General features: G+C 53.8%; 36 protein-coding genes and 1 other RNA gene (1 of these 37 running past the window's edge). 19 read left to right on the plus strand and 18 right to left on the minus strand.

Annotated features, from left to right (window positions below):
* The coding region (locus GSQ81_RS07900) for a fibronectin type III domain-containing protein (protein ID WP_174237958.1) at positions 1-319 on the plus strand (319 nt) is incomplete at its 5' end.
* A gap of 209 nt (positions 320-528) precedes the next feature.
* Here GSQ81_RS07900 and GSQ81_RS07905 read toward each other — a convergent pair.
* The 7 genes from GSQ81_RS07905 to GSQ81_RS07935 all read right to left on the minus strand — a co-directional run bounded on the left by GSQ81_RS07905 (position 529) and on the right by GSQ81_RS07935 (position 12423).
* Positions 529-2688 (minus strand): phosphocholine-specific phospholipase C, encoded by a 2160-nt coding sequence (locus GSQ81_RS07905; RefSeq protein WP_158910246.1) that lies wholly within the window; start codon positions 2686-2688, stop codon positions 529-531.
* Between the two features lie 133 nt (positions 2689-2821).
* The gene (locus GSQ81_RS07910) at positions 2822-6319 is read right to left on the minus strand and encodes a TonB-dependent receptor (protein WP_158910247.1); all 3498 of its coding nucleotides are present in this window, start codon (positions 6317-6319) and stop codon (positions 2822-2824) included.
* Positions 6320-6564: 245 nt separating this feature from the next.
* Positions 6565-7572 (minus strand): helix-turn-helix domain-containing protein, encoded by a 1008-nt coding sequence (locus GSQ81_RS07915; RefSeq protein ID WP_158910248.1) that lies wholly within the window; start codon positions 7570-7572, stop codon positions 6565-6567.
* A 105-nt stretch (positions 7573-7677) separates the two neighbouring features.
* Positions 7678-8499: an ethanolamine ammonia-lyase subunit EutC gene (gene eutC, locus GSQ81_RS07920; protein WP_158910249.1), complete on the minus strand. Its 822-nt coding sequence runs from the start codon at positions 8497-8499 to the stop codon at positions 7678-7680.
* Positions 8496-9893 (minus strand): ethanolamine ammonia-lyase subunit EutB, encoded by a 1398-nt coding sequence (locus GSQ81_RS07925; protein WP_158910250.1) that lies wholly within the window; start codon positions 9891-9893, stop codon positions 8496-8498. Before GSQ81_RS07925 ends, eutC begins: the two co-directional genes overlap by 4 nt.
* A gap of 38 nt (positions 9894-9931) precedes the next feature.
* The gene (gene eat, locus GSQ81_RS07930) at positions 9932-11275 is read right to left on the minus strand and encodes an ethanolamine permease (protein ID WP_158910251.1); all 1344 of its coding nucleotides are present in this window, start codon (positions 11273-11275) and stop codon (positions 9932-9934) included.
* Between the two features lie 233 nt (positions 11276-11508).
* A complete protein-coding gene (locus GSQ81_RS07935) occupies positions 11509-12423 on the minus strand; it encodes a rhamnogalacturonan acetylesterase (protein WP_254060074.1) in 915 nt (304 codons plus the stop codon).
* 248 nt (positions 12424-12671) lie between these two features.
* Here GSQ81_RS07935 and GSQ81_RS07940 point away from each other — a divergent pair, with 248 nt between their 5' ends.
* The 4 genes from GSQ81_RS07940 (at position 12672) to GSQ81_RS07955 (ending at position 16388) form a co-directional block, all read left to right on the plus strand.
* The gene (locus GSQ81_RS07940) at positions 12672-13739 is read left to right on the plus strand and encodes a deoxyhypusine synthase (protein ID WP_158910252.1); all 1068 of its coding nucleotides are present in this window, start codon (positions 12672-12674) and stop codon (positions 13737-13739) included.
* A gap of 150 nt (positions 13740-13889) precedes the next feature.
* The gene (locus GSQ81_RS07945) at positions 13890-15578 is read left to right on the plus strand and encodes a response regulator (protein WP_254060075.1); all 1689 of its coding nucleotides are present in this window, start codon (positions 13890-13892) and stop codon (positions 15576-15578) included.
* A gap of 67 nt (positions 15579-15645) precedes the next feature.
* Positions 15646-16032 (plus strand): response regulator, encoded by a 387-nt coding sequence (locus GSQ81_RS07950; protein ID WP_158910254.1) that lies wholly within the window; start codon positions 15646-15648, stop codon positions 16030-16032.
* Between the two features lie 32 nt (positions 16033-16064).
* A complete protein-coding gene (locus tag GSQ81_RS07955; protein WP_158910255.1) occupies positions 16065-16388 on the plus strand; it encodes an Hpt domain-containing protein in 324 nt (107 codons plus the stop codon).
* Positions 16389-16500: 112 nt separating this feature from the next.
* Here GSQ81_RS07955 and GSQ81_RS07960 read toward each other — a convergent pair whose 3' ends face one another.
* Entirely contained in the window at positions 16501-18489 is a 1989-nt protein-coding gene (locus GSQ81_RS07960; RefSeq protein WP_158910256.1) for a peptidylprolyl isomerase, read from the minus strand.
* 475 nt (positions 18490-18964) lie between these two features.
* Between GSQ81_RS07960 and GSQ81_RS07965 the strand changes: the two genes are divergently transcribed.
* The 3 genes from GSQ81_RS07965 (at position 18965) to GSQ81_RS07975 (ending at position 25010) form a co-directional block, all read left to right on the plus strand.
* Positions 18965-22378, plus strand: coding sequence for a DUF5107 domain-containing protein (locus GSQ81_RS07965; RefSeq protein ID WP_158910257.1), 3414 nt, complete (start codon positions 18965-18967; stop codon positions 22376-22378).
* A gap of 4 nt (positions 22379-22382) precedes the next feature.
* On the plus strand, positions 22383-23813 hold the full coding sequence (locus GSQ81_RS07970; protein WP_158910258.1) for a sugar porter family MFS transporter: 1431 nt from the start codon (positions 22383-22385) through the stop codon (positions 23811-23813).
* Between the two features lie 102 nt (positions 23814-23915).
* Positions 23916-25010 carry a LacI family DNA-binding transcriptional regulator gene (locus GSQ81_RS07975; protein WP_158910259.1) on the plus strand — a complete coding sequence of 365 codons (1095 nt, stop codon included), beginning with the start codon at positions 23916-23918 and terminating at the stop codon, positions 25008-25010.
* Positions 25011-25032: 22 nt separating this feature from the next.
* Here GSQ81_RS07975 and GSQ81_RS07980 read toward each other — a convergent pair whose 3' ends face one another.
* The gene (locus GSQ81_RS07980) at positions 25033-27039 is read right to left on the minus strand and encodes a glycoside hydrolase family 97 protein (protein WP_158910260.1); all 2007 of its coding nucleotides are present in this window, start codon (positions 27037-27039) and stop codon (positions 25033-25035) included.
* Between the two features lie 96 nt (positions 27040-27135).
* Complete coding sequence (locus tag GSQ81_RS07985; RefSeq protein ID WP_158910261.1) at positions 27136-30726, minus strand: TonB-dependent receptor; 3591 nt, start codon at positions 30724-30726, stop codon at positions 27136-27138.
* A gap of 686 nt (positions 30727-31412) precedes the next feature.
* On the opposite strand from GSQ81_RS07985, the gene GSQ81_RS07990 reads away from it, so the two are divergent.
* The 3 genes from GSQ81_RS07990 (at position 31413) to GSQ81_RS08000 (ending at position 37161) form a co-directional block, all read left to right on the plus strand.
* Positions 31413-32768, plus strand: coding sequence for a TolC family protein (locus GSQ81_RS07990; RefSeq protein WP_158910262.1), 1356 nt, complete (start codon positions 31413-31415; stop codon positions 32766-32768).
* A 155-nt stretch (positions 32769-32923) separates the two neighbouring features.
* Entirely contained in the window at positions 32924-34066 is a 1143-nt protein-coding gene (locus tag GSQ81_RS07995) for an efflux RND transporter periplasmic adaptor subunit (RefSeq protein ID WP_158910263.1), read from the plus strand.
* Positions 34066-37161, plus strand: coding sequence for an efflux RND transporter permease subunit (locus GSQ81_RS08000; protein WP_158910264.1), 3096 nt, complete (start codon positions 34066-34068; stop codon positions 37159-37161). The genes GSQ81_RS07995 and GSQ81_RS08000 overlap by 1 nt, the downstream gene beginning before the upstream one ends.
* A gap of 53 nt (positions 37162-37214) precedes the next feature.
* Here GSQ81_RS08000 and GSQ81_RS08005 read toward each other — a convergent pair whose 3' ends face one another.
* Genes GSQ81_RS08005 through GSQ81_RS08015 form a run of 3 tightly spaced genes read right to left on the minus strand, consistent with a single transcriptional unit; the run spans position 37215 to position 40405 of the window.
* Positions 37215-38228: a YncE family protein gene (locus tag GSQ81_RS08005; protein ID WP_158910265.1), complete on the minus strand. Its 1014-nt coding sequence runs from the start codon at positions 38226-38228 to the stop codon at positions 37215-37217.
* 51 nt (positions 38229-38279) lie between these two features.
* Positions 38280-39725, minus strand: coding sequence for a cell wall metabolism sensor histidine kinase WalK (locus GSQ81_RS08010; RefSeq protein ID WP_158910266.1), 1446 nt, complete (start codon positions 39723-39725; stop codon positions 38280-38282).
* Positions 39722-40405, minus strand: a complete 684-nt coding sequence (locus GSQ81_RS08015) for a response regulator transcription factor (RefSeq protein ID WP_158910267.1) — start codon at positions 40403-40405, stop codon at positions 39722-39724. The genes GSQ81_RS08010 and GSQ81_RS08015 overlap by 4 nt, the downstream gene beginning before the upstream one ends.
* Before the next feature lie 728 nt (positions 40406-41133).
* On the opposite strand from GSQ81_RS08015, the gene ssrA reads away from it, so the two are divergent.
* Positions 41134-41486: a transfer-messenger RNA gene (ssrA, locus tag GSQ81_RS08025) on the plus strand.
* Positions 41487-42102: 616 nt separating this feature from the next.
* Here ssrA and GSQ81_RS08030 read toward each other — a convergent pair.
* From GSQ81_RS08030 to GSQ81_RS08040, 3 genes are all read right to left on the minus strand, one after another.
* A complete protein-coding gene (locus GSQ81_RS08030) occupies positions 42103-42924 on the minus strand; it encodes a GntR family transcriptional regulator (protein ID WP_158910268.1) in 822 nt (273 codons plus the stop codon).
* A 144-nt stretch (positions 42925-43068) separates the two neighbouring features.
* Positions 43069-44274, minus strand: coding sequence for a tetratricopeptide repeat protein (locus GSQ81_RS08035; protein WP_158910269.1), 1206 nt, complete (start codon positions 44272-44274; stop codon positions 43069-43071).
* 109 nt (positions 44275-44383) lie between these two features.
* Entirely contained in the window at positions 44384-47803 is a 3420-nt protein-coding gene (locus GSQ81_RS08040; protein WP_158910270.1) for a TonB-dependent receptor, read from the minus strand.
* A gap of 361 nt (positions 47804-48164) precedes the next feature.
* Here GSQ81_RS08040 and GSQ81_RS08045 point away from each other — a divergent pair, with 361 nt between their 5' ends.
* From GSQ81_RS08045 to GSQ81_RS08075, 7 genes are all read left to right on the plus strand, one after another.
* Entirely contained in the window at positions 48165-49091 is a 927-nt protein-coding gene (locus GSQ81_RS08045; protein WP_216846401.1) for an MBL fold metallo-hydrolase, read from the plus strand.
* Between the two features lie 25 nt (positions 49092-49116).
* Positions 49117-49887, plus strand: a complete 771-nt coding sequence (locus GSQ81_RS08050) for an SDR family NAD(P)-dependent oxidoreductase (RefSeq protein ID WP_158910272.1) — start codon at positions 49117-49119, stop codon at positions 49885-49887.
* A 9-nt stretch (positions 49888-49896) separates the two neighbouring features.
* Positions 49897-50922, plus strand: a complete 1026-nt coding sequence (locus tag GSQ81_RS08055; protein ID WP_158910273.1) for a zinc-binding dehydrogenase — start codon at positions 49897-49899, stop codon at positions 50920-50922.
* Positions 50919-51683, plus strand: coding sequence for an SDR family NAD(P)-dependent oxidoreductase (locus GSQ81_RS08060; RefSeq protein ID WP_158910274.1), 765 nt, complete (start codon positions 50919-50921; stop codon positions 51681-51683). The genes GSQ81_RS08055 and GSQ81_RS08060 overlap by 4 nt, the downstream gene beginning before the upstream one ends.
* A gap of 180 nt (positions 51684-51863) precedes the next feature.
* Positions 51864-53174 (plus strand): sugar porter family MFS transporter, encoded by a 1311-nt coding sequence (locus tag GSQ81_RS08065; protein ID WP_318523819.1) that lies wholly within the window; start codon positions 51864-51866, stop codon positions 53172-53174.
* Between the two features lie 58 nt (positions 53175-53232).
* Complete coding sequence (locus GSQ81_RS08070; RefSeq protein WP_158910276.1) at positions 53233-54888, plus strand: alpha-N-arabinofuranosidase; 1656 nt, start codon at positions 53233-53235, stop codon at positions 54886-54888.
* Between the two features lie 395 nt (positions 54889-55283).
* The gene (locus GSQ81_RS08075; protein ID WP_158910277.1) at positions 55284-56318 is read left to right on the plus strand and encodes an arabinofuranosidase catalytic domain-containing protein; all 1035 of its coding nucleotides are present in this window, start codon (positions 55284-55286) and stop codon (positions 56316-56318) included.
* Positions 56319-56391: 73 nt separating this feature from the next.
* On the opposite strand, the gene GSQ81_RS08080 is transcribed toward GSQ81_RS08075, so the two are convergent.
* Both GSQ81_RS08080 and GSQ81_RS08085 read right to left on the minus strand, forming a co-directional pair.
* Positions 56392-57417: a LacI family DNA-binding transcriptional regulator gene (locus GSQ81_RS08080; RefSeq protein ID WP_254060076.1), complete on the minus strand. Its 1026-nt coding sequence runs from the start codon at positions 57415-57417 to the stop codon at positions 56392-56394.
* Positions 57418-57429: 12 nt separating this feature from the next.
* On the minus strand, positions 57430-57671 hold the end of the coding sequence (locus GSQ81_RS08085) for an SUMF1/EgtB/PvdO family nonheme iron enzyme (protein ID WP_158910278.1). 1927 nt of this gene lie beyond the right edge of the window; 242 of the gene's 2169 nt are visible here — the last part of the coding sequence; its start codon lies beyond the right edge, outside the window; the stop codon is at positions 57430-57432.

Raw genomic sequence — 57671 nt, forward strand, 5'->3', positions numbered from 1 at the left:
CACCCTCGATAACAACTCCACCAATAACCCCGCTCCAGCCATCACCCTCACCGGAACGGGAACCACCGCAACACATGAGGTCGATCTGAGTTGGAATCCTCCTGTTACTTCAATTGATCCGGTCGCTGGTTACAACATCTATCGTGCGACCGGTGGCAGCTCTTCGTTCCAACTGCTGAATTCAACGGTCGATAGTGTCACAACCTATGTCGACAGTACGGTCCAAAGCGGTTCGACATACACCTATATTGTAAAAAGCGTTGATGGTTCCGGCGTCGTGAGCGTCGCTTCTAACCAGGTCAACGTGACCATTCCTTAGCAGCCTCCAATTCCGTACGCATATCCGCGCCCGGCTGCGTATCAGTCTGAGCTAAGATTTATGGCATTTCTGCGCAATCCATCCTTTTACGCATTCTTCGCCAGATGGCACACAACATTGAACAGAGACGAGCACGAAGAAGTTCAAACGTATTTTGGGCGTAACTCCCGGCCAGTATGTTCCACACTCAGATTCGATTTAGCGAAAATCTATCCTGAAAGATCACTAACTGAATAAACTCCAGGATCGCTTGTGCTGGGCCTCCCCGTCTCAACATGCCCGGCGAAGCGACGAAAGAACGCGGAGTCTTCTTTATCTTCTATTGAAATGTCAAACCATCCTGAACTGGATGCAAGCAGCCACGAATCCTCTGTCCTTGCACCGGCCGCTAGCTCATAGTGTCTTGTTTCGGAATTCCCATAGCTGTTCCGGACTATTAGCGCACATGACGCTGCTCCTTCATTGACGAGCGTGAGATAGACATCGCCGGACTGTCTATCGTAGTGCACCGTTGCTTCAGGCTTCGACGTTGCCGCTTTTCGGACAGAAGGAAAGCGGCCCTTGAAATGAAAAAGGGAGCCATTCGGCCCATAGATGGATAGATCATAGCCAGCTTCGTTCTTGAGCGGCTCCCAGTAGTCGGAGAGTGTTTTCGATGCTGAGAGAGCATAACGCCGCGGGGATTGATGCGGCGCACGCCCGTTATAAACATAGAAAGCTACGCCTGCACGGTCTACATTTTCAAAATCGATCCACACCTTTTCTTCCTCAATGCGGCATCGTGTCGAAAACTCATAAGGCAATGGTCGAGCAGGCCGGACGCCGGGCTCTTGCAAAGGCATCTTTTGAATCATCGGAACTCTATACGGCTGGTGACGAGAAACGATGGGCTCAGGTACAACGAACAAAGAAACTTTAGCGTCCGACACGCTAGAAAAGTCGAAGGCGGACGTGAGATCCCCACAAACTGCTCGGCGCCATTTACTGATATTCGGTTCCTGTACACCAAAACGAGCTTCAAGAAACTGCAATACTGAAGTATGGTCGAAGGTCTGCGAACAAACCCATCCGCCTTTCGTCCAGGGAGACACAATCAACATTGGCACCCTCGGCCCTAGTCCAACCGGTTGTAAGCCCCTAGCATCGGCGCCCGGAATCAGCGGGTGCTCCTCTTTGCCGTACCTGTCCATATCAACGAACTCGTCCTTCAGGCTATCGGCCAGATCGTCTGACACTCGCCCTTGTGCATTCATTGCCTGTGTATTTGGGGGCATTGGCGGCACAACATGATCGAAGAGGCCATCATTCTCGTCATAGTTAATCAAAAAAGCCGTCTTGCCCCATATCTCTGGCTTTGAAGTAAGTGCTTCCAGAACGAGATTGATATAGTAAGCGCCATCGGTAGGTGAAGCTTCAGGATGCTCACAATACTTATAAGGTGCCACGATCCATGAAACCTGCGGCAATCGGTTATTTTGGACATCATCGTGAAAATCTACAAGCGTATGCGTTGAAGCACCTTTTTGCACTAATGCACTTGTAGCCGATGCCCCTTCTGCTACTTGGTACTGAGCAAAAAATTCAAGAGAGTTATCCGTGTAATTATCTGTTGGAGTTCCGGGAACACCAGAACCTCCTTGATAAACCTTCCAACTCACATTGTTTGCTTCAAGGCGCTCAGAGTATGTTGTCCAGGTATAGCCATTTACTTTCCCCCGTTCTTCAAGTGCTGGCCCGTTTGGCTTAGTTCCATGTGTATTACGCGGATCGCATGTTCCCGTCCATAGATAGATTCGATTGACCAGTGTGTCAGCAAACGCAGAGCAGAAATAAGAATCGCAAAGCGTAAAGGCATCGGCAAGAGCATAATGAAAGCTAACGTCTTCGCGCTTCAGATAGCCCATGGTCAGCACGTCTTGCTTCTGATTTACCCACTGGTCGTACTTACCGTGATTCCAGGCAAGATGGCCACTGCTCCAGCCATGATCTGTGCCTGCTTGATATTCGGTTGTATTCTTCGGGTTTAGATACCATGGCAAAATATGTTTTGCATGTGCAGACAAACCGCGATTATGATAGCGCTTCGTCTTAATCTTAGCTGGCGGCTGATACCAGATCGGGTTCCCATTCGGCAATTTAACAGGCCGAGGATCATTGAAGCCGCGAACTCCACGTAGCGATCCAAAATAATGATCGAACGAGCGGTTCTCCTGCATCAGGATCACAACATGTCCAACGTCTTGTATAGAGCCCTTCGTCCGATTGGCTGGAAGAGCAAGCGCTTTGCGGATGCTCTGTGGCAACAGCGCCGTACCGGTTGCTGCTGCTGCCATGCGAAGAAACTCTCGTCTGTTCTTGCTTTGACCCACCAAACAAATCTCCTGAATTCAATTTATTATCTCGCACAACATTCACTCTCAATCGGCGGCATCTGTGCAACAAGGATGGCCCGGTAGGCCACCCTTATTGTGCTGATCGCCGAGCGGCTATGAAAGCTGCAACTTAGAATTGCAATCTTAGAGACACCTGCCCTGTGCGGTTGCCGCTGAAATCTCCAAGTCTGGCGCTAGTAATAACGCCGAACTGAGGACTGGAGATATCTACATTCGGATCTGCCAGATTAGTGTGGTTGACGACATTGGTGAAGGTTCCCTCGGCGCGGAGCGATACTCCCTCTGTGATCGCAAAGCTCTTGCTCAGCCCCGTCGATAGATTGAAGGTCCCGGGGCCGACAACCGAGCCCATCTGCTCGTTACCGAACCGTCCGATTGGAAGGGGATCTGCGATTCCGTTCCGAATCTGACCGTCGCCAGTGTGGCACGGATTGCCGGGGATCCAACTTGGGTCGCCAGGACAGACGAACGATGTCTTTTTGATCCAGTTATTTCGATTTTGGCCAGCAGGAACATAGCTTCCACTAACACGGTCCGTCTTCTGAGTATGGTGACCAAGATCGCCATAAAGACCTCCATTGAGCCCCGAACCGGTGCCGGATGGATCACCTTGTCCACTGTCGAAGTACGGAGAAAGGAATGGACCGGTCTGCAGAAGAAGAATATTCGAGATCTGCCAACCGCCCACTGCTGCGTCAAGTACGCGGTTCATCTTGCCGCCATACCGGAGTCCGCGGCCTATCGGAATGGCATACACCATCGTGGTGTTCCAGCGATGACGTCGAGTTCCATAGATCTGACCAAAATCAACATTTGGATCATACCCATACGATGCTCGGCCACCGCCAGTCTCACCGGTAAAGCTGCCGCTGCCAGGGCCCTGGTTATTGGAAAGATTTTTAGCTAACGTGTACGTCGAGTCGAAGGTCAGGCCATTGGAAAGGTGGTGTGAAAGCTCCATCTGCATCGACTGATAGTTTGAGGCAGCTCCTGTAGAACGTGTATTGATGCGGCCCCAGTTGGGAAAGGGACGCGCGGAGAGTGGCTGATAGTATGCCGACATCGTGCTGGAGTACGGAAGATCATTTAGATTGGGTGCCCATACCAGGTGATGTGAAGTCATGCCGATGTACGAGACACGCAAGCCGTAATTATGTCCAAGATCGCGATCGACAGAGAGTGATACCTGCTCTGAGTATGGATCTTTCCAGTTGATATCGTTGGCTGTTCCAAAGTAAGCCTGGCCATAGGCGGCAGCATTACTGTTTTCGCCAGCGCCCGCATATATCTGCGGCCAGACATAGGATGGGCCTGTTGGAGTAAGTAAATTTTGATAGGTCTCGGTCCCTGACTGCAGTGTTCCTGTCAAGGAGTAGAAGTTACCTCCAAGTAAGGTGATGTTATACATGCCAAAACCACCGCGGATAACTGTTCTGTCGTTGCTGAAGGGACGGTAGGCAAACCCCAGCCGCGGGAAGAACCGCTTTTTAGATGAGAGGCGAAGGCCGTCCGGCAGGCCTGCTTGAGAATTGGAGAGCGTCGGTGTACACGCTGCGCCATTTTGCGCGGGGAGTCCGCTCGACTGACCAAGCCCACAGGAATTGAAAGAGTCGATAAATGGGATATCGACGATGCTTCCCTTCCCGTCTGGATAGATGACGCGGCCTGACTTGGCAACCGATGGATCAAAGTTTCCGATATTGCCCGAAGGGTCATGGTATGCAGGGTGAAATTCCCAACGAATACCGTAGCTCAGAGTGAGTCGATCGGTCACCTTCCACTGATCTTGCGCATAGGCCTGATAGTGCATGGTCTGGCCATCGTTATCGGACTGCACGACATCGTAGAACGTATTGTTGGGTGCACCAATAAGGAAGTCTGCAAACTCCTGGCCCGTAAAGGTGGCGCTGGAGTAATCGAAGGTCCCATAATTGTCGGCTCCGTTGAACCCGAGCGGAGTGATGGCTTCGATTTTCCGGACATCAACGCCAAATTTCATGCTATGGCGTCCCTTCGTCCAACTTAGCCCATCGGTGTAGACGAAGGTGCGGGATTTAGTGAGCGAATTTAACCGATCTGCGTCGAGTTCAGTGAGAAAACTAAAATCGAGTTCAGGTAGTCCGTTGTAGAAAAGATTTTGCAAACCGACAAGGCCACTGCCTTGAGCAAAGCTCTTTCCGTCGAAAGAATTCGTGTTGCCTGTAGTTTGAAGCGTCGCACCGATGCGAAGCTCATTTTCCAGATTTGCAGTAAAGCTGTAGTTGAATGCTCCAAGAAAGACACGGTTTTGGCTGATATGTGAACTGGACGGAACCATTAGATTATTAGGGCTCGCCTGGTTGAGATTTTTCCAGGTAAACCGCCCAAAAATAAGAGCCTTCTTGCCAAGATACTGGTCGCCACGAACATCAAATTGGTTCGAGAAAAGTGAATTCTCTTGATTGGTTGCGTAGTTGACGGTGCCAGGAATATAGACGTTAGGATTTCCGAGATTAGGATCCGGAAAGAATTGAAGAAATTTTTGCGACACGGAATTCAGTGGAACTGTGTAATTTGGATAAGTTCCACCCGTGAAGGGGTCCTTAAGAGGTGTAACCCCTTGTACGCCAGAAAAATCACCACTCTTCATAGCGGTGGTTGGCACTTCAAACTGAGCAGGCGTGGTTCGTGGTCCGCGATATCCTTCATAGGTAGTGAAGAAAAACGTCTTATCGTGACCGTTATAAAGATGTGGAATATAGACAGGACCACCGGCAGTGATACCAAAATCATTGGTGGAAACGTGCGGCTTGGTGAGCGAACCATAAGGGGTGGCGTTGAATGCCGACTCCTGGTGATACCAGAAAAGCGCGCCGTGCAGGTGATTGGTGCCGCCTTTGGTGATGCTGGTGACTTCGCCGGGTTGCCCAAACTCTGCATTATTGAGAACGCCGTCTACGCGGATCTCAGAGATCGAATCACCTGAGGGAAGGGCGTCCGCCATAGGGGAATTACCGGTGCTGCTCTGAATCGTAATGCCGTCGACAGAAACCTCAGTCTGAAATGGGAGACCTCCCTGAACTGAATAGTTTCCTGACGAGTCCGCCTGCACTCCTGGCAATGTCTGAATGATGGTAAGAGGGCTTGTTCCGCTGGTACTGGCGCGGTAGTTTGCTGGAAGGTCCCGAACTGCCACTGCTGAAAGCGACGCATCGATCGACGCTGTCTCTGTTTGAATCGTACCTGCGCTGGCAGCGTCTACGGTTACTTGTTGATCGATCTTCCCGACGGTAAGTGCTGCATCGGCGCGGAGTTGTTGACGGGCCGTCAAGGTGAGGTCTCGCAGTACCTCGCTTTGAAAGCCCTCTGCATTGATTTCCACCATATAGTGGTCCGCTGGAATATTCAGTAGCTGGTAATCCCCAGCGCTGTTGCTGGTGACAGTCCGGGAGACGCCTGTGTCGGTGTCGGTAATCTTTACCGACGCGTTCGGCACTGCGGCTCCGGTCTGATCCTTTACCGTTCCCAGAATGGAGCCTTGAATCGACTGGGCTATCACCGGACAAGCAGACAAGATCGTCACCGCAAGAACTAGGATAAGAGAGCGAACTACTATCGTCAGTCGCATATTTTCCTTTCAGCTGAGTAAATCGATGGGCCTCAAATAAGACGAAACTTATTCATCACGTGCACTGGAATTAAATGAGACAAACGCACATACAAAGGCTCTGCAAGCGTCTTGCAAAGTGCCTTTGGCCGTCATAGCTCGTCCGACGTTCATCACCATATAGGTGCAGAATAGTCAGCAAACGGCGAGACCGTTATCTAATATCGGCAAAAGAGAATATTTTTTGTGATCTATTCACAGAAGCATTACGAAACGAATGCTTGACGCCGCTTCAGACGCTGAGACGGAAGCTCACCAAAGAGTCCTTGATAGTCTCTAGCAAACTGGCTTAGGTGCCAGAATCCCCAATCCGCAGCGGCCTGCTGAACCGACATGACACCCGAACTGGGGTCACGTAAGCAACGGCGCACTCCATTGAGCCGAAGCGTCCGCAGATACGCATTCGGACTCATCCCCATGACATCTTGAAAGGCATATTGCAACGTGCGACGACTGATCTGAAACGTCTGACAAAGATTGACGACGGTAATCGTCTCTTCCTGATTCTGCAGAAGATACTGCCGAACCTCGCGCACAATTTTATAGTGACTCATTTGGCTATAAGGTGCGCGGCCCGTGGTCTCATGGGTGCTGCAAATGTCTGCCAGTGCGTCCAGCACGGCAATTCGAATACTCTTGCTCGACGAAGGATTGGCAACAATATCTGGAGTGCGGGCGCCCTCTTCCAGAATTTGTCTTACCAATTCCTGAAGGCGCATTCGCTGACCAGGCCTAATTTTGAGCAGTTCGTCTTGCATGACACGAGGTAATCTACTGGACTGGTTCAATGCCTGAATATGATTTTCCAGATCTTTTCTATCGACAACGAGGCCAAGAATTTCAAAGTTGTTTGGCGTCAGCAGCTCGAACTGGGAATGTCCAGGGCGCATGGCGATGGTATCTTCCCCCATAGAAAAAGAAGCCAGTTTACAGCCTTCCGTTCTGGTCATTGGGATTCCGAACCACCAACTTTCGGAGTCCACAACGCACGACTGTCGAAGAACATGACTGGTAGCTTCGTGGAAGATCTGCATCCTGCCAATCCATAGCTCATGAATACTGCCGGAAAAGCGCCCGGGGGCAAGCTGATCGTAGAGCTGGCACCATCCTGTCAAGCTAAGGGCCTGGTCATCCACGTCGGTTGCGGTATGAGAATAAAATCCATGCCTGGGTAAGCTACCCATTTCTTCCGGAATGGTCGATGAAGCAGCCATGCTATGTTCTCACCCAACTCATATGCGCTAGTATGCATCCTGCCTATATGCGAAACAAGAAGATTACAGAAGAAATAATAAAGTGATCGCGGAAAGAGTTTTTTTCTATTGAGGCCAACCGGGACGAGATACCGTTTTCTTCATTTGCAAAGTCGTGCTGCCCGATTCATCTGAGGCTGTCAGATGTGTAACAGTGCTGTCATCTTTGAGCCGAACTCCCGTCCCTCCCAGAACTCGCGCTTCCCGAAGCAAATAGACCAGCTTGTAAGCTGCCTGTTCGTAGGAAAGGCCAGCCGGGCGAATATTTGAAATGCAGTTACGCTCTGCGTCGGAACGTCCAACATAAGGTTCATAGGTTATATAGGCTCCCAGACTATCGGCTGCGGTCAATCCTGGCCGTTCCCCGATCAGGATGACGACTGCCTCTGCACCACGAATAGCACCGATCTCGTCCCCCAGAGCCACGCGCGCTTGAGTGGCAAGCACGATGTCATCCAGATCCCACTCGACAAGTTGAGGTTTCAATATCTTCAACAGCGCGAGCGAATGTTCTTGGGGAGCAAGCGATGAAAGCCCATCCGCGATGACGATAGTAAGTCTTCTGGCCGAATTTGATGTCGGCTGCAGATCGCTAATGCAGTCAATCGAGAGCCTGCGACCTAAATCGGGGCGATGAAGATACTCTATGCGATCCTTGGCTTGGCTCCATGCCCTCCGTGAATAAAATCCTGCATCTTTCAACTCCAGTGATAATGTATCTGGCTGAAACGGCGCATAGATCACATTGCGAGCTCGCGCATGCGCCATGCTAAAACTCAGCATTGCCTCTGTCGGCAGGCTCGATCCAACCCTTCCCAAACCAATATGTGCTTGAGTGAATCGCGATAACGTTCGCCAGGGATCGGGCTTTGCAAGAGATTTGATCATGCATCACCAATGGCTAGAAGTCCGCCAGAAAGCAGTGCGCCTGCTGCTTCTTCAGGTGGCATTAGCATACCTGCTGCGTCTGCAATCCCCATTTCTTGCAGCCAGATTTCAAACTCGGGAGCGCGTCTTAACCCTAGAACTTTTCGCACATAAAGTGCATCGTGAAATGATGTGCTCTGGTAGTTCAGCATAATGTCGTCCGCGCCAGGAACCCCCATAATGAAATTCACGCCGGCGACTCCAAGCAGCGTCAATAGCGTATCCATATCATCCTGGTCAGCTTCTGCGTGATTGGTATAGCACACGTCACATCCCATCGGCAGGCCCAGCAGCTTGCCGCAGAAGTGGTCCTCAAGTCCTGCCCGAATAATCTGTTTGCTATCGAAAAGATACTCCGGGCCAATGAACCCGACGACTGTATTGACGAGCAGCGGTGAGTATTGCCGTGCTACCGCATAGGCTCGCGCTTCGCAGGTCTGCTGATCGACACCGAAGTGTGCATCGGCAGAGAGCGCACTTCCCTGCCCGGTTTCAAAATACATGCAGTTTTGCCCAACCGTACCTCGCTTGAGCGAAAGCGCGGCCTCATGTGCTTCTTTCAACAAGCCAAGCGTGATGCCAAAACCTTCATTCGCTTTCTGCGTCCCCGCGATGGACTGAAACACAAGGTCAACGGGAGCCCCTGATTCTATTGCTCTCATCGTATTGGTAATATGCGTCAAGACGCAGGCTTGCAGCGGCGCATTGAACCGCAGCCTGAAGTTATCGAGTCCACGTAAAAGCTCGATCGCTGTTGCCGTACTGTCGCTTGCCGGATTGATGCCGATCACAGCATCGCCGCAACCGTAGAGCAACCCATCGATCGTAGAGGCTAGGATGCCCCTAATATTGTCAGCGGGATGATTCGGCTGGAGCCGAACCGACATGCGTCCGGGTAAGCCAATCGTGTTACGAAAGCGCGTAATGACGTTGCACTTGCGCGCTGCCAGAATCAGGTCCTGATTGCGCATTAGTTTCGAGACTGCCGCTACCATCTCTGGCGTCAAACCAGGGGCTACGGCTTTCAAGGCATCGGAGTCGCGTTCATCACTTAAAATCCACTCGCGCAACTGCCCAATAGTCAGATGTCGAATTGGCGAAAAGGCTGCTTCATCGTGAGTGTCAATAATGAGACGGGTGACCTCATCGTTCTCATAGGGGACAACGGCCTCATTCAAAAAATGTGTCAGTGGTACTTCGGCCAGAGCATATCTTGCGGCAATTCTCTCAATGTCCGATTCCGCGGCGAGCCCCGCTAAGACATCTCCGGAGCGCAAAGGGCTGGCCCTCGCGAGCAGTGTCTTGAGATCGTCAAAGCGATACGTCCGGTCATGAGTCGCATACGAGAAATTCACAAGTTGGGATGCTCCTTAATCTCGCTGAAAGATTCGGTTTATATCGTCTTTCTGCGCCAACTTAGCCGCAACCCAAGATAGCCCACCGACAGCAGAGCAACGAACAGTGTAGCGATAAGGCGGTTGTAGTAAACCACACTTGCGATGCAGGTGCCGGCGCAAAGCAGCGTCCAGATGGGTGCAAATGGATAGAGGCGAGCCCGGAACGGCCGCGGCAGATTAGGTTCCGTTTTCCGCAACTTAAAGAGTGCCAGCATGCTGACGATATACATCACCAACGCTCCCAGCACCGACATCGTGACGATATTCGCCGTCAGCGGTTGGCCTCCAATGCTGATCCATGAATCACTGTAAATCGCTGCGATACCCACGATACCGCCTGCAAGGATAGCGATATAAGGAGTCTCGAATCGCGAATGCACCTTTCCTAAAAACGATGGCAGATATCCGGCCCGTGCCAGCGCAAATATCTGTCGCGAGTAGCCGAAGATGATGCCGTGCAGCGAGGCCACCAGACCGAACAGTCCCAACCAGACCAGCATATGCAGCCATCCGCTCTTTGCCCCTACAATCATTTTCATCGCCTGCGGCAACGGATCGTTGATGTTTGCGAGCAACCGCCAATCGCCTACCGAGCCGGCAAAGATCATTACACCCATCGCAAGTATCAGGAGCGTTAATATTCCGCCAATATAAGCAATAGGAATCGAATGGGATGGCCGCTTCACCTCTTCCGCCGCCATTGCAACTCCTTCGATGGCAAGGAAGAACCAGATTGCAAAAGGTACCGCCGCAAACATGCCAGCCATTGTGATCGCAGAGAAGTGATCGTGCCCGGCCCAGCCGCCAGCAAGGAAGTTGCTCAATTTAAATCCCGGAGCAACGACGGCCATAAAGACCAGAAGTTCAATAATGGCGAGCAGCGTGACGATGAACTCAAAACTGGCAGCGATTCGTACTCCAACAATATTGATCGCCATAAAGAGTAGATAAGCAAGCACTGCAGCATGCTTCGGTGCGAGTCCCGAGAACTGAACATGGAGATATGCACCAATCGCAAGAGCAATCGCCGGCGGCGCAAAGACAAACTCCACCAGCGTGGCAGCCGCTGCGATGTACCCCCCCGTATCTCCAAACGCCCGCTGCGCATAAGCGAAGGGACCGCCAGCACTCGGGATTGCAGTTGTCAACTCAGTAAAGCTGAAGATAAAGGCGGCGTACATCGTAGCTACCAGGATGGTAGTAAGCAGAAAACCCAGCGTACCCGCGCTCGCCCATCCATAGCTCCAGCCAAAATACTCACCCGAGATGACGAGGCCGACCGCAATGCCCCATAACTGCCACGTATTCAGAGTTGCTTTTAGGTGCGCGTGTTCTTCCATGTCGCCTCGTAGCCTTCATTATTATGGGATTATCCGGAATCGAGTTATCAAAAATCGGCAATCTCTTTGCTTTCATGGCAGTTCCGCGCAAATTTCGATTACTTCAATGCGTCATCTCTTCTAGCCCTCTCGAAGCTAAGACATAAATCATCGGCCCAGCGATAACGCTGGGCCGATTGGTTGAACAAAGGATTTATATACTTAAACCGCGAGAGCGACATCTGAACGTTGAGTCAATTCCCCGCATCGGCCGCAATTGCTCTCCCCTTGACAGAAAAATAAGCTGCGAGTGGATCCTGGGGAAGAGCTTTCAATCCAGCCACAACACTCTGGGCATTGAGCGCCGCTCCTGCCCAACTGGTATGTGTATGCGGATCGGCGAACAGCGGTTCGACCTTTTGCTCGCCAAGTTCATCGTAGCGGCGCGCAATAATCGCATTCAGATCAATGAAGGCAACATCCTGCTGCTCTGCTATCTGCCGGACCCATCCGCCATAGTTGTCGAAGTTGCGAACTACTTTGCCGTCCTTCCATATCTTGCGCGGAATCGGTGAGCAAAGAATCGGGATTGCCCCTTTTGCCATTGTATCGGTCACATACTGGCGCATATACCAGCCATAGGTATGAACGGTCTCATGCCGCTTGAGGATAGGATTTTCAATCTCCCTGCTCTCGTCGCCGACGCCTGGAATGGTGCCACGAGCGCGAGCCGTATCGTCGAGCGGGCCCGAATCGTTGTGCCCAAACTGGAAGAGAACGATGTCGCCCGGTTTCATCAATGCAAGCGTGTCGGCCCAGTGCCCTTCGGTAATGTAGGTGCGGCTGCTGCGACCGCCGATGGCACGATTAACAACATTGATCTTCGACGTGTCGAAGAGATCGACAATTGGCTCTCCCCAGCCCCACTGTCCATGAGCGCCATCGCCATGGCCATTGCGAACGGTAGAGTCACCAACGATGAAGAGCGTTGGCAGATGCGGGTTGGCGGGTGCAGGCAGCCCAAGTTTGGCATGGACAGTCGGATCGGTTGGCGACCCAGGCTCCACAGTCATCTGGGTGACCTGCGCTCGTACTGCCGGAAGAACAAGAAGGCAAACTGTGACAAAGGCAAGGAGGGATAGAGTCCGCGGGATCGCAAGTTTCTTCATTGAAACTATTTACCCTATACGGAATTCAATCGTCAAATCTAAGATACGACATAGAGCTAAAAAAAAACGTCATCTCGACTGGAGGCGCGCGGCTTTATCGCACGCCGTAATGGAGAGACAATCCCCTGTATTTCGCCGTTGCCGCTGCCTACCCTCCAACCCAGCCACAAATCCACACACCGTCAAACCAGAAATTAACAACCCCAACCCAGCCCCCGGCACCGTCGCTTGTTATCCTAATAACTGCCATGCCAACGAAAAAAGAACTCCTCGCCCACCCCATCCAGCACATCGATATCAAGCAGCACAACGTCGTCGCTCTCGTCGACGCCATGCAGTCGATGGCCTACAGCTCGCGTGACACCGCCCGCGCCGCCAGCATCTACGACATGATGCTCCGCGATACCGACTGCGGCGTCGTCCTCTGCCTCGCCGGTTCGCTCATCTCCGCCGGTCTGCAGAAGGTCATCATCGACCTCGTCCGCAACAACATGGTCGATGCCATCGTCTCCACCGGGGCCAACATCGTCGATCAGGACTTCTTCGAGGCCCTCGGCTTCAACCACTACATCGCCGGTGACGAGTACAAGTACGGCGCAGGAGACGCTGACCTCCGCGAGCTGGCCATCGACCGCATCTACGACACCTTCATCGACGAGGACGAGCTGCGCATCTGCGACGAGACAATCCACCAGATCACCAACTCGCTCGAGCACCGCCCCTACAGCTCGCGCGAGTTCATCCGCGAGATGGGAGCTTACCTCGTCAAAGAAGGCAAAACTCCACAGGCTGGCGGACGCGACTCCATCGTCCTCACCGCCTACGAGAAGAACGTGCCCATCTTCTGCCCGGCTTTCTCCGACTGCTCCGCCGGCTTCGGCCTCGTCGCCCACCAGCACGCGCGCCAGGGCAAGTCTATGGTCTCGCTCGACAGCGCCAAGGATTTCTACGAGCTCACCCAGCTCAAGATCGCCAATCCAACCACCGGATTGCTGATGATCGGTGGCGGCGTTCCCAAGAACTTCGCGCAGGACATCGTGGTGGCAGCGGACGTTCTCGGCGTCGAAGCGTCGATGCACAAGTACGCCATCCAGATCACCGTGGCCGACGCCCGCGACGGTGCTCTGTCGGGCAGCACCCTCAAGGAAGCCAGCAGTTGGGGCAAGGTCGACCTCACCTACGAGCAGATGGTCTTCTCCGAAGCCACCATGGCGCTGCCGCTCATTGCCGGCTACGCCTTCCACAAGAATGCTCAGGCCGCCCGCAGAGGCAAGGCTTGGACAAAAATCCTCGATCAGGTGCCGGTCAACGCCTAGCCTGTATCCAAACCTATGATAAAAATGACGTTCCTTCTGGAACGTCTTTTTTTATGTATCAATCAGATTCCATCAATCCGAAGGTCATATCTCTTGCGTTACCATTACGCTGCTGAACAAGTTACCCTATAGTTACGGGCCAAAATGCACATGCTTCTCATCCTCGGATATCTTCTGCTCCTCGGCATCATCGGCCTCCTGCTCGTCGCCGTCGTACGCTCGCGGAATAGTCTCCGGGACATCTCTACCCAACTGACGCAGGCTCGCGAACAGCAGCACCAACACAGCCTGCAACTAACGGAACGCTCGCAGTTAGACACCCTCAAGGACGAGTTCATCTCCACCGTCTCGCACGAGCTGCGCACACCGCTCACCAGCATTCGCGGCGCGCTGGGACTGCTCTCTTCCGGCGTCATCGGCGACGTCGACGCCAAGGCGCAGAACCTGCTCCGCATCGCCGTCACCAACACCGACCGTCTTATCCGGCTCATCAACGACATCCTCGACATCGAGCGCATGGAATCGGGCCGCGCTCCCCTGCAAGTCCGCCGCTGCTCCCTGCGCGAGCTATGCAAGCAGGCCATCGAAACCATGAAGCCGATGGCCGACGCGAACACCGTCCACATCGAGCTGATCGCGCCGACGCCCGCAACCGAAGGCCTCTTCTTCGACGGCGACTCCGACCGCATCCTTCAGGTCCTCACCAATCTCCTCTCCAACGCCATCAAGTTCTCTCCCGCTGCTTCTACGATCCGCATCCACACCGAAGCCACCTCGGACTCAATACTCCTCAAAGTATCCGACGAAGGCCGCGGTATTCCGGCCGACAAGCTCGATAACATCTTCGACCGCTTCCAGCAGGTCGAGCCGTCCGACGCGCGCCAGAAAGGCGGAACCGGCCTTGGACTCTCCATCTGCCGCAGCATCGTCCAGCAGCACAGCGGCTCCATCTGGGCGCAACGCAACCTCGGCCCCGGAACCACCTTCTACGTCATGCTCCCCCGCGTCACGCGGGCCAGCGACCTTGCACGGCAACCAGCCTCATCCGAGTCTCCCGTCGGCAACGGCTCCATCCTCATCTGCGACGACGATCCCGGTATCCGCACCATCGTCTCCGAACACCTTCACCGTCAGGGTTACACCGTAATCGAGGCCAACTCGGGACAGCAGGCCCTTACTCTCGCCACCGAGCACCAGGTGGAAGCGATCCTCCTCGATCTTTATATGCCCGGCCTCAGCGGCTGGGAGACGCTTCAACACCTGCGCAACACCCCGGCCACAGCCCACATTCCAGTGGTGGTTCTCAGCGTGCTCTCCCCAACCTTGCGTCCCCAGTTCACCGGCGATGCTCAGGGATGGGTGCAGAAACCCTTCAACGAGAAGCTCCTCTTCGCCGAACTAGGCCGCGTTCTCCACCATGGCGATGGACCTGCCAACGTTCTTCTCGTCGAAGATGACTTCGACCTTGCCAACGTCGTCCTCGCCAGCTTTCAGAACGCAGCCATCCACATCGACCATGCCGCCACGCGCCAGCAGGCGATTCGGCAATGCATCGATTCTCCCCCTGACCTTCTGATCCTCGACCTGACTCTTCCGGACGGCGATGGCTTCAGCCTGGTCGACTGGCTGCGGCAACAACCGGCGCTCCGCGCTCTTCCCCTGGTCGTCTACTCCGGACGCGAAGTGTCCGACGGCGAGATGGCGAAGCTCCGGTTGGGGCCGACCGAGTTTCTTACCAAGGCACGCATCCAGCCGCAAGAGGTCGAAGAACTGGTCGTTTCGATGGTGCAACGCCTTCGTTCCCAGCACACCGAACTCGCTCCTATTAGCACAAATTAGTTGAAGTTCCTGCGAAACTCCGCAGTTGCACCACTTTCCGGCGGAGCATGAGAAAATAGGCTCGCTCATGAAACGCATTTTAATCATTGACGATGAAGAGGATATCCGCGAAGTTGCTGCGCTTGCCCTTGAAGCCACCGCCGGTTGGACAGTCTTCACTGCGGGCTCCGGCGTCGAAGGGATTGCAACTGCCACCAAGGAACAGCCCGATGCGATCCTGATGGACGTCATGATGCCGGGCGTCGATGGCCCGACTACTTTTCTCAATATGCAGCAGAACCCGCTTGTCGCCCATATTCCCGTTCTCCTGCTCACGGCCAAGGTTCAGGGAGTCGATCAACGCCGCTTCGCCAGCCTTGGCCTGGCTGCAGTCCTCTTCAAGCCCTTTGACCCCATGACTTTAGCCCGCCAGATCTCTGAAGCCCTGGGGTGGAAAGAAGATTCGTCAGCCTAGTCGCTTGCCGTCTCAATTTATCGGTCCCGCTCATGACTCCGGAAAACGAATCGAAAAAACTTAATGCCCTGCTGGCAGGCCTGTGGGAACGAGGTCTTCCTCTGCTGCAGGAACGGCTCGCAATTCTTGATCGCGCAGCAACGGCAGCGGAATCGGGAGAACTTAGCGAAGTCTTGCGGATCGAGGCGCTTGAGATTGCACACAAGTTCGCCGGCTCTTTGGGTATGTTCGGGTACTCCGATGGAACAGAGATCGCTCGGCAGATTGAACAGCTACTTGGTGCCATCACTCCGGCCACTTCGAGCCGCCTTGCACTGTTAGTCACCCAATTGCATCGGACTTTGCAGCTTAAATAGTTTGCAGTTGCAGGTATCTCCAGCCTTCGCCGGAAAGAAGCGTCATTCTGACAAACCGTCAAAGAAAAGAGCCCGGTCATCGACCGGGCTCTCAATGCGGAACGAATGCGGATTAGCTGCTTGCCGGAGTGGAACCGGGTGCACCCGGTGTGGCAGGCTGCTTCGAGTAGCGGACTGCACCACCCTTTTCGTACTTCTCCATCAGATCGCCCATGTAGACACGGAAGATCTCGTCCTGCCGCTCTCCCAACAACTGCGCTTTCGTCTTGTCAAAGTTCTTGGCGATATCGTCAGCCGTCGGCTCCTGCTTGTCAAGTACGGCGAGCACAACGCCTACCCGGCCAGCATTGATTGGACCTGAGATCGCTCCTTTGGCAAGCGAGAAAGCAACAGCGCCCGGTCCGCTCATCGCGCCCAGATCGGGAACCTGGCCGTCCTTGCCGACAAAGTCGCTGGTCTTTACCGGGATGTTCATCTCGGCGGCAGCCTTCTTCAGATCGTTCAGAACCTTGGCCCGATCATCGAGCTTGCCAAGCTGCGTGGCCAACAACTGGGGCAACTGCTGCTCCCTGAAATCATCAACGATATGCGACTTGTAGTCCGCAAAGTCAGGAGCGTGGGCAGCCTTTACGTCTTCCACCTGGAAGATCGCGAACCCGTTACCAGTCGAAACTGCCGCAGGTGCTGCTCCCTTGGCAGCCGAGAATGCCTGCGCCAGCAGTGCGGCGCCATCGGAGAGCCCGGCGACAACGCCGTCCTTCGCGATGTAATCCGTTGTGACCACATGCAGCCCCTTCGCAACGGCAGCCTTATCCAGACCATTCGCCTTGGCGTCGTTTGCCAGTTGCGTGGCGAAGTTCTGCTCAGCGGCTCCAGCCTTTTGCTGTTCGAGCACCGGAACGATCTCTGGTTTTACCTCGGCGAGCGGCCGTTCATGAGCCGTCTTCTTATCTTCCACCTGCAGAATGTGATAGCCAAACTGCGTCTTAATTACATCGGAGGTCTGTCCGGGGGCCAGTGCAAAGGCCGCCTTGTCGAACTCCGGCACCGTCTTGCCATGGTCAAGCCAGCCAAGCTCGCCGCCCTGGTCCTTGCTGCCGGGGTCATCTGAATTCTTCTTTGCCAGGTCGGCAAAGTTGCCGCCGCTCTTGATCTGCTTCAGCAAGTCATCTACCTTCGCCTTAGCTGCTGCGTCCGTCTTGGCGTCCGCACCTTGCGGGACGGCAATCAGAATGTGACGAACCTTGACCTGGTCCTGCACCTTGTACTCATCCTGATGCTGCGTGTAGTAGGCCTGAACCTCGGCATCCGTGATCTGCGGCTTGCCGCCGGGCAGGTTGGATGCGTCAAAGGCGACGTATGCGATCTTGCGCGTCTCAGGAATTGCTGTCGCGTAACGCGCCTGGTTCGACTTGAAGAATGCCTGCAACTCCGCATCGCTTGGGTTGATCGTCTTAGCCAGATCGTCCGATGAGATCACAGCATAGTCGAACTTAACCTTGGTTCCCTGTACCTGGTAGGCCTCGCGAACTGCGGCATCGGACACGGTCACGCCGCCGGTAATCAGAGCCTGCAGACGCGTCAGCTCCATGTCGCTCTTCACCTTCGATTCGAAGTCGCTGCGGCTGGTCTGAAAGTTGCTCTGGACGAAATTCATGTAGCCGTCATCGCCAACGTACTGTCCATTCGGAAACAGGTACTGGGCGAAAGGCCCCGTCTTCAATTCATTGCGAAGGTCCTCGTCGCTCACCTCCAGCTTCATCTTGTCGGCTTCGCGCTTCAGGATGGCACGCTGCACCAGCACCTGCCCGGCGCGCTGGGTCATATACGGCATCAGGAAATCGGGGAGATGCTGCTGCTGCAGTTGCCGCTGCGCAAGCTGTTCGACATCCGTTTCCTTGATGGGGACGCTCTCCCCTACAAATCTACCAAGGATTCCAGGGCCGCGAACCGTCGCATAGGTGCCGTTCGGCCCGGCGCTGTCAGTATTGTCGAAGATACCCGGAACCAGCGTGATGACCATGGTGACGCAAGCCACGGTAATAATGACGGCAAAGATAATCTTGATGAGGCGGTTGTCCTGCTGCAGAATGCGAATCATGCTAGATGAAAGACCTTCACTTCGCGCGTGCCCGCCCTCCATTTCGGATGGCGACCGCGTGCCCGGGATTTTGCGCGGCATAGTTGCACGTCTGGTTGACGCGTACCACGCCATTTGCAGGGCAAGCAACCAGTATAAATCAGTGCGAGTCTGAATTCATCCAAAGGCATTCCAGGATTTTAGAACTTGACCCATATTGGGCGATGCAGGATAGGGTCCGGAGGCGCGCTTTTGGAGATGCGGCGCTGTTCTCTCTTCCCGACAAAATTACAGAAGGCCTATCTCCTGATCTTTAGGCCATCATCTCGGTTCGGGGTTTTCTTATTCTCGAATGCGACTTGACAGCGCCAAGGGTATCCTCTAGAGTTTCGATTGCGGTAACGTACACGATGGATGCCCCGATTCTTTTCGTATTGATTCGATAGAGTCCCAGGCTGAAGTCTGTTACGGCCAGAATTCCGAGCAAGGAAAGCACATGGCGCACGATGAGATCGATGAGATGAAAGAGCGCCAGGAAACCTCGCCGGTCTCGAAGCTGGACCTTCCCGAAGCTCCCGCCTCTGAGCTGGGCGCCGTGAAGGCGTGGGAGCAGCCTGTAACGATGCTCACCTATAGTCCGGCTGCACCCGACCCTAACCCGCTCTTTCTGGAGAAGCGCGTCTACCAGGGCAGCAGCGGACGCGTCTATCCTCTCCCGGTAATCGACTCCATCGACACGGTGCCCCATCCTCGTGACTGGCGCGCGGTGCATATCGAAAATGAGTTCCTGCGCCTGATGGTGCTTCCCGAGCTTGGAGGCAGGATTCACGTCGGCCTCGACAAGCGCACTGGATACGACTTTTTCTATCGGCAAAACGTGATCAAGCCTGCTCTAGTAGGACTGGCGGGGCCCTGGGTGTCGGGCGGGGTTGAGTTTAACTGGCCGCAGCATCATCGGCCTGCCACCTTCATGCCGGTCGAGATAGCGATTGAACGCGAGCCGGATGGATCGGTGACGATCTGGTGCAGCGATCACGATCCAATGGAGCGCATGAAGGGCATGCATGGGATCTGTCTGCGGCCAAGTAAGGCGGTGGTTGAACTCAAGGTCCGGCTCTACAATCGCACGCTGCAGACGCAGACCTTTCTTTGGTGGGCGAATGTCGCCACCCATGTTCATGAAAAGTATCAGGCATTTTTTCCGCATGATGTTCGCTTCGCCGCCGACCATGCCAAGCGTGCCCTCACCGAATATCCACTCTGTCAGGGTGCCTATTACGGGGTGGACTATGGCGAGCGGGCGCGATGCGGGGTTCCAGAAGAGGAGAAGCCCGGTCACTTAGTTCCCGACGGCTCGTATGCTCCCAACGATCTCGGCTGGTATGCCAATATTCCTGTTCCCACCAGCTATATGATTGTGGAGTCGAAGGGCAATTTCTTTGGCGGGTACGATCACAAGCGTGGTGCAGGCACGGTGGCCTATGCCAACCACCACATCTCGCCGGGAAAGAAACAGTGGACATGGGGCAACCACGATTTTGGCTACGCCTGGGACCGTAGCCTCACGGACCATGATGGACCATATGTAGAGCTGATGTCCGGGGTCTACACCGACAACCAGCCGGATTTCTCTTTTCTCGCGCCAGGCGAGACCAAAACCTTCAGCCAGTTCTGGTACCCCATTGGCGCCATCGGCGTTCCCGATATCGCGAATCTTGACGCGGCTCTCCGTATTGAGCGGACTGACGCGGCCATTCACGTTCATCTACAGGTTACTCGCGCGCTTCCGAACGGCGTAGTTCGTCTGCGGCTTAAGGGCAAGGAGATAGGCCTCTGGCAGGGCCATGTCGATCCGTTGACACCATTGCATTACAGCGTGGACCCGAAGAATGCCGACGAAGATTTAGAGGTCACGCTGGAACAGGGTGAGGAGATTCTACTGCGCTATGCTCCAGCCGAAATTAGTCCTGTGCCCAAGCCTGAAGTTGCTACGGAGCCACCGCTGCCGCAGGATGTCGCATCGAGCGACGAACTCTTTCTCAACGGGCTTCATCTCGAACAGTACCGGCATCCAACGCGCTCGCCTGAGGATTACTGGCGCGAGGCCTTGCGGCGGGATGCGGGCGACAGCCGATGCAATCATGCGCTTGGCCGCTGGCATCTGCGGCGCGGTGAGTACAGTAAAGCCGAAGAGTTTTTGCGCACCGCAATTGCTCGTCTTACGATTCGCAATCCGAATCCATACGATGGGGAGCCTCCCTACAATCTGGGGCTCACCTTGCTCTATCAAGATCGCATCGCAGACGCATACGATGCTTTCTATAAGAGCACATGGAACGCGGCGTGGAGGGGTCCAGCCTATCATCGTCTCGCAGAGATCGATTGCAGCCGCCGCGATTGGAAGACCGCGCTCGATCACCTCGACCGTTCTCTACGTGCCGAAGCCGATAATCTGAATGCGCGCAATCTTAAATCGGTCGTTCTGCGCAAGCTGGGCCGCGACGCAGAAGCTGCCACTCTGCTTGAGTCCACGCACACTTTAGATCCACTCGACATCTTCAATCGATGGCTGATGAGCAATACCCTTCCGCTGGAGAACCAGCAGAGGCTCGATCTCAGCTTCGACCTGCTCCGCGCCGGACTGCTCGACGATGCTCTGCGCGTCCTGTCCTCCGAGCCTTCGCAGCAAAACGATGGCGCGGCTTCCCTGCTGCTCTATGCGCTGGCCGAGGCACTGCATCGGTTGAGGCGCGTGACCGAGAGCTCCGATACTTATCGACGCGCGGCGAAAGCTGACCCAACGTACGTCTTCCCCAGCCGGCTTGAAGAGATGGTGCTCCTTCAAAACGCCATCATCAGGAATCCTGACGATGCTCGCGCACCTTACTATCTGGGTAATTTTCTCTACGACCGCCGCCGTCACGAAGAGGCCATCATTCTGTGGGAGCGCGCGACCGAGCTCGATCCAACTTTTCCTACCGCATGGCGCAATCTCGGCTTCGGCTACTACAACACATTGCACGACTCCCAGCGAGCGCTGAAGGCCTTTGAACGCGCAGGCGAACTTGCGCCGAAGGATGCTCGCATCCTCTATGAACAGGACCAGCTTCTGAAGCGGACCGGCGAGTCTGTTGAACGTCGGCTTGCGATGCTCCAGGCGCAATCTGACCTCGTCGAACGTCGAGATAATCTCTCGGTCGAGCTCGCGGCGCTTTACAACAATACGGGCGCTCCAGAAAAGGCATTCGAGGTTCTGCATTCGCGGCATTTTCAACCATGGGAGGGCGGCGAAGGCCTTGTGCTGTCTGAGTATGTCCGCGCCAATATTCTGCTTGCGATCCGGTGCCTGCAAACAAAAGAAGCAGGCCGCGCGCTCGAATACCTGCGTGCCGCTGGAAATTCGCCGCCCAATCTTAACGAGGCCAAGCATTTGCTGATGAACCTGAGCATGATCGATTACTGGCTCGGCGTGTCCTATGCGGACCTGGGCGATACCTCGCAGGCGACTGCGCACTGGGAACGTGCTGCCCGCGCCCTGAGTGACTTCCAGCAGATGCAGGTGCAGACTGTCTCCGACACCACGTACTGGAGCGCGATGGCGCTTCGCCGCCTCGGCCGCGAGAACGAAGCGAAGGCGCTGTTCCAACGCATCTTCGACTATGCGTGCGCGCTCGAACAGCAGACGCCCACCATCGATTACTTCGCCACATCCCTTCCCGCGATGCTGCTCTTCGATGAAGATCTGTCGAAGCGTCAAACTACGGCAGCGCGGTTTCTGAAAGCACAGGCACTGCTCGGCATGGGAGACGAGCGCGCAGGCCTCGATCTCCTCTCGCAGGTTCATGCGATGAACAACAGCCACTCCGGGGCAATCGACTTGCTCAAGAGCTACGAGAGTCAGGGTCGGTAAGCCCATGCATGGACCTATCCTCGCAGACACATCGCACGCAACGAGCAGCAAAGCCGAAGTAACGGGATACGTCTGGGGGATTGCCGTGGCTGCCGCTCTCGGGGGGCTGCTCTTCGGCTATGACTGGGTAGTGATCGGGGGAGCGAGAGAGTTCTACGAGGTCTACTTCCACCTCATCTCCGCCGCACTGGTAGGCTGGGCGAATAGTTGCGCTCTTCTCGGTTGCCTCCTGGGATCCATCGCCGCCGGCTCTCTCGCGGATAGGTATGGCAGACGCAGAGTTCTTCTGATCTCGGCCGTGCTCTTTGCGATTTCCTCGATCTTCACGGGATGGGCACATTCCTTTACCAGCTTCATCCTCTGGCGAATCCTCGGTGGAACGGCTATCGGCCTTAGCTCCAATGTCTCCCCGCTTTATATCGCCGAGATCAGCCCTGCCGCCATTCGTGGCCGCCTTGTCAGCCTCAACCAGTTCGCAATCGTCGTCGGCATCCTTCTGGCCCAGGTGGTTAATTGGCGCATCGCGCGTCCCGTTGTCGCAGGACTTACAGCCACCGCTCTCTTTCATACCTGGAACGTGCAACTCGGATGGCGGTGGATGTTTATCGCCGTCGCGATTCCCGCCATCATCTTTACCATCACGTCGCTCTTTATCCCCGAGAGTCCGCGTTGGCTGCTTACGCGGGGACGGGATATTGACGCCCAACGCGTGCTTCGGCAGATCGGCGGCACAGCCTACGCCTCTGCCGAGGTTGCAAGCATAAAAAGCTCGCTGACCACTGAGGCCGCAGCCGAGGCGTCTTCATGGCGTGAGCTCTTCCGCCCCAACCTGCGCCGCATCGTATTGATCGGGGTTGCGCTCGCTGTACTGCAGCAATGGACGGGCATCAACATTCTGTTCAACTACGCCGCGGAGGTCTACCGTAGCGCCGGTTACGGTGCCAACGACATATTTCTCAATATCGTCATTACGGGGGCCATCAATCTGGTCTTCACCATACTGGCCATGCTTCTGGTTGACCGTGTTGGCCGACGGCCGATGATGATCTTCGGCTGTATTGGCATCGGCGTCTCCCATCTTCTCTGTGCGTGGGCCTATCGTGCAGGATGGCCCTCCAGCGCCGTGCTGGTGCTCACGCTCAGCGCAATCGGTTGCTACGCGCTCACGCTGGCTCCTGTGACCTGGGTGCTCATATCGGAGATCTTCCCCAATCGAATACGCTCGCATGGCGTCTCAGCCGCGGTCAGTGCGCTTTGGATCGCTTCGTTCCTCCTTACCTATTCGTTCCCGTTCCTCGATCACAGCGTCGGATCCAGCGGCATCTTTCTTGGGTACGGAGTCATCTGTATTGCTGGCTGCGTGTTCGTCGCCTTGACCGTTCCTGAGACGAAGGGCCGCTCGCTCGAGCAGATCGAATCCGGGATTGCGGGATAGTCATTCCCTCACTCGAAAGATATCGAGCCACCAAGTTCAAAACAACTCATAGGGTGAGACAATTTGTAGCGAAGCAGACACCCTATCGCGCAGGTTGACAAGATGCTGGACGGAGCAGGAAACGCTGGAATCAAGGACATTGCAAAGGCGCTGAAGGTGTCCATTGGAACCGTGGACCGCGCCCTGCACAGCCGCGCGGGCGTGAGCGAGGCCACCAAGGCCCGCGTTCTGCAGATGGCCGATCAGCTTGGATATAAGCCCAACCTTGCAGCACAGGCGCTCAAACTAAACCGCCGCCTGTCCATCGGCGTAGTCCTTCCGAAACACATCTCGCACTTCTTCGATCCTCTTCGCGAGGGGATTCGCGCCGCTGCCAGCAATATGGTTGGCATGCAGATCAATCTTGAGTTTCACGAATATCCGCGCATCGGCTCCGGGGACGCGGAAGCTATTGAAGACGCACTGCGACAGCGCTATGACGGCATGATTTTTCTCCCCGGCGACACCCGTAAGTTCGATCCGCTGATTCGCAAGCTCTCGCGGAGCGGCACAGCGATGATGTGCGTAGGAAGCGATGCGCCCAATACCGAACGTGTCGGTTCCGTTGCCGTTCATGCCTATATCAGCGGAGCGGTAGCAGCCGAGTTGCTAGCGCACAAGCTCACGCGCAAAGCGAATGTGGCCGTCTTCAGCGGAGAATTGTTCACGCTCGACCATGCGGAAAAGCTCCGTGGCTTTGCTGCCACCCTCGCCGTGCAGGCGCCTCATCTGACACTACTATCCGCGCTGGAAAGCCATGAGCGCCCTAAGGAAGCTTACCGGCAGGCAATGTCGCTGATGCAGGGTAAGGACCGTCCCGAGGGCCTTTACCTCAGCACCGCGAACAGCATGCCAGTGCTGAAGGCACTCGACGAGCTCAACCTGCTCGGCAAAACTCAGGTCGTCACGACGGACCTCTTTCAGCAACTGGTTCCATTGATTGAGTTCGGCAAAGTTCTCGCCACCATGTATCAGCGTCCATATACACAGGGCAAAATCGCCTTTGAAAATCTCGTCGCCTATCTCATGAAGGAGACTACCTCGCATACGGCGGTGCGCCTTCCGCCACATGTAGTCTTCCGCAGCAATCTTCCGCTGTTCTCCAGCCACATCATCGATACCGACGAAGAGCTGGAGACGGAACTGCGCGCCGTCTAGTACAGACAGCGCACATGCATCGTCAGTGTGCCCGCAGAGGAACGAAGCGAATCGCGCATCCGCCGCCCGCGGCCAGTTTCAAGGTAAGCGTCTGTCCCTTGCGCACGGTTTCCTTGCGAATAGCGACATGCTTTGGGTTCGTATCCGCATCGGCCCCGTCTGCGTAGATCTCCGCCGTATACTGTCCAGCGCCCAGAAAGCTGAGCGGCACCTGCAGCGTTCTTTGCGTCCAGTTGGTGATGCTGCCCAGATACCACTCATTGTCATGCTGTCGCGCAATCGTCATGAACTCGCCCGGCGTTCCATTGAGTACATGAGTGCTGTCCCACGATGCAGGCACATCCTTGATGAATTGAAAAGCTGGCTGGCCTGCATACATCTGAGGACTGTCGGAGACCATCTGAATCGGCGTCTGAAAGACAACGTATAATGCAAGCTGCTGTGCGCGCGTACCCATCACCATGGGATTGGTATTTTGCGCGATATAACCATCTTCGGTCGCGTTATTGAAACCGCCAGGCGTATAGTCCATCGGCCCGGCGAGCAGACGGGTAAAGGCGAAGACCGTGCGATCCACCGGGCTATCGCGACGGCCAACCTTGTTGTTCTCCATTCCCAGAACACCCTCGTAGCTCATCACATTGGGATAAGTCCGTTCAAGTCCCCATGGTGTGCGCGTGCCATGAAAATCCACCATCAGGTGATGCTCTGCGGCTGTCCGCGCAACATCGTAATAAAACTTGATGCCGGTCTGATCGTCACGATTGATGAAGTCAATCTTGATGCCCGCAACGCCCCATTTCTCATAAAGAGGAAACGCCTCGTTCATCTGCTTCATCACCGATTCGGAGTAGCACCAGATCCACACCTTTACATTCTTTGTCGCTGCATAACGCACAAGCTCCGGAACGTCGATCTTCCCGTTCAACTGTGTGATGTCGCGGCCTGACCAGCCTGCATCGAGCATCATGTATCGGAAGCCGGACTTCGCTGCGAAATCGACATAATGCTTCATGTTCGCCGTCGTAAAAGCAGGCGTGCCATTTTCGTCGACGTCGTTCACCCACCAGTTCCAAGAGGCGTTGCCTGGATGAATCCAGCTTGTGTCTTCAACCCGACTCGGTGGATTCAGATCGTACTGCAGGGTCGACTCGACCAGTCGTCCTGGATCGTCAGCGATCGCCAACACCCGCCATGCGGAGTGGTGCGGGAGTGTACCTTCTACCGCATACTCGGGGTGATCCACACTCGGAGCTATCTCCGATACCAGCCAGTGCCCTGCCCAGTTTCCCGAGGGATTCGTAACATACATCGAGCTGTTGCCTTCGAGATCCGCCTCCGTCAACGACAACCAAGCCACGCCAGGCTCGTGCATCAGCAGAGGAAGGCCGATCAGAAATTTGCTGGATACGCCGCCCTGGTTGCTCAACGCCGAGGTGGGCAGCTTTACATATTCGCTCTCGTAGCTGCTGCGGTAGCTTGGCAACGCAAGCAGCCAGTCGGTTGCATCGGTAGTAAGACGAAACTCCGTATCTTCCTGCCGCAGATGAAATTGATTATTCCCGCCCTGCGAAGGAAGGAGATAGCGAAAGGCGATGCCGCTGTTGTAGGCGCGTGCCTCAATATCGATGCCACGAGCCGCCGCACCGCTTTCAACCGCATGAACAACGACGCTGTTGTAGACATCGTGGACCTTACTGATCTTCTGATTCTGCAAAACATAGTCGTCCACGCCCTGTCCGGGATCGCTGCCCGTAATATGCACCTTCGATCCCAACGCCGGAAGATCGCCCAATTGCAACGAAAGTCCAGACTCATCGAGCACCGGCTTGCCGTGAAACTGAACGGAGTACACCAGCCTGCCATCACCCGCAGTAGAGGTCTTGTCCGATCTGGTCATGAACTGAACCAGAATCTGATGATCTGGTGAGGTCAGCGTTGTGGGCGATGGCTGCCCGTTCTGTGCGAAACAAGATCCAGTGCAGGTAAACGCAAAAGCGGCAGCAATCACAAGGCTCGTCTTCAACATGTCTTCCTTTCACCTCGACTGGAGGTGCGTTAGAGCTTCGAAAAAGTCGGAGTCAATTCCCTGTCTCGTCTTTTGAAGCCGCGACAGGGAGATACATCAGAAGTGATAACGAAGAGCAAGCTGGAAGAACCGCGCATCGAGCGTATTGTTCTGGAAGGTCTTTGGCCCGGTAATCAGTCCTGCCTGCGTGTTGATGGTTGTGTTGGCCGGGTTTGCCAGCGTGGGATGGTTGAGCACGTTGAAGCCGTCCGCCCGGAACTGTAGATATTGTTCTCTCCATGTCGTGAAGTTTTTGAAGATCGACATGTTGACACCATAGTAGCCCGGCCCGTACATCGTATTCTGTTTGCCGCCGAGTAGTTTGATTGCTGTAGCTTCGTCAGTCACCGGCGCCGCATACTGGCACGGACCAGGCGCATTGGGATTCGTAGAGCCGACCGGCTGGCCAACATTGCAGATTTGATATCCCGGAAGCGGATTAGCAAAGGAACAAGGGTTGAACCAGTTCTCCCTTGTCCGCGTCTGCGTCGGGCAGGTATAGCCAGCCAGACTGGGGTTGTTGGCCACGTCGGGCGTTCCGCCAATCGCATACGGATCGCCCACCTGGAACGGACGAGCGCTACCTCCCGCTGCCGTTGATTGCGTTTGCTGTGCCGTAAACGGCGTGCCGCTCTGTGCGACCCAGGTCGCGCTTGCAGACCAGCCGCCAGCGAGTTCATTCAAAACACCGGGGCGATCGAGATGCTCGCGCCCTACACCGAAGGGAAGCTGATAGTTGCCGTTCAGCGTGAAGCGATTGCGCACGTCGTATACCGAATTGGTGAACTCGTCGATGAACGGAATCAGAACCATGTTGCGGTCGCCGATTGCAGTCGACAGTCCGCCCGCAGAGCTGGTGTCATCCAGCGCATGCGCCCAGGTATAGGTCGTGAGAAAGCTGAGGCCGTTCGAGAGCCGCTTCTCCACCTTGGTCTGAAGAGAGTTGTAGGTGCTCACGCCCCCGAAGTGAATGGTCCCGATACCGCTGAGATCAGGAAACGGTTGATAGAGCTGGGTGTTTGTGCCCGGAGCATACAGCCCACGCACCGTATTGGGATCGTAGTACGTCGAAAGATGCCGCGACTCATTGCCGACGTAGCTGATCGTTGCCGCCATGCTCTGCGTCATCTGCCGTTGAAACGAAAGGTTGTAATTTTCGGTATACGCCGTCCGTATATTCGAATCGATCGCATGAACACCCGGCCGCGAAACGGCATTGAGGAATCCAGAGGCAAACTCAGCGGACTCTCCACTCTCCAGCGTGATGCCGTTCGATTGGCAATTGCCCGGCGAGCAGCCCTGGTACACCACATTCAACTGACCGCGGAAGGGAAAGTTATCGCCCAGATTGCTGCCGCCCTGACTCTCCAGACCGCCATAGAAGAGACCGAAACCCGCACGGAGGGCCGTCTTCGGATCGAGCTGATAGGCAATCCCCAGCCGTGGAGCAAAGTCGGTCAACTGCGCGGTTGCCAGACGTTCATTGTTGCTATACGAGATGCCAATATTGTCCTGGGCGAGGATGCCAGGATATTTCGTACCAAGATCCAGCTTGCCCTCAAGCTGCTTCGGAAACACCAGCGTTCCACTGCCGGTCCCAAAGCCGAGGTTGCCGGGAACGAAGTTCTCCTGGCTGTGAGAATTTTCCTTGTAGGGTTGATAGTACTCATAACGAAGTCCCAGGTTCAGCGTCAGGCGCGGCGTGACCTTCCAGTCATCCTGAAAATACGCGGCGTCGTACCACTGTGCATCGTTCACATTCGGAGCTGTAGAAAGCGCCGAGGTGTCCATCTGGTCGGCAAGAAAGTCCGCGGTACCCGCTCCTGTATTTGCGGTTCCAGGCTGTCCAGTGAACACGCCCGTAAAGTAGTAGTTGCCCAAAGACGAAGGCGCATAGCGATAGAAGAAGCGAATCGCCTGTAATGAAACGCCCGCCCGCAGACTGTGCCGTCCGACCGTCTTCGAGACATTGTCGAGAATCTGGTAGACGTTCTGCGATTCATTCGAGGTCCCCTGCGATCCCCAGTTGCTCAAACCATAGACGATGCCTAAAGGAAGTCCGCCTTCGTTGGGGGTGAACGGAATCCCGCCCAGTCCAAGAGTCGGCGCTAAATTCACATTTGCGTTCGGCTGCAGGAAGGAGAACCGTCCTGCATTGAAACTGAACCGAAACTCGTTGGAGAAGCCAGGCGTGAAAAAATGCGTCTCGCTGAACATGAAGTTCTGTGCAAGATCGACATCGTACTCCCCGCCATAGCCACTGCCGTCGAGTATCGGGCCGAGCGGCGGCGTGTTGACCGTGATGACGTGGTTGTAGCTGTATCGCGCATACGCCTGATCCATCGAGCTGATGTTCCAATCGATACGCTGATCCCATTGGATGGTGTTGTTATGAGTGGGCGAGTTCACGATGTAGTTATTCGTCGTCTTCCCTCCACTCTGTTGGCCCGCTGACCATCCATTCGCATTCGGCAACGGGTAAAGATTCAGAATTCCCTTCGCGACCGCATTAATCTGGCCGGGGCACATCACATTATTCTGCCCATTGCAGACGAGTTCGTTGCCCGCCCCGCCGCCTGAGTTCGGCTGGTAAAGCTGAACCTTCGATCCGTTCAGATTAGCGTCCAACAGCTCGGTAAAGTTCCCCTGGCGCATCAACGGCGTCGGAACCGTGTAGGTTCCGGTATTGCTATACGCGATTCGATTGGCCTCAATATCACCGAAGTAGAAGAGGTGGTTCTTGAGAAATGGGAAACCCAGTGTCCCACCAAACTGATTCTCGTGATATGCCGGAATCGTGAGCGCATTCCAGTTCTTCGCATCCAGCTTCGTGTTGCGGAGATACTCCCACACGCTGCCGTGGATCTGGTTCGTCCCGGACTTGATGCTGGCGTTCACGACCGCACCAGCGGAGTGTCCGAACTCCGCGCTGAAGCTGCTGGTCTGCACTGCGAACTCGGCAAGAGCATCGGGCGGAGGCCGCACCACATAGCTCTGACCATTGAGGAAGTCGACGAGATTGGTATTGTTGTCGACACCATCGAGGATGAAGTTGTTCTGTTCGGCACGCTGGCCGTTCGCCACAAAATCCCCACTTCCCGATCCGCGCGTATTGCCGAACGGAGGAGCCACACCTGCCGTCAATTGCGTAATGTAGACAAAGTTGCGCCCGTTCAACGGAGTGTTATCGATCGTGTGCGCGCTGAAGACCTGCTGTACCGAGCCGTCGCCCGTCTGCAACAAGGGCGCAACTGTACTTACCGTCACCGTCTCCGACACCGTACCTGGCTTGAGCGCAAGGTTCACCGCGACGCGTGTCTGGATGTCGACACGCACATTGCTGTCGGTTACGGTTGCAAAGCCGCTCGCTGTGGCCGAGACACTGTAGTTGCCGATCTTTACCGGAGCAATGACATACACGCCAGCGCCGTTCGTATTCGCATGGAGCCTCAGGCCGGTATCAAGGTTGGTCACCGTAACATCTGCGTTTGGAATCGCAGCTCCCGTGGTGTCCTTGATGTATCCGGTGATTGCTCCTTGGTCCGCCTGGCCAAAGCAGCTTACCGGGAACACGCATTGCACCGCCAACGCCACGAGCGTGAAGATTAAAGCAGCTTGGGACAACTTCCTCCGTAGTGTGTTCAGCATCTTTTACCTCTTTCCCTCGAACGGTCCACCTGAAGGGCCAGGAGTCCATTCGTTTTCGACGAGGAGGGCGCAAGGTGTCAGGTTGAGTCGAGTCATTTTTATTGTGTACGTTACCGGAACCAAACGGTAAGCTTTGCCACCACGGGTTGTCAAGAGCAATTTCGATGATGATTCAGGGGAGGCGCATCAATCGTTCTTCGTTGGATATGCCCGAAGCAAACGACAAACCGATAACATCCGACGCCATCACTGCGCATACCATTCGGACGAATAGACTTCATGTATTGACTGAATGGCTCCATCGTATGCATTCGCTTTCTGCCTCTTTGCACTCGTTTCTACGTCTCTGGCGCAGAGCTAGACGTAACGCATTAACAATCGTTGCCGTCATCCGCTTATTCAGTCACTCCTGCGGGATAAGGTCCTCCCTATTCTCCTGATTGGACATCATAAATAGGTGCGAATAGCAATCGTTACCGTGTGTACGTTACCGTTATCAGTGCAAGCTTGTCTACAAGCCCTTTGGAGTTCTGCAGCGAAGACGTGAGCAGGTCAATGACAATTGCTGGCAATGATCGTCGGAGCGCCTCGCTCAGGTCCAGAACATGAATGCAGCCATTCCATGCGCCGCATTTCTTTCTACGCATTTCAGTGAGGCTTAAGGTTGTACGTCTAGCCTGCGGTATATGGGCCGGCCTAATCGAAAGCTGCTTATCTTTGCTGTGATCGTTGTTATCTTCCTTGGCACCGGCGTCATTCAAGCAGCCGCGCAGGAGGTAGCGCCTGCCAACGCAACAGTGGCGATCTCGCTGGACGAAGCGATCCGCCGAGCCCAGCAGAATGAACCCTCTTTCGCTAACGCGGTGGCGGCGCAGAAATCGGCAACCATTGATCGTTATCTTGCAAAAGCTGCTCTGTTGCCCTCCGTCACGTATCACAACCAGGTGCTTTATACGCAGCCTTACGGGCAGACGAATCAAGGCGGACAGGTTGGGGTGCAATCATCTCCAGTTTTCATTGCGAACAATGCAGTTCACGAATACACCAGCCAGGCATCGATCAACGAGACCGTTGGGCTGAAGCAATTCGCAGACGCTCGCATCGCTTCTGCAAATGCAGCACGCTCTTCCGCAGAACTGGAAATAGCACGGCGTGGACTCATCGCGGCTGTTGTCAGCCTGTACTATTCAGTATCGGCTTCCGAAATGAAACAGCACCTGGTTGCGGAAGCCTTCCAGGAAGCACAAACGTTCACCGATCTGACGCAGAAACGCGAAGTGGCGCGGGAGGTCGCGCACGCCGATGTAGTCAAGGCACAGTTGCAGCAACAGCAGCGTCAACGTGACCTCAGCGACGCTACCTTAGCGGCGGAAAAGGCACGGCTAGAACTTGCCGTACTTCTCTTTCCTGATCCGCGGAACCCCTACTCCACAGAAGCGCCCGGAGCCGCAGCACAACTCCCAACGAGAGATGAAGTGAACAGACTTGCTTCGACCAGCAATCCTGAGATTCGGAGCGCGCTGGCCGATGTGCAGGCCAGCAATGCGCAAGTTACTTCAGCCAGGGCGGCCTATTTGCCTGATCTTGCGTTGAACTTAAGCTACGGCATCGATGCGCCGCAGTTTGCGAAACGCGGCCCCGACGACGTGCGGAATCTGGGTTATTCCATCAGCGGGACGCTCGACATTCCGGTATGGGACTGGTTCTCAACCCAGAAACGCGTGAAGCAGAGCGAGATTCGCCGCGATGTCGCAAAAGTCGCGCTAACGGCATCCCAGAGGAGGTTCATTGCAACGCTGGATGAGGCTTACGACGAGGCCGCAGAATCGCAAAATCAGAGGGACCTCCTTGACGAGAGCGTTCAAACGGCAGCAGAGAGTCTAAGACTGACAAAGCTGCGTTATTCGAATGGCGAATCAACTGCGCTTGAAGTCGTAGACGCTCAGAATTCATATCTTTCCGCAGAGACTGCGCAAGCGGATGGCATCGTTCGCTACCAGACTGCCTTGGCGGGACTGCAAATACTGACGGGAGCATTGTGAGCGCAAACTTGATCTCTTTTCGACAATCAATAAGCCGCAGATATGGAATACCGTTTACGGGCATATTTATCTGTGTTCTGTTTACGCAGGCATGCAAAAAGTCCACTACCGCTGATGTGACGGCGCTTGTGACGGTGCAGGCAGCGCGTCCAGAGATGGGAACGATATCCGAGCAGATTATGTCCGATGCGGTTCTGTCACCGCTCGCCCAGGCGGCTATCTCTCCGAAGATTACAGCCCCGGTCCGTGCCTTCTATGTCCAGCGAGGCTCGAAGGTGAAGGCAGGGCAACTGCTCGCGGTGCTTGAGAATCATGATCTAGCGGCCCAGGCGCTCGACAGCAAAGGGCAATATTCGGCGGCGCAGGCGGCTTTCGATATGCAAACGAAGGCGCAAGCTCAGGAAGATTATCGCAAGGCCGAACTGGACGTGGCGCAGGCAAAGGCGCAGCTTGAATTGCAACGTCAGATTGTATCCGCAAGACAAAAACTTTTTGCAGAAGGCGCAATCGCCGGAAGAGACTATGATACGGCGGCGGCCGCTCTCGTGCAGACACAAGCAACATATGACATCGCACGAAACCATTTGGATTCTTTGAAAGCGGTGAGTCGAGCAGCGATGCTTCAGCAGGCGCAGGGACAACTCGCTTCCGCCAAAGGGAAATACCTTGCGTCAGAAGCCCAGGTCGGGTATTCCGAGGTTCGGAGTCCAATCACAGGAGTCGTTACAGATCGCCCGCTCTTTCCGGGTGAAACCGCTAACTCTGGAAGTCCACTTATCACTGTGATGGATACATCCTTCCTGCTTGCAAAGGTCCATCTATCACAGACGCTTGCACAGCGACTGAAGGTTGGAGATGAAGCTTCGGTTATGGTTCCCGGAGTGGATGATCCAGTTCCCGCAAAGATCTCCCTTATCAGCCCTGCGCTCGACCCGGGAAGCACAACGGTGGAGGTATGGATCCGTGTCGACAATAGCACTGGAAGGTACAAGGCCGGCACCTCGGCAAGAGCTTCGATCAAGGGAAGGACAGCGGTCAACGCAATCAAGGTGCCATTGTCGGCAGTGCTTACGGCTCAGGATGATTCAAAATCCGTCATGGTGATGGGTGCAGATGGTGTTGCTCACAGACGAGTTGTACAGTTGGGAATCAGCGATGGGGATGATGTTCAGATAGCGCAAGGATTGAATGGATCGGAGACTGTCATCACGACAGGTGCTTACGGCCTGGACGATGGTACGAAGGTGAAGATCGGTAAAGCTGGAGATGACGACAAGGCAGAGGGAGAGACGAAGTGATGGAACAGGCTTTGCCCCTCCGCACAGAAAATACCTTTTGGCTTGTTCGTTATCGAGGTCCGATTTGTTTCTTCCTCATCGTCCTCTCGCTTGCCGGTATCTATGCAGCCAAACAAACCCCGCTCTCAGTTTTTCCCGAGACTAACTTCCCGCGCGTGGTGATCGGCGTAGACAACGGCGTGATGCCGGTCGAACAGATGCAGGTGACGATCACCAAGCCGATTGAAGACGCAATCAATGCGGTTCCCGGTCTGGTCACGGTGCGCTCCACAACAAGCCGCGGATCGGCTGAAATCAGTCTGTTCTTCAGTTGGAACGTTGACATGTATCGAACGCTTCCACTGGTGGACGCAGCTATCAGCAAAGTGCGGCCGACTCTTCCGAATACCGCAACTATCACCACGAACCGGCTTACATTCGCCACTTTTCCAATTCTTGGTTACAGCCTCACGTCAGACCGGCTTTCGCAAACACAGCTTTGGGAACTGGCGACCTATCAACTCAAGCCGCCTCTGAACCGGGTGGCAGGTGTAAGCACAATCACTGTGCAAGGCGGCCAGATACCTGAGTTCCATATCGTGCCCAATATGGCGCGTATGCAGACAGCCGGTGTGACGATTCTCGATCTCGTGAATTCGGTACAGGCGTCGAACATTGTTGACTCTCCGGGACTTTATGAAGCAAATCACCAGTTGATCCTCGGCCTTGTTGGAGCGCAGGCGCACGACGCCGAACAGCTTGGCCATCTGGTTGTGAAGACAACGACAGGTGGCACGGCCGTCCGCATCTCAGACGTAGCAACGGTTCAACCTGGAGTCCTGCCCACCTATACCGCAGTCACAGCGAACGGCCATCCGGCAGTTCTTCTAAACGTAGCCCGTCAGCCCTCCAGCAATACGGTAGCTGTAGCCGATGCTGTTGCGGCGCAGGTTCAACAGCTCCGCAAGGCGCTTCCCGCGGGCGTGCGATTCGAACCCTACTATGATCAGTCGGAGCTTGTGCGCGAAAGCATTCGGAGCGTCCGCGACGCCATACTTATTGGCCTTATCCTGGCATGCGTCATCTTGTTTCTGTTTCTTGGCGACTGGACTTCATCGATTGTCGCCGGCCTGGTCATTCCTGTAACGGTAGCTCTCACCATCCTTCTCCTGTGGACAATTGGAGAGAGCTTCAACCTGATGACTCTCGGCGGCCTTACGGCTGCGATCGGCCTGGTCATCGACGATGCGATTGTGGTCGTCGAGAACATCGTCCTGCATCGAGATAAGGGTGAGACCCGCGTCCATGCAGTCCGTTTAGCGCTACGCGAGATTGCCGCGCCTCTTGTCGGATCGACCATCACGCCCGTCGTCGTCTTCTTGCCGCTTATCTCGGTCACAGGGGTCACCGGAAGTTTCTTCCGCGCGCTTGCCATCACGATGACAATCGCGCTACTGACCTCGCTGCTTCTTGCTGTTACCTGGACTCCTGTGCTCAGTCTTATTTTCCTGCGCGAGAACAAGGGTACAGCGAGCAAATCGCAGGAAGATCATGGGCGTGTCATGCGCACAGTGCTGCATTGGCATGAACGCGTTCTGGGTTGGTCACTTCGTCGCCCATTGATGCTTCTGGGGCTCTGCGCGCTTTTGATCGCCGGAAGCTGGTTTTCCTATCACGCACTTGGATCGGATCTTCTGCCGGAGATGGACGAAGGCGGATTTATTCTCGATTACATTATGCCGGCGGGCAGCTCGCTCTCTGAAACCAACCGTGTACTGGAGCATGTGGACCACATCCTTCACAGCATCCCCGAGGTCGAGAGCACGTCGCGACGAACCGGCCTGCAAATGGGACTGGCAGCGGTCACGGAAGCCAACACCGGGGACATTACGGTGAAGCTGAAAAGCAAGCGCCGCCGGGGCATCGATGAAGTCATTAAAGAAGCGCGCAGCCAGATTCGAAAAACTGAGCCGGAGCTGGATGTGGAGTTCACGCAAGTTCTCCAGGACATGATCGGAGATCTGTCGAATGCGCCAGAGCCAATTCAGATCAAAGTCTTTGCCAACGATCCCGCGTTGCTGGCTGACCTCGGCCCCCGCATCGGGGATGCCATTAGCAAGATCAATGGCGTCGTCGACGTCGAGAACGGAATTGACAATACGATTAGCGGCCCTGCAACCAACTTTCAGATCGATCCTGTGGTTGCTGGGCGAATGGGATTCACGCCTTCAGAAATTGCCGAGGACGCAACCTCGATTCTGGACGGTGTGACTACAACCGATCCGCTGATTGCGAATGGGAGGCCCTACACCATTCGCGTCCGCCTGGGAGACGAGACGCGGCGGTCTTTGGACACCATTGAGAACACAGTATTCAACAGCTCGACCGGCAAGCTGGCGACACTGGGAGCCCTGGCTCAGGTGACCCAACTGCCTCCACAGAACGAAATCAAGCGCGAGAACCTTCAGCAGCTCATTACAGTCACGGCGAGGCTTGAAGGCTCCGATCTTGGAACCGCAATCGCTGAGGTTCAACGTAGGGTCAATGCAATGCACCTGCCTCCCTCGATAAGAGTTGAATACGGCGGAACTTATCAGGAGCAACAGCAATCCTTCCATGAGCTACTGCGGGTTCTCCTCTTATCTCTGGCACTTGTCTTCGGCGTGCTGCTGGCTGAGTTCCGCAACTTTTCCGCGCCGGTTGCCATTCTCACTTCGTCTGTACTTTCCATTGCAGGTGTGGTCTTTGCACTGCTTGTTACCGGTACGACCTTCAACGTTGCGTCGTTTATGGGACTCATTATGGTCATTGGCATCGTGGCAAAGAACGGCATTCTGCTCCTCGATGCGGATGAACGATACCGCTATGAAGGCGCCTCCGCTGGTGAAGCCATGATGAGTGCTGCGCAACGGCGTCTGCGTCCCATCCTTATGACCGCATGTGCGGCGATCTGCGGCATGTTGCCACTCGCGTTTGCGCTCGGCTCCGGATCGCAGATGCTTCAGCCGCTTGCTATTGCTGTGATCGGCGGACTTAGTATTTCGATGGTCTTGAGCCTGATTGTCACTCCGGTGATCTACTACCTGCTTACGAGGGATAAGCTCTACAAAGCATAAGAGGCCAGCGATCATGGACCGCAGGCCTCCTATAGTTAGTTCCTGGCTAACGGCTACCGTTCCACTACGATGATCTCAAAAGTATCCGGGACTATGCTCGGGCGAGGATGCGGATGGTCTTCTGTTGCCTGCGGAGCGGCCCCAAACTGCGCCGTCACCAGGTAGACACGCCCCGTGGAACCGTCGATTGCCATGGTTCGGGCACCTTTGGCCGTCTTTAATGTCTGTAGAACCGGAAATCCAGGCTTCGCAGCATTCACGATGGTGAGTGTGCCATCGCCATTGGAAGAGAAGGCTAAATCATGCTTTGCATCAAAGCCAGCGGCATCGGGCGAGTCGCCAATTGCGGCCGTTCCCAGTTGCTTGCCCGTGGTGTAATCGACGATGGCCATCTTACCTCCATCGCACACGGAAAAGAGCAGATGCGTAGTGCGGTCGATTGCCATGCCGGAGGGAGACTCGCAATCCTGCAATGGCCATGTGGCCACAATCGCATGACTTGCAGCATCCAGCTTTACAATTTCATTCTTGTCCTCAATATTGTCAAACACGTTTCCATGTCCATCTGTCTGAGCGAATTCCGGCTTGCCGGGCAGCGCTACAGTGGCGATGACAGCATTGGAAGGGGTGTCCAACACCGTCACGTCTTTGCTGCGACCATTGAATGCCCAAACGGTCTTCGTCACTGGCTCAAATGTGATGCCGTCAGGATTTGTGCCAGCAGGAATTTTAGCTTGGATAGCGAGGTCTGCGCGATTGAAGACAACGATGACATTTCCAGCGCCATCACTGATATAGCCGGTCTTCCCATCGGGGTTGAGCGCCACACCATGTGTGCTCTTTAGCCCTGTGATCGCGCCTACAGGCTTGCCGGTAGAACTATCCACGACCTCGACGCGCGAGTTGTGTGCGATATAGAGCCGGTGTGCTGCATTGTCGCTGAGCAGGTAGTCCCAACCACCCTGCCCACCAAGCTTCCATCGATCGGCAATGTGATAGGTCTGTGCAGCAGACACTGCTGCAACTGAGAGAAGGATCGCTGCGACTGCTCCTTGATATGGGCGCATAAGAACTCCTGTAGAGATTCGGCATGACTGCCGGTCTCCGTAGTGTCTCTATTACACCTTAAGAAGCGCTGAAGGCATGAAAACAGGCGCCAAAGGCTCCGCTGGAAGCTTCACGGTAACCAGCGCTCCGCCTTCAGTCCTATTCTCGATTTGAATCGAACCTCTCGCTCGCTCACAGATCGCCTTGCAGATGGAAAGCCCCAACCCCGTGCCTCCGCTCTTTCTGCTTCGTGATGGGTCGCCCCGATAAAAGGGTTCAAAGACATGTGCGCGATCTTCATCGGAAACGCCCTCGCCCTGGTCCTCAACCGTTAGCATGGCTCCGTCGTTGGTAGTCATTGCAATTCGGACAACACTCCCATGAGGGCTATGCTGCAGCGCATTCAGCAAAATATTGGAGCATAGAAGAAGCGCATCGCGGCTATCGATTGGTACTTTCGTATCAACGGCACATTCGACGATCACTTCAATTGCTTTCAGTTCGGCTAAAGGCTTGCTTTGATGCACCGCATCCTCAATGGCACCTCGCAATGAACAGTACTCCAGTAGGGTCCCTGAACGCTTGATCTCGCGTGGTTGCTCCAATCGTGCCAGAGTGAGCATTTTCTGTACCGTCATCTCCAGGCGAGTAAAGTCCTCCAGACTGAGTGCCAAACCCTGGCTATACTCTTCTACCGTACGCTTGCGCATCGATAACAGTTGCAGCGATGATTTGACGATTGCCGCGTCCGTCTTCAGTTCGTGCGCAGCATCATTCGTAAATCGCTTCTGCTGTTCGAACGAGCGTTGCAGGCGTGCGAGTGCGGCTTCCAAAGCGGCGACAAGAGGCCGTAGCTCAACTGTTTCTTTTGCGCTTGTTGGCGCCTCAAAGTGCCAATCATGCGAATTGATCCGCTCTGCTTCGCGCGCAAGTTCAGTGACCGGGAACAATACTTCCCGTACCGACCATGCCATAGTGAGGGCCGTAACGCTTAGAAGGATAGCCGTCGCAATTGCAAAGAAGCGAATCGATTCAAGAACTTCATGCCAAACATGGCCGACTGGAGTTCCATAGGCGATCGTGATGTTGTGCGGAGTCCCGCCATTCGGCTCATCCGGGTCTACGACCCGAAGACCATGCCGAACGAGGAACCGATAACTTCGCCCTTTTATTGTCACATCGTGGAAAGCATGTTTCCAAGATGACGATAACTCCAACTGTGGGAGCTCACCTGCAGACCCGAGCACTCTGCCGCGTTCATCCTCGACAAGAAAGACGGATTTCCTGTCGAGATGCACTTCGCGCATATTGAGCATAACGTTGTCGCCTTTATCCTCTGCATCCTGAACCGCACCCATCAGAGACTCGGCGCTCACTTCAAGAGACGAATCGAAGGCCTTTAATTGCACATGCCGCTCGTGTATGGTGATCGCGCCAATCAGGACTATTGCAGATAGAAGTTCCAAAATGAGAACGGTGCAGGTAAGCCTGCGCGTGATGGAGATGGATTTTGTCATGACGCAGCGGTCTCCTCGCGGAGGCGATATCCGCGATGCCGCAGGGTCTCGATTAGCGGTTCAGTGCCCGCAATGTTCAACTTTCTTCGCAAGTTCGAGACGTGCGCTTCGATCACATTGGAATGATGCTCCCAATCAAAGTCATAGAGATGTTCCAGCAGCTCTTGCTTGGAAACAACTGCGCGAGGCCGGTGAATGAGGTATTCGAGGATGCGGTACTCCGTTGGCGAGAGATCGAGAAATTGACCGCGCCGTCGAACCGTTTGCTGGATGGTGTTCAACTCCACATCCGATACCGTCAGTACCGGAGTAGAAACACCCTTCGCACGTCGGATGAGGGCCTTGATTCGGGCAAGAAGCTCACCCAGATCGAATGGCTTGCTGAGATAATCATCGGCCCCCGCATTCAGCAAACTTATAATGGACTCTGTGCCTTCTTGCGCCGTAAGAATAAGGACTGGAGTGTGAAGTTTTTGTCGACGTAGGTCCCTGAGAACCTGCTGGCCGCTCTTCCCGGGCAACATCAGATCGAGCACGATGGCATCATGAATACCTTGTTCAGCAAGATGCGAACCTGCTTCTCCATCAGGAGCATGATCTACCGCCAGTCCCGTTTCGCGCAGGGCAGCAACGATGTTTTCAGCAAGTCGCTGCTCGTCTTCAATCAGGAGTACACGCATATGCAGTGGCTTTGAGTATTGTCTCAAGCGTGGCTTAACCCTGGCTGAATTTCTTTAACTACAGACCAAGGCCCTGTACCTTCCGCCACACTTATCGCTCGCGGCTCGACAAGACGGGCGTTCGGATGAAGGTGCAGCAGGAGTTGATGCGTCACACCTCTATCCAGACGACGATGAGTGTCTACGGAAGGGCGATCACAGACTCGAACCAAAGCTAACAGTCAGGTTGTGGGGCTGGTATTTGGCGAAAATCTAAGGTGCGAAGGGGTGACTTAAATGCTGATAGTCCTTCAAAGAAGAAGGACCGTCAGGATGGGACATTTCCGATTGGGACAATGGGGACTTGCTTGAGAGATCTAAGTCTGTAACCTATTGATTCTATGATTGCGGGGTAGGATTTGAACCTATAACCTTTGGGTCGTTAGTGGCACAAATTTAGTATTATCAATGAGTTGCATGGAATAGTCGGTAGTTTTAAAAAGAGCTCTAAGTTGTTGGAAATGAGTGTAGCACGTTGATATTTTTGGTTGAAATTGGGTTGGAACGCCACCGTCTAACAGAAGTCTGGGTGGTGATGGGATATGTCTGCGAAACGTTAGCGCAATTTTGACGCAACACAAATGCGCCTATATCCTCACAGGTATGCGTCTAGGATCGGCTGGCCTTATAATGGAAGTAGTTCTTTGACAGCGCTGCATTATGCAACGCTCGAAGCTGCTCCACCACGTGGGGGCGTCATGGTTTCGACGGGGTTGCTTGTGGCAGAGAGGCATGCCGGGGTGTGGACACCCGTAATCGCTCACAAAACTATAAGTGCCGAACCTCAATTCGCGCTTGCTGCTTAATAATTAAGTAGCCGATTGCTTCCGCTTCGCCTACGGGCGGATACCAATCGTCGCACAGTAGGCTGGTCAAAGCTGTTCCGTCTGGACGGCAATGACGAGATCGATCAGGCTGGTCGGTGTCGCGTCTTCGCCCGTTCTAAGCGCCACTGACGAGACAAAGATGAACGTGGAAAAGCATGAATGCTCTCTGTTGGAAGTTTCTTCGGACGGGAGTTCGATTCTCCCCGCCTCCACCAACTTCTTTATTTTCATCTACGATATGGCTTGTCGTTTCCCACCTCTTCGCTAGACTCAGACCTCAAAATTCGGTGTCATGCCCATGTAGTGGCCATGACCGAGAGTGTTCCGATACAGGTAAAGGTGTAGACATTCGGCGGCGGTCGTTTGGCAGTGCGACTGGTGGGCGCGCCGGGCTTCCCGTCCTGAGCAGGTCACCTTGGGGTATCTGGTAGGATTTTTATCGCCGATGATCTGGCAGCAATAAATGTTCACGGCGAATTCAAGGATGCTCTTGCGGATTTGAACGCTCATACGGACGACTAGAAATTTAGCGATCTAATGGGTGTGGTGATGTCGAAGGGACTGGGCAGCATTCGAACTGAAGATGTACTGGGCGCCGTAGCATGGCTTGCACGGTAGCAAGAGGTGAATCCGCACGAAATCGATACCTGGGTGAAGGCTCTTCGGGCGCAGTGCTATTGCACGGATCACATCTCTGCTTGCCGCCAATGTTTATCCCCAAACAGCCCGATTCAAACTTCAGGGCATTGGTGAAATCCAGGCTGTGAATCACATGACATGACTGGTATAGCAGAATTTCACACAAGAGTCGTGGTGATGTTTCATCATGTTCTAAGTGCGCAGGCGCCGAGAGGATCTCACAGGCGAGGAAGACGACTTTTTATTCCCAATTACCTCATGGCTCGGCTTTTCTTTCATAGGCTGGTTCCCCATCCACCCAAGCACCGTCAGTTCATCTTCGTTTATACCAAGTCCATACTGCGCATTCCAGTATTCAACTGTTTGCTTAACAAACACTTGACGAGCAATATGTTTGTCGCAACTACGAAGACCTTCCAGAATGGCAAGGTGTTGGCGTACTGCAGCAGCGCGTTCACTGATTGCCTTTGAATTGCCCGGCCACCTGCCAACAACGGAAAAAACAAACAAACGAAAAGTGACTGCTTCGAGAGTGTCTCGCAGATACTCATTGCCAGCGAGCTCCCAAATTTTTCGATGAAATGCGACGTCGCAATCATGAAAGTTTCTCACGTCGATCGCTTCCATGCCTGTGCCTGCCATAGCCGTGACTAGTGCGGTCAGTTCCGTATCTGCTGTTGGCGTGAAATTTTCAGCCGCTTTACCGATGGCAATCGCCTCAAGAGGAATGCGAACCTCTTGAATAAGCCTGTAATCCTCAGGGCTCAGTTGGGCAACATAGGTGCCACGCGCAGGAACCTTGCGCAAAAGACCTTGATGAGTCAGCTCATTTAAAGCTTCGCGTAAGGTTGGTTGACCAATGCCAAGACGGCCGGCCCATTTTTGCTCGATAATACGATCGCCTCCGCTTAGCTCACCAGAGATGATTGCCTCGCGAATGGCTTGAGCGGCCGCCTGGGGGGCGGTAGGAATATTAAGTTGGCCGGGATTTCGCTTTGCAGAACTGCTTTCCATAATTTATAGGTGTAGATACTCTATACACTATACTCTGTAAACCCATTAATGCCTCTGTTTGGGTGAGATCGGTAACATCTATATTTATGCGTAGATTATTGTTTCATCTGCCAACTTAGCAGCGAGATGAGCTACGAGTACCGATCACTTTTCCGCGGAAGTAGCTGTAGCTGGCTCTAAGGATGTGCCACTAACTGAATTGTTACGGAGCTTATCGAAAACGGTTTCGTCAGTAGTCTTGTGCAGGTTGCGTGTCCTTATGAATTCGGCTTTTGCTTCATCTTTTTTCCCCATAGCTTGATAAAGTCGGGCCAGCCGCCAGTGTACGCTTACATCGTTAGGGTCTATTTTCTCTGCTGCAACTAGTTGCCGAAGAGCATCGTCTCGGCGGCTTGCATCAAAATATAGAATGCCCAAATCGAGGTGCGCCAATTCCAATCCAGGATCGATGCCGATGACTTTCTCCAGGATAGTCTGGGCTGAATCTGGGTCTTGTAATTTCATCTTGACGTCTCCGAGATAAGCCAAAGCCAACACATGGTTGGGAATATTCTCAAGTTCCGCTTCGAATTCGCGCCCAGCCTCTTCGTATCGGTCTAGCTTCCATAAGAGGTAGCCAAGTCCGAAATGTACATTCGGCTCTTTGCTATTGACTTTGATGGCAGCTCGGAATTGTTGCATCGCTCCTGTGCTATCTTTCATTTCGTCTAACGCCTCACCGGCAAGCATGTCAGCCTCAGCAGACTCTGCGTTCAACATCAAAATCTCACGATAGGTATCGAGAACGCATTGGTATTGCTTGGAACCCAAGCAACTTTGCACCAGAGCCAGGCGCAATTGAAGGCTCTTTGGGTCGAGTATCGCAGCCTCTTTCAGATAAGGAACCGCTTCTGCATATTCCCCCAACCCATAATGGGCCATGCCTATCAGGACATTCAAACGCAACACTCCGGGCGAGGAGGAAGGTTGGCTCTTTAGGAGTGGGGTGAAAATCTGAATGGCCTGCTTCAGTACGCCGGATTTAAAAAGCGCCAATCCTAAGTTGAGCTTCAAACCAGGCATTGATGGATTGAGCGCCAATACCTTGCGATAAAGAGAAATAGCTTCGGAGTAGTGCTCTTGGCGCGCTTCAAGGAAGCCTAAATGGGCATAAGCTTCAGCGTTCGCAGGGTGAGCCTCCGAGAAAGCCCGCCATGCAGCTTCGGCCTCAGTGTTGTTGCCCTGCTGCTCCAGCATGATTGCCTTTTGGCGCTGATTATTCGCGGTCGTTGCTGTTTGGCCGAGACAGCAGATAGTCGCGATGGCGAATGTGATTGCAAGGACTATTCCTGAGTGCTCGACCCGATTCATACCCGTCTCCATTGACATTATCGCTTGTCGAAAAAGGCCAATAACTTTTGATGGCACAGATATAAAGAAATAGCGCGGCAGGGAATACCTGCCGCGCCCGGGTCAGAGGTTAGAAATGGAGCTTCGCACCAAGCTGCAATACGCGAGGATCATAAGCAGAGGTGATCTGTCCGAAGTTCGAATCCGTCGATCCAGAGTCGATTCCATTAAATTGCGTGTGATTGAAAGCGTTGAAGGTTTCGATTCGTAGTTGAAGACTCGGCCCTTCGCCAGATGATGTAAATGCAATGGACTTGAACAGAGACAGATTGAAGTTAAATCGGCCAGGCAGGACAACCGCATCCTTCCCAGCATTGCCGAACCCTTGGTTTGCACCTCCATTCCACGGGGCAACCGGACTCGCAAAAGCGCTAGTGTTGAACCAAGCTGACCGCTTTTTCGGATAGGAGACCTTACCGAGCAGATCAGGGCGATTACTAGTGTTGCCACCCAGACCAATAGTGTCGGCACCGTTATAGGAAATAGACTGCGGGGTCCCTGATTGCGCGATCGTGATGCCAGAGAATTCCCAACCTCCAAGGAACGAGCGTTCTACGATGTTGGAACTATGCGTGAAGAATGGAATGCTATAGATATAACTCGCGTTAAAGATGTGGCGTCGGTCTAATCCTCCTGAGCCACGGTCGTAGCCGGCATTGAAGGGATTAGAGAGTGAGTTCAAATCTCCGCTACCGTCATCGATTTCATGAGACCAGGTATAGGCCAGTTGTAAAGTAAGTCCATGCCGATTTTCCATGCGTAGACCAGCTTGGAGTGAGTGATAGTTGAAATTAGCTTCGTTCTCCTCTTGCACAATTGAGCTATAGCCAGGGTAAATCCGATAGAGGTTCGCGTTCACTGAGCCGTCAGCAACACTCTGTCGAAGGCCATACGGATTGCCTGGATTATTTGGATCGGTCAAGGGGAGGGTATTTATTCCACGGTCATCGTTCTGATCCCAGCCTGTAGAGCCTCCATACTGTAGAACCGCAATAACAGATTGTGCAAGCTGTCGTTGGAAGCCCAGGCTGAACGTAGTGGTTCCGGGCGGAGGATAGTTGTACTTCAAATTGGTAAGGGTAGAAGGAAAGGCCTGAGTCGTTGTTACTCCATTCAAAGCACTGGTATTCGGATTTGAGAAATAAACGTTGGTGGCGGAGGGTTGGTATGCGAACGGAGGATTCTGAGCCGCGTTATATACATCGTTGCCTTGTACGCGCTCATAAAAAACTCCAATACCACCGCGAAACACTGTCTTTCCATCGCCGGAGAGATCGTAGGCGAAGCCTATCCGAGGCTGCCAGGTATTGTATTTATTCTGAACCGCTCCACGGGGGAACCCATCGACACCCGCTTCCCTGATGCCGTTGAGATAGAACGCCTGACCGCCATAGGATGTCAGTGAGCTAGGATTGAGGGTTCCATCTGGATTGAGGGGATAACCTTGTGCGGCGCTATAGTCTGTCGGAACGAAATTCGCGAACTGGTTGAATCGCTCAAACGCGTGCGGCAACCCGTCGAACCGAAGCCCGAAATTGAGGGTTAGACGGGGCGTAACGTGCCAGTTGTCGTTGCCATAGAAGCCATAGTTGTTATTGACCCAATGCTTGTTTGCCAGATATTGAAGTTGTGTAAAGCTGGCAGCATCTCCGAGCAGGAAGTTTACATACGAGTCTTTGGAATATGCGCTTGAGTCGAAGTGGGCAGTCCCTTGAGTGTTTGCCTGAAGTTGCTGGTTTTTAACAACTCGCAAATAGCTGAAACCGAATTTGAATTGGTGCTTGCCTTTTGTCCACGATAGATCGTCACGAATCTGATAGCTTGCGTAAAAATTCTTCCATGGAAAGTAGTTTGAACTCCAGTTGGTGTTGTATGGAGCGCCCAGATCGATCTCAGGCATGCGGCTGCCTATGTTATTGGCAAGCGGAAAGAAGGTTGTGCCTGTCCATCCGGATGGCTGAGCCGATACACCTTGAGGGTTGATCGTAACCGTATTGTCGCTGTAATTGAATGCGGTTTCGTTGAGCAGCGAAGGAGAATACATTTGAGTTAACTTGAACGCCGCCATCCATGCTGGATTGAGCATGGTCGAGCCAGTCGTTGGGTAACTACTATCGCCCCACTGTGGCGGATACGATGTCTGAGTGACCGCATCATGTACATAGCGACCCATTAGCTGTAACTTGCTGTCAATAGCATGGTCGATGCGAACCACGTCTTCGTGAACATTGGTCGGTTGAGGAATAGACGAAATATATTGCCCAGTTCCAAAATTTGGCTTCGGGAAGGTCCCGGCGTTCATCTCGAGAACCGCATTCGGATCGATCAAATTAGCTGGAATTATATTATGTAGGAAGGGCTGTCCGGGAGTCAGTCCATCAGCTTGATAGAGTGCCAATTTGGCAGGATCGGCAGTGAGTGGAACCTGTGGGACAGTGCCGTTAGATGGAACAGTGTATGTCACTGGTTGTCCAGCCGTAGGAAAATTGCTTGATGCGATGGTATTCACAACCGATGGGGCGCTTCCGACGACAAGCCTCCGCCACTCTTCATTCACGAAGAAGAACGTTCTCTTACGAGAGTTGTTATATACATGCGGGATCCACAGTGGACCTCCGATATTACCTCCGAATTCATTCAACCGAAGCTCGGGCCGTGACTGGCCTGCGAGATTGCTAAAGTAGTTATTTGCGTCGTATGCTTCATTCCGATTGAACTCCCACAGTCCGCCGTGGAAATCTCGGCTTCCGGACTTAACGACCATGAGGATTGTTCCACCCGAGCCAATCCCATAATCGGGGCTGTAGTTGCTGTTGAGAGTCTGGAACTCTGCGAGCGCGTCGAGCGAGGGCAGTATATCGAAGCAACCACCGCATCCGCGATCGTTCATCTCTGCGCCATCCAACAGGTACACATTGTGATTCGCGCGAGTTCCATTGAAGCTGATTCCGTTACCAGATGTATTAGCATTTACCGTGTTGAAATCCGGCAAGTTGTTTGAGACGCCCATGCTAAGGGTCGCAAGTGCTGTCAGATTGCGGCCATTGGTGGCCAACTGTGTAACCTGCTGGCCGCTGATCAAATTGCTGAGTTCACTGGTTTCTGATTGAAGCTGCAACGCGTTCGCTTCAACTACTATCGTCTGACCTTGACTACCGACAATAAGGACGGCGTTCTCTTCCAGCGTTTGAGCGACGTTCACAACAATGTCAGTCTTGGTGTATTTCTGAAATCCTGGCGATGAAATGCTGAGCGTGTGATGGCCAACGCCCACATTAGCAAAACGGTAGTCTCCTGCACTGTTCGACGTGACATGTCTTGCTTGATCGGTGGCTAGATTAGTGAGAGTAATGTCCGCATTTGGAATTACTGCTCCCGTGGAATCTCGTACGGTTCCGTTTATGGTCGCGTTGTCCTGAGCTTGCGCGAATGGAAGGAACATCAGGCACAGCATGACCAAGCTGAGCAGACGAAAACGAGCGTAGTTCATGAGTCTCTCCTAAGCAAATCTTTGACAACCTGGATCTTCCGAGGAGGAGATTAGAAAGCTCCGCCCCGGATATCTAATATTTAGTCGATAATCTATAATCTTTAGATGTGGGATTGTCAATAGATTTCTTCAAATTAGCGCATCTACCGCAACATCAACCTCTTCCCCTCTATTCTCAGTTTTTAAATGGAGTAGTCGCTACCATAGTCACCGCAGGTCTCTACCTGAAGTAAAACGCCTCAAGGACTCAGATTCGCCTCGGGAACTTCGCGGATGCGAAGACCCAATTGCTTTCAAGAATAAGAGCTTGCATTTATCATTTATAATCTATAATCTGCTCCATATTGAGGGTGAACCTGAATTGAAGATAGACCCGGTCGCGTATCCCCAAGCTGTTGAGCCCCCTTATGTCTTCACAAAAAATAATGCATACGATCGCGACGCTGCGATTGAGCTGGTTGTACCTCAAAAAATGGGAAGCCAACAGTATATGCAGACGATCCGAGACTATAGGGTTCCCCCTGATGCAATCGCGATCTGGTACCTGGGACAGAATGGCTTCCTTCTCAAGGATGCTACCGGCCCACTGATTGGAATCGATTTATACCTGACAAATAGCTGCGCTGATAAGTTTGCTCAACTTCCCTATCGGTTAGACCGGCAACTTCCTATCTTTATTGAGCCTGAAGATCTCGACATCGACGTGTTTATTACGACTCATTCCCACGACGACCACGCAGATCCCGAAACTATTCGAAGGCTGACGAAAACGAGAACTAGCAGTTTTCTTGGACCGTTTGATTCAATGCGCGTCTATCAGGAGTGCGGTATACCGCTCTCCTCCTGTCGGCTCATCCATCCGGGTGAGATGGTCAGCATCGGCTCTTCGGTAACGGTACAAGCAACATTTGCGTTGCCAACCGATGCGACCGACCTTAACCACACCGGCATGTTGTTCCAGTTTTCCAATGGAATAAGTTTTTATAACAGCGGAGATACGGCCTACTCGGAAGGGCTTACGTCGCTCCTGCCGACAGATGTCGAGATTTGCGCTATCTGTATCAATGGCGGCTTTCATAACTTATCTCCAATGCAGGCTGCCACTATTGCTAAGGCAATCCGACCTCGAGTAGTACTTCCCTGCCATTACGACATGATGGTGAACAATGTCGGTTCACCGGAGATGTTGCGAGTTGCACTAGATTTATTAGGTTCGAACGCCGATTTTTTCATTATGAAATATTACGAACCCTGGCTTTACAAGCTTCGTCAGGATCAACAGCTTTGAACCCAGTATGGATATTAGGTGGTTTATGAACATATCTCTCGCAAACAAAGTGGCAGTCGTCACCGGTGCATCTTCCGGCATCGGCCTTGCAGTCACGCGCGCGTATCTTGATTCGGGGGCTGCGGGCGTCATCGCAGTATTTCGCCGACAGGAGATGCCACAAGAACTGGAAGAAGCCGTGCGGCTATATCCAGGAAAGCTCCACATCGTACGCGGCGATGTTGCTGAAGAGCAGACATCAATTGATTACACTAAAGCGGCCTTGGAACACTTCGGCCGAATGGACATTCTAGTGAGCAACGCCGCAGTCAGTGTCGTGAAACCGATTCATCTACATTCACCAGATGAATGGGACTCTGTTATGAACTCTAACGTTAAGAGTCTCTACTGGGCTGCTCGTCATGTAATTCCAGTAATGATTCAACAGGGTGGAGGGCTGATTCTAATTAGCGGGTCGATCTCAGGAGAGGCTGGTATCCCTACCCAGGGAGCGTATGCTCCTTCAAAAGGCGCTCTTCACCAGATGACGCGTCAGATGGCCATCGAATATGCCAAGCATGGAATTAGAGTCAATACCATCGCCTGCGGAACCGTCGATACACCGATTGTGCACCAGTCGGCTCAGGCCTCGGGTGATCCAGAAGGCTATTGGAATATGTTGCGTAATGCTCATCCAATCGGCCGCATTGCAAGTTCGAAAGAAGTCGCCGGCTTCTATACATATATGGCGTGCGATATGGCCACTTTTTTTACGGGAGCAGTCGTCATGATGGATGGCGGCTACACCGCGCAGTAGGGAGACTCGATGAAAATGATGCTCGCTGCCCGATATTTGGGTCCTGATCGCCTGGAAACAGAGGAGGTGCCTTTGCCTGTAATCGGCGATGAAGAAGCCTTGATTCAAGTAGAAGCGTGCGGCTTTTGCGGTTCCGATATTTCGATCGTTACGGGAACGCATCCGCGTGCAAAGGCACCTCTCACTATCGGTCACGAACTTTCAGGCCGAATCGTGGAGATTCAATCGTCGACCGGCCCATTTGAGCCCGGCGATCGAGTGACCACGTACCCTCTCATCTCCTGCGGACACTGTCATGCCTGTACCCATGGCAATCCTCATGTATGCCGCCAGCTTCGTCTCTTTGGCTTCGATGTGGACGGAGGTATGGCCGAGTTCGTGAAATTGCCGGTCTCGTCACTCATGAAGCTGCCAGAGGAGATGCCTGGACATATCGGGGCGCTGATCGAACCGCTTGCAGTCGCGGTGCACGGCATTGGGCGCACAAGTTTGCAAGGAGTGCAGGTTGCAGCAGTACTGGGAGCAGGGCCGATCGGACTTTTGACAGCTCTGGTAGCAAGAGAGCGAGGCGTATCCAATGTGATTATCAGCGATATCCTGCCGTCTCGTCTTGACCTTGCGGCGAGCCTGGGTCTGTCCGTGGCGCTGGCAGGAAAGGACCTCAAAAGCCTCATTATGGAACTCTCAGAAAGAAATGGAGCGGATGTTCTCTTTGAATGTGCTGGATCTGCCACCTCTGCCAGGGAGATGACGTCTCTGGTTCGTTCGCGGGGAGTGATCGTAAATCTGGGAGTCTTTAAGAAGCCGGTTGAGATTGATATGCAGTCGATCAATTTCAAGGAAATTGAGATGCTCGGCTCCAGGGTCTATGAGCGCAAAGACTTCCAAACCGCAATTGATCTCGCGATGCGACTTCCTCTCGATCAAATTGTGACGCATTCGTTTCCTTTGCACGATGTCGCTAGCGCGTTTAAACAGTTCCAGTCCGGAGAAGTATGTAAAGTACTGATTCGACCGATGGAGCATGTATCTTGAATCCATTTGCAGTGGAGGGAAAACTCGCCTTAGTCACCGGTGCGACGCGAGGCATCGGGTTGGGTGTCGCTCGAGCCTTCGGAGAATCCGGACTAAAGCTAATTTTGGTTGGTCGCGACATCAATGAACTGCAGCATGTGGCGGAAGAGCTGCGGCAAACCGCCCCGCAAGTTCACGTTGAACCGTTCGATCTGCTTCGTTCAGGAGAAATCGCATTCTGGTTTGAAGATCTGTGCGGAAGGGTCGGCACCCCGGATATTCTTGTGAATTCAGCCGGTATCTCTCGACGAGGAGCGGCAACCGATCTCGCACTCGAAGATTGGAATGATGTGATGGCACTCAACACGACCGCCATCTTCGAACTTAGCCGAGCATTCGCGAAGAGACGCATCGCTGAAGGTCAGGGCGGCAGAATCATTAATATCGCTTCGCTGATGACCGCAGCCGCAAGGCCAAGAACTTCTCCATACACAGCATCCAAAGGCGCCGTTGGACAGCTCACGAAAGCGTTAGCGGTGGAATGGGCTCAATATGGAATTCTCGTGAATGCGATTGCTCCAGGGTATATCGATACCGATCTGAATAAAGAACTCGTTGCGGATTCTAAATTCAATAACTGGGTCAAAGAGCGATGCCCCTTGGGTCGCTGGGGTACACCTGTTGATATCGCGTGGCCAGTTGTCTTTCTGGCAAGTTCTGCTGCAGCCTTTATTACTGGACAGGTCATTTTTGTGGACGGTGGCTGGCTGGCAACGTTCTAGGACGGCCCGAAATCACGCATTTAATCAATTGACAATCATGAAGTTAGCTTATTTTGACTCATTTCAATCTATAGTCTATAGTTTCGATGTTATCCATTACGCTTCGCGAGGCTTTCATTGCACCTAGCTAATGCCGTTCCCGCGTCTCAGAGCGCGTCCAAAGTCCCTCTGAATCGAACGGTGGTAGAAAGCGCGATGACCGCATCTTTGGGTGGCCTTCTTTTTGGCTTTGATACAGCGGTTATCGCCGGTGTAACAGGAGCACTGACCGATAAATTTTTTTTAACGCCAACGTCCCTCGGCTTCACCGTTGCTATCGCGCTCTGGGGGACGATCGTGGGAGCTGCCTGCGGCGGTTATGCGGGCACTCGATTTGGCCGTCGGGACAGCTTGCGTGCGCTGGCACTTCTCTTCATTATCTCCGCCCTTGGATGTGCCTTTGCATGGGACTGGGCTTCCTTCCTCGTGTTCCGTTCTATCGCAGGCATCGCAATTGGAGCCTCTTCCGTTTTGGGACCCATGTATATCGCGGAGATCGCGCCTGCACAATGGCGGGGACGCATGGTTGGTTCATTCCAACTCAACATTGTCTTTGGAATCCTGGTCGCGTACTTCTCCAACTATGTGATCGGCACCTTTAATCTTGGCCCGACCGAGTGGCGATGGAAGCTTGGAGTTTCAGCCATACCTGGATTTCTGTTCTTGATCATGCTGTTCCGAATTCCGCGGAGTCCTCGCTGGCTTGTAGAAAAGGGCAGAGTAAGAGAGGCAAAGGAAGCTCTCAACCAGATCGCGGGAGCAGCGGCATCGTCCGAGCTCGAAGCGATCGAGGAATCGCTTGCCATGGATCGTAGCGCCGGCAATCAGCCTCTATTCTCGCGACGCTATCGTGTTCCAGTCGCGCTGGCGGTAATGATCGCTCTCTTCAATCAGTTTTCCGGTATCAACCCTATTCTTTATTACTTGAATGACATCTTCCAGAGAGCTGGCTTCACAAAGGTCTCTGGGGATCTACAAGCGGTAGCCATCGGTGCAACGAATCTGGTCTTCACGGTTGTCGCAATGTGCATCATTGATAAAGTGGGACGCAAGAGACTCTTGATTGTCGGATCGGTAGGAACTTTCGTATGCCTTACGACGATTAGCGCTCTCTTTTTAACTGGAAAGCACCAGAACCTTTTGCTGTGGCCACTTGGAGGCTTTGTCGCATTCTTCGCCGTATCGCAGGGATCCGTGATCTGGGTCTACATCAGCGAAATCTTTCCGAATTCTGTGCGAGCTAAGGGCCAGAGTCTGGGAAGTTTCACGCATTGGCTTACGTGTGCAACCCTCGCCAACTTCTTCCCGATTGTTGCAGTACATACCGTGTCCGCACCATTCATTTTTTTCTCTTCGATGATGGTGCTCCAATTCATTGTTGTTGTCTGGTTTTTCCCCGAGACCAAAGGATTCACACTCGAGGAGTTGCAACATCGTCTTGAGACGAAGTAAGCCTCCGCACAGCCAATGGCCCAAAAAATACATATCTGAACTAGTACAGGAGTTACAAATGGAACGAAGACAGTTTCTCAAGAATTCTGCAATGGCAGGCGCTTCACTTGCTTTTTCCGGAAAGAAGGCCTGGGCAAACTTCGCTGATGCTCATATTGAAGTTCTCCTGGACGAGCCGAAAGGCGAGATCTCCCCTAATATCTATGGCCAGTTCACAGAACACATCGGAGGCGTCATTTACGACGGCGTATGGGTCGGAGAGAAATCGAAGATTCCTAACCGCTATGGTATCCGTTCCCAGCTACTGGACCTGATGAAACATATCCATGTTCCTGTCATTCGTTGGCCGGGAGGTTGTTTCGCAGATAGCTACGATTGGAAAGATGGTATCGGTCCAGCTTCGAAGCGGCTGCGGCGTACCAATTTCTGGGAGGGAGATCCTGATGCGATCAGGCTTCATGAGAAAGGCCCTCAAATATTCGAACCCAACGAATTTGGCACCAATGAGTTTGTCCGGTTTTGTAAGCTGTCTGGGGCACAACCGTATCTTGCGGCAAACCTGCGAAGCCTTCCCGCGCTTGATTTCGATCATTGGGTGGAATACTGCAACTCACCAGCAGGAAGTACAACCCTGGCGGAGATGCGCGCGAGCGATGGCTTCCCGGAGCCATTCAATGTCCGCTACTGGGGTGTGGGTAACGAGAGCTGGGGATGTGGCGGAAACTTTACTCCAGAAGAATATGCATCCGAGTTTCGCCGCTTTACGACATGGATTCCTAAATATGGTATCGATCTGCAACTGATAGGTTCCGGGCCGAATGGCAATGACATCGATTGGACACATCGCTTTTTCGACCAGATCTATTCCGACCATGCTTACCACAATGCTAATTTCACCGGCTGGTCTGTGCATCACTATGCATCGGACCTGAGCCGCGGCAGAACAAAGGATTGGGCTTCAAGTAAGGGAGACGCTTTACAGTTCGATGCAGTGGACTGGTATGAGCTCTTGCGCGAGAGCAACCGCATTGAGCAGATCATTAACGATCAGTGGGCAGTCATGGGACAGTACGACACGCAGCATCACATAAAACTGGTAGTCGATGAATACGGTCCGTGGTATCGCGAAGGGACGGAGCTTGACCCTACTCACATCTTCGGCCAACAGGTGACAGTGCGCGATGCGCTAGCCACGGCGCTGACGCTGGATACCTTTAATCGAAACCCTGAGAAGGTGAGCATGGCCACTTGCGCACAACTAATCAACAACTTAAACGCGCTTTTTCTGGCGCATGAAGATCGATTTTTCGCGACACCAAACTTCCATATCTTCGCTATGTACGCCGCTCACCAAGGCGGGCAAGCGCTGCGAACTGAGTTCTCCGCTCCAGACGTGCAATACCTGCGTGATGGCGAATCGGCGCGCTTCTGGGGTCTGAACGGCTCGGCATCTCGAAAAGGACAGCTTGTGACGCTAACCATAGTTAATCCAGATCTGTCGAAGGCAACCGAAACCCAGATCGCACTTAGAGGAGCCAGAGTAATTCGTGCATCGGGTTCCGTTCTTGCTGCCAGCGACATGCACGCTCACAATACCTTCGATCAGCCAAATGCGGTAGTGCCTGCAAATCTAACGGTAACGATAAGTGATCAACTATTGAACGTCAGTATTCCGGCAGCGTCTGTTACCAAGTTGGATGTGGTCCTTGGATAAACAATTTCAACCACTTGCCTGCAATTAAACTTGTACCCGATGTTTGTTCACCGGCAGCCACGCTTCAGAAGCAGGTGCAACACTTTCAACTCGCAATATCAGTCCATAGTGTTCATTGAGCCCTATGGGTCTGCTCGTTGCCTACGCAGTAAGTTCAGTGAAGAAATGCTGGCCGAGCGGCCACGCTCTCTTGGAATCGAGGTTCGCCGCAAGTGTAAAGTCACTAGCTTCGTACAGCAGGTGATTCGAAGCTGCCCTCGGTGCCGACCTTGACATCAAGCAGTCGCTTCGTTCTTTATGAAGAACTCTGTATTCGATGTGATAATTCTGTTGCCCCTGACCAACTGTTAGGCAGGAAAGCGAAACAAATAAAGTAAAGGACTCAGGAATATCCCATGGCACCCAAATCGACCTCACTATTCGGAAGCATCTTGTCGCTAACAGTTCTTCTTTTCGCCTTTGCGATGAACCCGGCCAGCGTCGCTTTAGCGCAAAAGGCCGCCCCCCGCCCTTGCGATCTCTTCGCGTCCGCAACGCCCTGTGTTGCTGCTATCAGCACCACTCGCGCCCTGTACAGCGCGTACACCGGCCCGCTGTACCAGGTCACACGACAATCCGACCAAACCCACACCAATATCGGTCTCCTTCCCGACGGTTATGCAAACGCCGCAACGCAGGACACCTTCTGCGCCAACACGACCTGCACCATCACCAGGCTCTACGACCAGTCACCCAACCACAACGACCTCGCGCCCGCGCCTCCCGGCGGCGCAGCGCGCGGACCTGGGCCCAACGGCTATGACCTCCCCGCCGTGGCCAATGCCCTCCCTGCAACCGTAGCCGGACACAAGGTTTACGGTATCGCCATCTCCCCTGGCATGGGTTATCGCAACGATAACCCAAAACAAACAGCGGCCAACGGTGAACCCGAAGGCGTCTACATGGTCACCTCCGCTCTCAATCTCAACGGCAAGTGCTGCTTCGACTTTGGTAACGCCGAGACGAACGATCTCGACAACAAAGCTGGACACATGGATGCCATCAACATCATGTGTCATGGCGACCCCTGCAGTCCCGACGCGGGACTGGACATGGAGGACGGCATCTACGGCCACCTCAAGGTTCCTGCCGACACTACCTTCGTCACCGATATGGGTGCCAGCGATGGTCAGCATACCTTTGCCATCTACCAGGGCAACGCCCAATCAAGATCTCTGACCAGTACCGACATCATCCCTCTTCCGAATGGCTATCAGCCGATGAAACAGGAAGGAGCCATCATCCTGGGAATCGGCGGCGATAACAGTAATTGGGCCAAGGGATATTTCTTCGAGGGTGTCATGACGAAGGGAATGCCTACCAAGCCGGCAATGGAAGTAGTTCAGGGCAACATCGTTGCCGCTGGTTACGCTGGCGAGCTTAAGCCCTGACACTGCGGCCATGAACGATCGCCGCATCAGAGTACCCTCTACCATTGAGACTAGCTTGCGTTCAGGAACACGGCTAGGCGAGTCTGCGAACGGAATCCTTCATTTTGAGTTCGGTATCCAACACGATGTCTTGAGGCGGAGAATCCATCCCATTGATTCTTTCCAGCAACAAACGCACAGCCGAATAGCCGAGTTGGTAACTGGGCTGGAAGATGCTGGTGATTGCGGGCTCTGTCATCTGCGTAAACGCCAAGCCATCAAAGCTGATAATGGATACGTCTTTCGGGCACTTTAGTTTTTGGTTTTTAACCGCAGCTAGAGCGCCAACGGCCATCAGATCGCTCGCGGTAAAGATGGCTGTCGGTCTGGGGAGAAGATTTAACAAGCGGAGGGTGCAAGCATATCCGCTCTCCTGATCAAACGATCCCGACTGTAGATACTCCGATAGAACGACGATCTTATGCTCCGCCATCGCCTTTAGAAATCCATCTACGCGCTCAGTTGCCGTCGTGACGTTCGACGGCCCACGAACAATTCCAACCTGACGGTGGCCCATATTGATTAAGTGTTGCGCCGCAAGATAACCGCCAGCCGCATTCGCAACAGTGACGCTGTCACCTTTCCATCCCTTCGGCTTCCGGTCCACGCACACGACAGGAGGCATCCCCTTGCCTACAATCTTGTGATCGACTGATGGAATCAGGATGATGCCAGCGGCGAGAAAGGACTGAAGGTCTGCCAGATACGCTTCTTCCTTCTTAACGTCATTGTCTGCATTACAGAGCAACACCCGATAATTGGACTTGAATGCCAGATCCTCTACCCCCCGCACGACCGCAGGGAAAAAAGGGTTCATGATGTCCGGAATAATTACCCCGATGAGGTTGGTCTTATTGCGTCGCAGCCCTCTCGACAGGTGATTAACCGAGTAGCCGAGCTCTTCTATTGACTTTAGAACTCTTTTCTTGAGCACCTCTCGTACAGTCGCTGTGTCATTGAGGACATGCGAAACGGTACCGACCGACACATTCGCATGAGCGGCAATATCGTGCATCGTTGTTCGCCCCGATGCTGGGGATTTGTCGCGCTGTCCCGCCATTAGCTGTGCCTTTCATCGATCAAGAACGCAACGAAAACCGATGGCTCCGGAGCGATCGAGGCTCGGAGCCATGAGAAGGTACTTTCCATGTTGGGATAACTTATACGCTTGTGGAAAATACCAGCGTGAACCCTGTGGCTGGTAGTGGCTTCCTCCACGCAGAATAGCAGCGCGTGTGTGTGCATCGGTGTATTCATCCGTCCATTGCCAAACGTTACCTACCAGATCTTGTACTCCAAAAGGACTGGCGCCAT

Source organism: Granulicella sp. L56, assembly GCF_009765835.1.
In the GTDB taxonomy this organism is placed as follows: Bacteria; Acidobacteriota; Terriglobia; order Terriglobales; family Acidobacteriaceae; genus Edaphobacter.

Excerpts from the sequence above, each read along its gene's own strand:
- GSQ81_RS07910 (WP_158910247.1), bottom strand. The coding sequence starts at position 6,319 with ATGCGACTGACGATAGTAGTTCGCTCTCTTATCCTAGTTCTTGCGGTG.
- GSQ81_RS07915 (WP_158910248.1), bottom strand. The coding sequence starts at position 7,572 with ATGGCTGCTTCATCGACCATTCCGGAAGAAATGGGTAGCTTACCCAGG.
- eutC (WP_158910249.1), bottom strand. The coding sequence starts at position 8,499 with ATGATCAAATCTCTTGCAAAGCCCGATCCCTGGCGAACGTTATCGCGA.
- eat (WP_158910251.1), bottom strand. The coding sequence starts at position 11,275 with ATGGAAGAACACGCGCACCTAAAAGCAACTCTGAATACGTGGCAGTTA.
- GSQ81_RS07935 (WP_254060074.1), bottom strand. The coding sequence starts at position 12,423 with ATGAAGAAACTTGCGATCCCGCGGACTCTATCCCTCCTTGCCTTTGTC.
- GSQ81_RS07940 (WP_158910252.1), top strand. The coding sequence starts at position 12,672 with ATGCCAACGAAAAAAGAACTCCTCGCCCACCCCATCCAGCACATCGAT.
- GSQ81_RS07945 (WP_254060075.1), top strand. The coding sequence starts at position 13,890 with ATGCTTCTCATCCTCGGATATCTTCTGCTCCTCGGCATCATCGGCCTC.
- GSQ81_RS07950 (WP_158910254.1), top strand. The coding sequence starts at position 15,646 with ATGAAACGCATTTTAATCATTGACGATGAAGAGGATATCCGCGAAGTT.
- GSQ81_RS07955 (WP_158910255.1), top strand. The coding sequence starts at position 16,065 with ATGACTCCGGAAAACGAATCGAAAAAACTTAATGCCCTGCTGGCAGGC.
- GSQ81_RS07960 (WP_158910256.1), bottom strand. The coding sequence starts at position 18,489 with ATGATTCGCATTCTGCAGCAGGACAACCGCCTCATCAAGATTATCTTT.
- GSQ81_RS07965 (WP_158910257.1), top strand. The coding sequence starts at position 18,965 with ATGGCGCACGATGAGATCGATGAGATGAAAGAGCGCCAGGAAACCTCG.
- GSQ81_RS07970 (WP_158910258.1), top strand. The coding sequence starts at position 22,383 with ATGCATGGACCTATCCTCGCAGACACATCGCACGCAACGAGCAGCAAA.
- GSQ81_RS07975 (WP_158910259.1), top strand. The coding sequence starts at position 23,916 with ATGCTGGACGGAGCAGGAAACGCTGGAATCAAGGACATTGCAAAGGCG.
- GSQ81_RS07980 (WP_158910260.1), bottom strand. The coding sequence starts at position 27,039 with ATGTTGAAGACGAGCCTTGTGATTGCTGCCGCTTTTGCGTTTACCTGC.
- GSQ81_RS07985 (WP_158910261.1), bottom strand. The coding sequence starts at position 30,726 with ATGCTGAACACACTACGGAGGAAGTTGTCCCAAGCTGCTTTAATCTTC.
- GSQ81_RS07990 (WP_158910262.1), top strand. The coding sequence starts at position 31,413 with ATGGGCCGGCCTAATCGAAAGCTGCTTATCTTTGCTGTGATCGTTGTT.
- GSQ81_RS07995 (WP_158910263.1), top strand. The coding sequence starts at position 32,924 with ATGGGAACGATATCCGAGCAGATTATGTCCGATGCGGTTCTGTCACCG.
- GSQ81_RS08000 (WP_158910264.1), top strand. The coding sequence starts at position 34,066 with ATGGAACAGGCTTTGCCCCTCCGCACAGAAAATACCTTTTGGCTTGTT.
- GSQ81_RS08005 (WP_158910265.1), bottom strand. The coding sequence starts at position 38,228 with ATGCGCCCATATCAAGGAGCAGTCGCAGCGATCCTTCTCTCAGTTGCA.
- GSQ81_RS08010 (WP_158910266.1), bottom strand. The coding sequence starts at position 39,725 with ATGACAAAATCCATCTCCATCACGCGCAGGCTTACCTGCACCGTTCTC.
- GSQ81_RS08015 (WP_158910267.1), bottom strand. The coding sequence starts at position 40,405 with ATGCGTGTACTCCTGATTGAAGACGAGCAGCGACTTGCTGAAAACATC.
- GSQ81_RS08030 (WP_158910268.1), bottom strand. The coding sequence starts at position 42,924 with ATGGAAAGCAGTTCTGCAAAGCGAAATCCCGGCCAACTTAATATTCCT.
- GSQ81_RS08035 (WP_158910269.1), bottom strand. The coding sequence starts at position 44,274 with ATGAATCGGGTCGAGCACTCAGGAATAGTCCTTGCAATCACATTCGCC.
- GSQ81_RS08040 (WP_158910270.1), bottom strand. The coding sequence starts at position 47,803 with ATGAACTACGCTCGTTTTCGTCTGCTCAGCTTGGTCATGCTGTGCCTG.
- GSQ81_RS08050 (WP_158910272.1), top strand. The coding sequence starts at position 49,117 with ATGAACATATCTCTCGCAAACAAAGTGGCAGTCGTCACCGGTGCATCT.
- GSQ81_RS08055 (WP_158910273.1), top strand. The coding sequence starts at position 49,897 with ATGAAAATGATGCTCGCTGCCCGATATTTGGGTCCTGATCGCCTGGAA.
- GSQ81_RS08070 (WP_158910276.1), top strand. The coding sequence starts at position 53,233 with ATGGAACGAAGACAGTTTCTCAAGAATTCTGCAATGGCAGGCGCTTCA.
- GSQ81_RS08075 (WP_158910277.1), top strand. The coding sequence starts at position 55,284 with ATGGCACCCAAATCGACCTCACTATTCGGAAGCATCTTGTCGCTAACA.
- GSQ81_RS08080 (WP_254060076.1), bottom strand. The coding sequence starts at position 57,417 with ATGGCGGGACAGCGCGACAAATCCCCAGCATCGGGGCGAACAACGATG.